This is a genomic window from Uliginosibacterium sp. sgz301328, from assembly GCF_041807905.1.
Classification (GTDB): Bacteria; Pseudomonadota; Gammaproteobacteria; order Burkholderiales; family Rhodocyclaceae; genus JBGVSA01.
The window spans coordinates 57,672-114,657 of record NZ_JBGVSA010000010.1 but is presented as its reverse complement, the minus strand read 5'-3'; the positions used below and the strand labels follow the sequence as shown (position 1 = coordinate 114,657).

The following is a 56,986-nucleotide window of genomic DNA, read 5'->3' as shown; positions in this document are numbered from 1 at the left end:
CACCGCACGCGAACAAGTGATTGGGGCTCACACATGAAAAATGATATCGAACGGTCTGGAATGGACCAATCGACACAGCCGCCGTGGCCGGCCGGGCCGCGCCGATCTGCGGCACACCGGCGGATCGGATGCGAAGGCCGCCTTCCACAAGCTGGATGGGGTCCAGCCCTGAATCCTTCGACACCAACCTGAATAGCACCGCGGCGCAGGCCAGTGTGGGTGTCTTGGAGCAATTCGCGAAGATCTCAATCTCTTTACTACTGCCGGCTGCAACCGCATCGCTCTGCCGCGTTGCGCCGCAATCCGGCTGTGACGACTTGAGCGGGCAGGGCACTCGAAGCGTGCCCCGTTTTTGCTGACTGGGCATCCGCCCTATTCTGCTTGCCGTTTTGCCCACGCACACAGAATTCCGGGGAGGCGTACGGGGGTACCGCCATGCATGACAAATCACTATCCCAATTGCTTTCGGCTCTGGATGGGCTTCCGTCCATTGCCGTCGAGACCGTGTCAGAGACGGCCGCACACGAAAGATGTGCGGCGTCCCTCGAAATCGCACTCAAGGTCGAAGATACCTCCATGCTCCTGAAGGTATCCAGGTGCCCGCACCCGTCTCCAGACTACGTTAGAGAAGTGGCGGCGAGATATTGCTACGTTGACGAAACGAAGCAGACGACCACGCAACCATTCTTCCTGGCGAGAACAATCGCTCCGGCCACCCGACGATTGCTGGAGGCTTTGCGCGTCGGGTATTACACATCCAAGGGCGAATTTCTCTTCCCGGCGCCTCGCGGCCATGCCTACATGCTGAAGCCCGCGCCGCAAGTCCACGAGCATTCCATGCGCCTGTTTGCAGGACGGCGCAGAGATCTTCTGCACACCTTGCTGTGCTGTCACGTCGATACGTATTTCCACGCGAAGGATGTCGTGACCCAGGCGGGAGTCAGTCGCACAACGACTTCCGAGACGTTGCACGAACTGGAGCGTCTAAAGCTCGCCGAGCCTTACGGCCGAGGCCCCATGATGAACTGGCGCTTGAGCGATCCGGGAAAGCTCCTTGACCTGTGGGCCCACCTGAAGAGGCGGCCTCCACGGGAAATGCAGGCTTACGCGCTCCCCGCGCCGGACTATGCAACCCGGCTCCGCGACGTCGCGTCAATCTTCGATAAGTACAAGGTGCGATACGGCGTGTGTCACGAATCGGCCGCGCGAGCGTACCTTTCGTGCAGCCGGCCGGTCCCCGAAATCCGCGTCCGCGTTGCGCCCGATATCAACGTCTACAAGGCCCTGGCCGAACTGGACGCCGCCTCGTCGAAAAACATGCAGCCGAACCTTCTGATTGTTGAAGCGGAATCCAACGGGGTACTTCAACATCGGGGCGAGGTGAACGGAATATGGCTGACGAGCCCGGTCCAGACTTACCTCGACCTGGCCCTTGAGGGCTCTCGTTACACGGCGCTGGCCGCAGCCTTGCGCCATGTGCGCATAGGGTGCTGAGACTATTGCGGCAACACCGCTCGCCAATGCTGCTCAGCGCGCGGTTCGATGCGTGCGCGCCAGGCTCATGAAGGCGCGCACGTATTCGATATCCGCGTCGGCCTCGCGGATGCCGAGGAAAATCTGCTTCGGCACACCATCCTTGCCGAGCCGCACCGGCGCCACGTCGACTTTTTCGGCGTATTCCTCCACCAACCACCTTGGTAGCGCCGCCACGCCGCGGCCGCTGGCGACCATCTGCAACATGATGTCGGTGGTCTCGATGGGTTTGTGGCGTTTGGGGCTGATGCCGGCCGGCGTGAGGAACTGCGTGTAGATATCGAGTCGATCGAGCGGCACCGGATAGGTGATCAGCGTTTCGCTTGAGAGCTGCTCGGGGCGAACGTAGCGCGCCTTGCGCAGCGGATGCGACGGGCCGACCACCAGCACCTGTTCGTAATCGAACACCGGCTCGAAATGCAGCCCGTTGCGGTAGAGCGGATCGGGCGTGACGAGTACATCGATCTCGTAGCCGAACAAGGCGCCGATGCCGCCAAACTGGAATTTCTGCTTCACGTCGACATCCACGTCGGGCCACGCGGCGAGGTACGGCGACACGATCTTCAGCAGCCACTGGTAACACGGATGGCACTCCATGCCTATGCGCAGCGTGCCGCGTTCGCCCTGTGCAAATTGCCGGATGCGTTGTTCGGCCAGCGACAACTGCGGCAGCAGGCGATTGGCGACAGCAAGCAGGTACTCACCCGCCTGCGTGGGCCGCAGACTGCGCCCTTCGCGATGCCAGATCGCCACGCCAAGGTGGTCTTCGAGCTTGCGCATCGTGTGACTGAGCGCCGATTGGGTGAGATGGAGCTCGGCTGCCGCAGCGGTGAGCGAGCCCTGCTGTTCGACTTCGCGGATGATCGCCAGATGGATGCGTTCGAGGATTGGCATGGGGATTTATACGTGAACGTTTTTCATCGATGAATGAAATAAAACCATTTTTATTCATTGTTCGGTGATTTTACGATCGTGCCACTACCGATCCCCACTGGCAACGATCATGACAACAACGCACAACCTCGGCTTTCCGCGCATCGGCGCGAAGCGCGAACTGAAATTCGCGCTGGAGTCCTACTGGAAAGGGCAGTCCTCGCGTGATGAGCTCAAGGCGGCAGGCGCACAGTTGCGCCGCCGTCATTGGCAGGACCAATCGGCGCTCGACTTTGTGCCCGTCGGCGACTTCGCCTTCTACGACCACGTGCTCGACATGAGCTTTACGCTGGGCAATCTGCCCGAACGCGTTCAGGACTTTCACGGCGACGCGCTGGACAATTACTTTCGCGTGGCCCGTGGACGCTCGGCGCAATCCGCCGACGAACATGCCCACTGCTGCGGGGGCGTCGCGGCGGGCGAGATGACCAAATGGTTCGACACCAACTATCACTACATCGTCCCGGAGTTCAGCGCCGACACGCAGTTCAAGCTCGACGCAACACGCCTGCTCGAACAGTTGCGCGAAGCGCGCGAGCAGGGCGTCAAGGCCAAGCCAGTCATCATCGGACCGGTGACGTACCTGGCCATCGGCAAAGCAAAGGACGGTTCCGATCGCCTCGCCCTGCTCGATCGTCTGCTTCCCGTCTATGCGCAGCTCCTGGCGGTACTCGCCGAACAAGGCGTGGAGTGGGTGCAGATCGACGAGCCGATTCTGGTCACGGAGCTCGATGGCGACTGGCGCCATGCATACACCACGACGTATCACGCGCTCAAGTCAGCCCCGGTCAAGCTGTTGCTGGCGACCTACTTCGGCCCGCTGCGGGAGAACCTCGAATGGGCGGTCAAGCTGCCGACCGCAGGCATCCACCTCGACGCCGTGAATGCGCGCGACGAAGTGCAGATCACGCTGAACTACCTGGCCGGCCACAAGGTGCTGTCACTGGGCGTGATCAATGGCCGCAATATCTGGAAGACGGATCTGTGCGCGACGCTCGACTGGCTGGAGCCGGTGCGCGATCGCCTGGGCGAGCGCCTGTGGATCGCACCGTCATGCTCGCTACTGCATGTACCGGTGGATCTGGACAGCGAACAGCAACTCGACGACGAGATCAAATCGTGGCTCGCATTCGCCAAGCAGAAGCTCGATGAGCTTTCGGTGCTGGCCACTGCGCTGGATGCAGGCCGCGAGGCGGCCGCCGACGCACTGTCCGCCAACCGCGCCGCCTGCGAAGCACGCCGCACGTCGCCACGCGTCCACAACCCGGCAGTGAAGATCGCCGTGACGGAAATCGATGCGCGCCTCGGACAGCGCAAGAGTCCCTACCCTCAACGAGCCGCCAGGCAGGCCGCATTGCTCGCCCTGCCGAAATTCCCCACGACGACGATCGGCTCCTTTCCCCAGACGGCCGAGATCCGACTCGCGCGCAGCCAGTTCAAGGCTGGCGAAATCGACGCGACGAACTACAAAGCCGCAATGCGCGCCGAGATCGCTCGCGGCGTACGCGAACAGGAAGCGCTAGGACTGGACGTCTTCGTACATGGCGAGGCCGAGCGCAACGACATGGTCGAGTATTTCGGCGAACAACTCGCAGGCTATGCCTTCAGCCAGTTCGGATGGGTGCAGTCCTACGGTTCGCGCTGCGTGAAGCCGCCGATCCTGTTCGGCGACATCAGCCGCCCAAAGGCGATGACGATCGAGTGGATCAGCTACGCGCAATCGCTGACCTCAAAGCCCATGAAGGGCATGCTGACCGGGCCGGTCACCCTCCTCAATTGGTCCTTCGTTCGTGATGACCAGCCGCGCTCGGTGTCGTGCAAACAACTGGCGCTGGCGATCCGCAAGGAAGTGCGGGACCTCGAAGCGGCTGGCGTGCGCATCATCCAGATCGACGAAGCCGCGCTGCGGGAAGGTCTGCCGCTGCGCAGGTCGCAATGGAGAGCGTACCTCGACTGGGCAGTGGAATCGTTCCGCATTGCCGCCAACGGCGTAGAAGACGAAACGCAGATCCACACCCATATGTGCTATTCGGAGTTCAACGACATCATCGCGTCGATTGCAGACATGGATGCCGACGTCATTACCATCGAGACGTCGCGCTCGCACATGGAATTGCTCGATGCCTTCGATGACTTCAATTACCCCAACCAGATCGGCCCCGGCGTGTACGACATCCACTCGCCCAACATTCCGAGCGAACAGCACATCGTCGCGCTGATGAAAAAGGCCGCCGAGCGCGTGCCGGCCGAGCGGCTGTGGGTCAATCCGGACTGCGGTCTCAAGACGCGGCAATGGAGCGAAGTCATTCCCGCCCTCTCCAACATGGTTGCCGCTGCGAAGACCCTGCGCGCCACGGTCGCCTGATCATCTCATTTCACCAATACCCCCGGCCAACATGCCGGGGCTTCGTTCCACGGAGGCCACACATGTTTGAACGCGCCCGCTATGCCGTCGACCAGATCGACCCCGAGGTATTTGCCGCCATCGAGCAAGAGAACCGGCGGCAGGAGGATCACATCGAGCTCATCGCCTCCGAGAATTACACCTCGCCCGCCGTGATGGCGGTGCAAGGCTCGCAACTCACCAACAAGTACGCCGAGGGTTATCCGGGCAAGCGCTATTACGGCGGCTGCGAATACGTGGACATCGTCGAGCAGCTCGCCATCGACCGCGTCAAGGCGCTCTTTGGGGCCGATGCCGCTAACGTCCAACCGAACTCCGGCTCACAGGCCAACCAGGGCGTGTTCTTCGCCGTACTCGAGCCGGGCGACGCGATCATGGGCATGAGCCTCGCCGAAGGCGGACACCTCACGCATGGCATGCCGCTCAACATGAGCGGCAAGTGGTTCAACGTGGTGAGCTACGGACTCGACGCGAACGAGGACATCGATTACGCAGCGCTCGAGCGCCAAGCGCGCGAATGCAAGCCGAAGCTGATCATTGCGGGGGCGTCGGCGTTCGCGCTGCGGATCGACTTTGAACGCATCGCGCGGGTGGCACGTGAAGTCGGCGCGTACTTCATGGTCGACATGGCGCACTACGCCGGGCTCATCGCGGCGGGCGTCTATCCCAACCCTGTGCCGCACGCGGACTTTGTCACCACGACCACGCACAAGAGCCTGCGCGGCCCACGCGGCGGGGTGATCCTGATGCGCGCCGAACACGAAAAGGCCATCAACTCGGCGATTTTCCCGGGCATTCAGGGCGGCCCGCTGATGCACGTGATCGCCGGCAAGGCGGTGGCTTTCAGAGAGGCGTCGTCACCTGAATTCAAGGACTACCAGCAGCAGGTCGTGAAGAACGCCACCGCGTTGGCAGGCACGCTGATCGAGCGAGGGCTGCGCATCGTCTCGGGCCGGACCGAAAGTCATCTCATGCTCGTCGACCTGCGCGCAAAGGGCATCACCGGCAAGGACGCCGAGCGGCTGCTCGGGCGGGCGCACATCACGGTCAACAAGAACAGCATCCCGAACGATCCAGAAAAGCCTTTCGTCACTTCCGGCATCCGCCTCGGCACACCGGCCATGACGACACGCGGCTTCCGTGAGAACGAAGCGCGCCTGGTCGGGAATCTGATCGCTGACCTGTTGGACAATGGTGGCAACGACACCACGATCGAGGCGGTTCGTGCGAAAGTACAGGCCCTGACGCAGCGCTTTCCCGTCTATCGCTAGCGTCTCCAACACCGGCCCTGCCGGCTGGGGCGAATGGGCGCAAGTGCGCCCGCCCTAGCCACGCAGCGCCCGCACAGCGGATGCATCACCTTGGAAATCTACAACCGCCGGATCCATATCCGTGAGTTCAGCCTGCCGGTGCTCATCGGCTTCTACGACATCGAACGCCAGTGTCCACAACGCGTGCTGATCGACGTCGAACTGCGGCTCGCCCCGCTCACGGGCACGATGGCCGACGACGTATCCGCTACCGTCAACTACGACCTATTGCATCGCGGCATCCCCAAACTCGTCGCCGGGCGGCATTTCAATCTGCAAGAGACGCTGTGCCACGAAATCCTGGCACTGTGCGCGAGCCTCGATGGTGTGAGGGGCGCACGTGTATGGGTCCGCAAGCCGGACATCTACGCAGACTGCGAGAGCGCCGGCTACGAGGCAGAGGTGGGCATCCCGGAGTAGATTCGTCCGCCCCAAAGTCCCTTGCATGACGAAAGATCAGGGACGGGAATGGACATGTCGCGTTGCGCGACCATCACGTCCATGTATTGGCGGCATGCACACCGGGCGCTATTCAAGGACGTCTGTTTGAACAGTGCCGAACGTGCCGGGCTGTAGAAGCTTATTGTCGGGGAGCGAATATCCTGCCGGCCCAGCTTGGCGGCTCGGTGTAGAAAACGTGGCTGATCTTGCTGACGCTTCCAAATCGGAAACCATGGTGCTGCGCCAGGACACTCAGGCTCTTTCTCGAAAACAGGCTTACATGACCATTTCTCGGCGCAGCGTACGCCCACGTCAAACGGCTACTGGCGCGGATATTCTCGTCATTTAGCAGAGTCGAAAAGAAGACAATCCCCCCTGGACGGAGAACGCGCCGAAGGTCTTCCATCAGCATATGGGGATCGGTGGAATGTTCAAACACCTCGAACGCCGTAACGAAGTCGAACGAAGCCGCGGGATCGATTGTGCTATCGCCTCCGAAAGGATCATAGGAGCATGACCGCCAACCGCGCTCCCGCAGGATCGCCGACATCAAACCGTTGCCGCCCCCAAAATCGAGGTGGCGTACTTGAAGCTCCCTCACCCGCTCTCCAAAGCTCTCATTCAGAAATGTCGCATTGATCAGAGGACGACGCTGCAAATAGTCCGGATCAGCGAGGTGATACTCATCGTTGTAGACGCGACGAGAGAGTTCTTCCTTCGTCCACGCCATCATGTCGGGGGCGAAACAGAAGTCACATGCGGAACAGCGTGCATAGTAGATTGCGATCCCACTGGGGACCGGAGGCACGCCGTCTCCCATCTCGCACGACTTGTTGAAGTCGACGACGTCGAACAACGCACTGCGCCCTTCACAGACAGGGCAAATCAATGGATCTTTCATTGGTCTCCGAGCGGAAAATTGGCGCGTCTTCCGCTGTACTCCTTCAATTCGGTGGTCGATGCCCGTACGGTGCATTGCTTGCAGCCGCTGTCGCGCTTGTTGCTTCTGACGCGCACATTGTGGTTGTGATCACGACGGAAGAGCATCGTTGACAGCTCTTGCAACGCGCTTGGTATATGTCAAGCCAATGGACAAATCGCCCCCCTCAAAGAGCACGCCGCGCGCAGAACGACACTACGTACACAATATGTGGCTGATTGGAGCGCTGCGTTCTTTCCGCTGTGGGGCACAGCGGTATGCAAATTGCCGTCGACTCGGCTCCGCCATGCGAACCAGTCTTTCATCGGATCACACGATTCGTGGCGAGCTTGCTCGACGTTCCGATCGCGCCTTTCACGCCAGCCAATGCATGAGGCCGACGCAGCGAGTACGAAGCCAGGCGCGCCGGCAAGGGATACGTTCACATTGATTGAGCGACGCCGCGGCGAATTACGCCCGGGTCACGCTTGCAGATCGCCGATCAGGCGAGCACGTGCGTCCTTGTAGAGTTCGCTGCCAACGCCGGCGCATACCGCCGCGTGCACGAGATTCGACACGAGATCGTCGTCCGGCCCCGTTGAAGCGCGGGGCTGTATGGGCAGGCTCGAGAAGATGCACGACAGGCATTTGGCGTCGACAGAATGGTCGGCGTAGCCGGGCCTGCGTTCTGCGATATCCGCCAACAGCGCCGAAGGTGCGCCGTCGCCGCGCGCCATTTCGGCGTTGAGGTGGATACCCTCTTCCCACAACAACAGGCGCGCCAGTCGCGCCAGGCGCCCTTCGGAAGACAGCCCCGCGAAAAGGGATTCGCGCGACGCCAGCCAGCCTACGATCTCATCCGGCGGCATGGGGCGCGCGACAGCGTAGCCTTGCACCAGGTCGGGTCCAAGAATAGGCAGCGCCTGCAGCAGATCTTCGTCTTCCACGCCTTCGATCACCACCGGCTTGCCCAGCGAATGTCCCAGGCGCGTGAGCTGGTAGATGAAACGCATCATGTCCCAATGGTCGCCGCCCCTGCTGGATGCGATGTTCTGATCGATCTTGATGGCGTCGAAGGGAAAGTCACGCAGGCGGTTGAGGCTGCCATATCCGGCGCCCAGGTCGTCGAGCGCGATGTGCACACCAAGCGAGCGGAAGCGTTCGATCTCCTCCGGTACCGAAACGCCCGCCGGCAATGCGCCGCTTTCGAGCAGTTCGAGCGTCACGGCACTCGGATCGCCGCCGTATTCGACGAGAGCCGCACGCGTGGCTTCGAAATAGCGGATGTCGGCCAATGCCGCAGGGGGCAGGTTGATCGATACGGCCAGATCGGCGCCCTGCTGCAGCCAGCGTGCGCGCCACGTCATGACTTGCCGCAACCCGCGGACGTAGAGGACAAAGTAGTCCTCCGGCTGCAGGGCACCGAGAAACTGCCCCGGTCCAAGCAGGCGGTCGCCATCACGCAGTCGCGCCAGCGCTTCGACTTTGGTAACGCGCCGCTCGCGCAGGTCGAGCAACGGCTGAAAGTGCATTTCGAGCGCGTCCGTGCGCAGCAGCGACTGCCAACGCTGGCGGATGAGGTACGGCACGTTCTCGGTACAGCCTTTCTGGCGCCAGATGCGCGCCAGGGCAAGTTCGACCAAGGCTTGGACGAGGGTGATGAAGTCTTGCTGCGCGGGCCCGGAATAGCCGCCGGGCATGGCGCTGTAGAGCACCAGATTGAGCATCGGTGCGCCGTCCGGGCCGTGCAGCGGAATCGCGATCATGGAGCGAAAGCCCGCTTCAGCGGCGAAATCGCGCCACAGGGTCATGCGGGGGTCGGTCGAGATATTGATCGAGCGCTGCACCTGTCCGGTGCTCCATGCCAAGCCGATCGGCCCCTGCTCCGAGGCACGGCTCGCCTCGGGGCTTCGCTCGAGCTTCGAGCATTGGTGCATGTAGCGGGCCACCGCCTCGCCATGGGCGTCCACGACGTGAAACCCACCCAGCGCATCCGGGTATCCGACGGCACAATCGGCAACGCTCGGGATTTCGCCCAGCATGTTGACGGCGACGTCGATGACGCCAGCGTAGCTGTCGACGTCGGCAATGGCCCGCGTCATCGACAGAATGAGATCGCGGCGTGCGTCACGCACCTCGTTGTACGTTTCGGTCTGGTGATACAGCCCGAGGTTGAGGCGATGGGTCAGCACCGCGAGGCCTTCCGCATGGACGGCCGGATCGACCGCTGCGCGAATGGCGTTGGTCAACGCTTCAATGCACAGAACCGCGTCGTCCTGCTCGAGCCCGAGCTGCACATGCACGCTGCCGATGCGACGAGCCGCGTCGCGATGGGCGACGGCGGTCAAGCCCGGCTGGAGCAGGAAATCGAGGTGTTGGCGCAGGACACTCGCGACGTGACGCGTCTCATCCGCCGAAAAGCTCTCGAGCAATGACCGGATGAAGGGGGATGCCTTTGCCCTGGACAGGAAACGTTCTGCGATGGCATCCATGCTCGGCGCCATGGCTGAGGCCAGATCTTTGAGGGCGGTGTCGACCTGCAAGCCGTACAGATCAGAACACGTGTCGTTGGAGAGAGTTGGGGGGGTATTTTTATTCATGCCAGTAAGTCTCGATATTCGGACCGATTCGATTACCGGCGATGAATGGGCGAGCAATTCTGAATACCAGCTATCGCCCACAATTAATTCGCACCTGGAATCGATCCAGACAACAGGAACCCGCCGTCATTGCGGCGCATACCGACCGTCATTCATGGCCCCCGCGTGGCGACGGCCTTTTCGAAGGGGAATCCTACGGGTCCGCACGCTGTGTTTTTGTTGACATCGATTAAGTCTGACGGGGCGTGTTTGTCAAATTCTGGCAACAACAGTAATCGTTTCAGTGATTTAGTAGGAAACATCTTAGTTATGCACCAGAACCTTCACAGGACGCATTCGTTCGAACCATAAATCGCCGGCTTATTTCGAAAAATGAATTCGCGTCTATTGCGAATAAAACGAACATTATTTTCCATTGATTCATTTCGATAAACTCAGTCGCGCGGAATCTGATCAGCGAGTCGATTTGAATTTCACTTTCTCAACTTGAATAATGGGCAGCGTCGGGAAGAATCGTCCAACCCGGCTGGCATTGAATTTATTGCGATCGTGGGGAACGCCCGGCCGACGACACGGCCCAACCAACGGGCCCAGGCCGCATCGGCAGCGGTCTTGGAGCCTGCTTCCGTCCAGCAGGCGTATTGCATGCCGCATCGCTACGCAGACACATCAGCCGTCACGCCGTCTGCATACTATGTTTCAGTCATCGGTCGTCACGACCGCGAGTAACGCACCGGCCATCGTCCTGCTTCGGTAGCGCGCGGGCGCCGGGCAGAGAGGAGAGAATGTCGCGCTTCGCCCCCCTTAATCCTGCATGGACCTGGCAAGTACCCCTTCTTGCGTGGGCTTCGATGTTGACGCCGTCCGGCGCGACGCTTGCAACAGTCATAGCGGCCATCCTTCTGGGCGGCACGGTTTTCGCCGCCGTTCACCACGCGGAAGTCGTGGCGCATCGCATCGGCGAACCGTTCGGCACGCTGGTGCTCGCGGTGGCGGTGACCGTTATCGAGGTCGCGCTGATCGTGTCGGTGATGATCTCCGGCGGCGCGGCAAAGGCTGCGTTGGCACGTGACACGGTGTTTTCGGCCATCATGATCGTGTGCACCGGCATCGTCGGCCTGTGCTTGCTCCTGGGGGGCATCCGCCATCGTGAGCAGGATTTCCATCTCCAGGGCGCGACGTCGGCCATGGGGGTCCTGGCGGCCCTGTCGGTGCTGTCGCTGGTGTTGCCCAACTACACGAGCAGTCAGCCCGGGCCGGCCTGGTCGCAGCCGCAATTGGCCTTCTCGGGCTTTGCCGCGCTCGTGCTGTACGGCATGTTCGTTTTTGTACAAACCATCCGCCACCGCGATTATTTCTTGCCGGTGGACGACACGGCCGGCGACGAGACCTCGCACGCTAAGCCGCCAAGCAAACGCCAGACCTGGGAGAGCGGCGTCTTGCTGATGGCCTGTCTGGTTGCCGTGGTCGGGCTGGCCAAGAAGCTGTCGCCGGTCATTGAAGAGGCCGTCGTTTCGGCTGGTGCGCCGGCGGCACTGGTCGGTATCGTCATCGCCGCATTGGTGCTGTTGCCGGAGGGGCTGGCGGCAGTACGGGCAGCACAGGCCAATCGCCTGCAGACAAGCCTCAATCTCGCGCTCGGGTCGGCACTGGCCAGTATCGGACTGACCATCCCGGTGGTGGCCGCGATCTTCATCGTCACCGGCCAACCACTCATCCTGGGGCTGGAGGCCAAGGAGACCGTGCTGCTGGCGCTGACGCTGTTGGTCAGCACGATATCGCTCAGCACCGGACGCACGACGATCCTGCAGGGAACGGTCCATTTGATGATTTTTGCGGCATTTCTCTTTCTTTCGGTGGTGCCCTGACAAGACCCGCGGGCGTTGGCCGCGGACAAAGGAGCCTCGATGCAGAGCCGTCGTATCTCGTTTGCGCTGATCGTGGCGTTCGTCGCGTGGGCGATGCTCTCACCCGCCACGCTTTCGACTGCCACGCACGCCGCGCTGGCCTTCTGCTCGAAGAATTTCAGCTGGCTCTACCTGTGGCTGGTGTTCTCGATGGTGGTGCTGTGCCTGTGTCTGGCGTTTGGACGCTTTGGGAACATCCGGCTGGGTGACGACGACGAAGAGCCCGCGTTCTCGCGCGGCTCGTGGTTCGCAATGCTGTTCGCCGCCGGCATGGGCATCGGCCTGGTCTTCTGGGGCGTGGCAGAGCCGCTGTCGCATTTCCTCAAACCACCGCCGGGTGTGATTGCGCAGACGGCGGACGCGGCCGGTGCGGCCATGCGCTACACGTTCTTCCACTGGGGGGTGCATCCGTGGGCGATGTATTCAATCGTGGCGCTCGCCATCGCTTTCGCACAGTTCCGCCTGGGCAAGCCCAGCACCATCGAAGCAACGCTGTCAGGATTGCCGCAGTGGTTGCAGGGTCGATGGCATGCGGCCATCGACGTGCTGGCGACACTTGCCACGGCCTTCGGCGTGGCAACGTCGCTCGGCATGGGCGCGCTGCAGATCAACAGCGGCCTGGCCCGCGTATTTGACGCGCCCATCAGCCCGACGACGCAGATCGCGATCATCGTGATCACAACGGCGATATTCATTACCTCGTCGATGTCGGGCGTGGAACGGGGCATCAAGTGGCTGTCGAACATCAACCTCGTGCTTGCCCTGCTCTTCGCGCTGACCGTTTTCATCATCGGCCCGACAGTGGCCATTCTCGACACCTTCACCAACACGCTCGGCGGCTATGTCACCGAACTGGTGCGCATGAGCCTGCGCTTGACACCGTTCCGCAACGACCCGTGGGTGACCGACTGGACGGTGTTCTACTGGGCATGGTGGATTTCGTGGTCACCCTTCGTCGGCATGTTCATCGCCCGCGTGTCGCGCGGACGCACGATACGGGAGTTCGTGATCGGCGCGATGCTGGTGCCGAGCCTGGTCAGTTTCATGTGGTTCTCGGTGTTTGGCGGAACGGCGCTGAACCAGGAGATCTTCGGCACCACGCCCCTGGCCGCAAAGGCAGTTCAGGATGCGTCGGTCGCGATGTTCGATCTGTTCGCCACACTGCCGCTCACGACCGCACTGTCGGTCGTGGCAATCGTGCTGGTATCGATCTTCTTCATTACCTCGGGCGACTCGGCCACCTTCGTATTGGGCATGCTGAGCGACAACGGCAATCCTCATCCGTCGACCAGGCTCAAGCTCGGATGGGGCGTGCTGGTGGCGCTCATTGCGATCAGCCTGTTGCTGGTCGGTGGCCTGGAAGCCATCCAGACGGCAACAATCGTGATTGCCCTGCCGTTTGCGATCGTCATCGCACTGATGGCGTACTCGCTATGGCGCGAGCTTGCGCAGGAAGCCGACCGCATGGAAAAGGCCGAACGCGAACTGCGACGCAAGATCCGCAAGCTGATCTGAGTCGTCAGCGCAGGATGAAGCACCGCACAACAAATGCGATCGGCATGTGAATGGACGCGAACATCGACGGTAGGCGCAACGGCTTGAGCAGCATTTTCACGGCTTGCGGGATGGGATAGCTGCGGCGCACACGGCGGTTGACGCGCGTGAGCAGATCGGCAAAAGCCTTGCCGTCACGCGCTTCGTTCGGATGGCAATGATTGAAGGCATGCCAAAGACCGATCTCGGCGTCGCTCTTGCGCGCCTCGACCAGGCGCCGGCCGATGGTGCCGGCAACGCGACGGCGGCTGTTGCGCTCGATGTCGTTGTAGCGGTTGAAGTAGCGGTAGAAGTGCTTGTAGTGGCGCACTTCATCACTGCGGATATGCGTGACGAGTTGGCGCAGGAAGGGTTCTTCGGTCAGGTCGTAGATGGCACGGTAGTACGTCGAGGTCCCCGTCTCGACGACGCAGCGCGCAGCCATCTCGAGCCCACGGCTGGGCTCGAACTCATCGACCGTGCACAGTTTCGAGTATTCGGCAAAGAAACCGTCGTAGGCAGCCTGCCAGTCGAATTCGGGCCACACTCGATTCACATAGGCACGCAGGGCGCGGCCGTGCTGGACTTCTTCCTTTTCCCAGTGCCCGGATAGCCAGGCAACCACTTCTGGATCGCCCTCGAAGTATTCGGCGAGGTTCGCCGCGTAAGTATCCGAAGCGATTTCGATGAAAGACGAGGCCGCCAGCAGATACAGCATGTCCCGATCATGGCGAATGCATGATCGGTCGATGCTCGAAAAATCCAGATCCTCGATTCGCCAGGGCAAAGAAGAGGGACTATGACCAAGCACGGTGCATTCCTCCATCCAATCCGCGCAGCCAATGAACGCAGCTCTATGGCTTTGTCCGCGTGAACACCCAACAGTTTCAGTTGTATGTCAAAACGCAGGAATCGGACAGAAGATGACGCTGACGGGCCTCTTATGGCAAATGGGTGGCAGGACGGGCGGCGCGGATGGAGCCCGCGCCGCAAACGCCCGGCGTCAGGTCAACGGCCACCACTCATAGTGCGACACGTGCATATCCTGGACAGGATTGTCGACCCGGCCACTCTTGCGTCGCTGCTGAGCACGGAGTTCGGCCAGGTATCCGTCGCGCTCAAGGTCGTCCTCGCTGACGTACGTGCCGTGCGCGGCGAATGATTGGTCTTTGACGATTGCGGTTCGCGGATCCTTGCTTGCCATGATGCTCTCCCAAGGGTTCGGCCGATCAGGATCGATCAGCCTTGTCTGACTTTACGACCGTGATGGAAGTCATTTGCATAGGGGTTTGCGGCAGCGCGGAATTACCCGAATGACCGGTCACAACCCCTTCTGGAAGGGAATGACCGTAAGATTTTTCGACAAAACAATCGGTTAAATGAAGTCTGCTTCAACCCATCAGGGTCGCTAGGGATTCCAGCAAGAGGGAAAACGATAGGAGGTAATATGAGCGCTTGCGGCTCGGTGACCAGCGCGATCGGCGGGTCAGGCGGGGATCGGCAAATGGACAAGACCCGCCGCCAGGGCGGGCCTTACACCATTAACCGTCACAAGGGGACGATCAGACCAGGTTGTTGAACAACATCGCGCGCGCAATTTGCGCTTCTGCGTGTTGCAGGCCGAGGGTACCCGGCATGGCATCGCTGACGTGGGTCAGCTCGGCGACGAAGCCAGCGCGTTCGCGCTCTTCAGCGCCTTCGTAGGAACGGCGGGTAGCGAGACGGTCGAAGAAGTTGAAGGTCGGTGCCATGATAAAAGCCTTTCGGTGACTATTGGTTAAGGGTTTTGTACGCGTTGTGCGTAGCACCAATAGTACGGATCGGCCCAGGCGCTGCCCAATTCGAGTGTTTGATTTTTCTATAAGGCGCTTTTAATACGGGCGCCGTCCGGCGAGAACGAAATGCTCGCGTTCGGACTTATTGTTTTTAAAATTCAAACACTTAAAAGAAAACGTCCTTATGCACCGGGCATGATGCCAAACGGGCATTGCGGGAAGGAGGGCTCTTAGAACTTTTTAATGGCGCCATAAAGACGCCATTCATTTCAGTCTATCTGCACAGCATATGCTGCTCTGCAATATCAACCGACGGGCGTAACGCCGGGCAATTCGCTTTCGAGAATGCAGGCGCGCAGCAAGTCGATGACCTTGGTTCGCGGGTAGGTCACGCGCCACGCCAGCGCGACACGGCGACTCGGTTCCGGCGCAGCGAAGCGACGCACCGACACCAGGTCATTGGCACCAGCATGCTGCGAATCGGCCGCCGAACTGGGCAATACCGTCACGCCCAATCCAGTCGCAACCATGAGGCGGATGGTTTCGAGCGAACTGCCCTCAAGGGTCTTTTGCAGGCCCGTACCATGGGCACAGCGCGGGCAGACCTCCAGTACCTGGTCGCGGAAGCAGTTCCCGGCCCCCAGAAGCAGAAGAGGTTCTTCCTGCAAGGTCGCGGTAGAGATTTCTTCCTGCGCGGCCCACGGATGGGTCGCAGGCATCAGCACGCGGAAAGGTTCGTCGTAGACCGGCTGAGTGACGATACCGGGCTCGGAGAACGGCAGCGCCAGGATGGCAACGTCGATATCGCCCTTCTTCAGCCCCTCGGCCAGGCGCGAGGTGTAGTTTTCCTGGATCATCAACGGCATGCGCGGCGCGCGCTGCGCAAGGCGAGGAATCAGGGAAGGCAGCAAGTACGGGCCGATGGTGTAGATGACCCCCAGGCGCAGGGGGCCGGCAAACGGATCACGTCCCGCTTCGGCGATATCGCGCACCTGCGAAGCCTCACGCAGCACGCGCTCGGCCTGGGCGACGATCTGTCGACCGATCTCCGTCACCTTGACGTCGGCGGCGCTACGTTCGAATAGAAGCACGCCGAGTTGCTCTTCGAGCTTTTTGACGGCCACGGACAGCGTCGGCTGGCTGACGTGGCATTTTTCCGCCGCGTGGCCGAAATGGCGCTCCTGGGCCAAAGCTACGATGTATCGGAGATCCGTCAGGGTCATCGTCACTCTCCAAGCGCGCGGATTGATTCCGGCGGTGCATGCTGAATCTATCGATTGTATGACGCTATCGAGACTCCTGTTTGATGCAGGTTGACCTTTTGACGAAGACTAGACTACCCACATGGGCGTCAATGAGAACACGTTCAATACCTGCTCTCAGCCAAGTTTTGCTTTGTAATCCTTTGTAATGACAGGGAACGGGGAAATTTCCCGCACAGTCACAGGCCGTAACCGGGAAGCCTCTTGCGCCCCCGGCGAGTCCATACCGAATGTTGTCAGGAGCCCCGTTCATCATGGAGTGGTCTTTTTCTCGCACTGTTCTGATCGCCGCCGTCGCGGCAGTCGCCTTTACCGGCTGCCTCGAAAATACAGGCATCAACACATCACACGCCGCGAGCAGCAGTAGCGCATCGTCGGTAGCGGCCAGCGGGCCGGTGACCGTCCCCCCGTCCGCGCGCCCCGCGCTGCCGGACTTCAGTGCCCTGGTCGAGCAGGTAGGGCCGGCCGTGGTCAACATCCGCGTCACCAGCGTCTCGAAGGAGGACGACGACGATGCGGCCATGGAACAGGATCCGTTCTACGACTTCTTCCGGCGCTTCGGCATCCCCGCGCCGAACATGCCGCGCGGGCAGGCCCAGCCGCGCATCAGCCAGGGCGAAGGCTCGGGCTTCATCGTCAGCGGCGACGGCTACGTGCTGACCAATGCGCACGTTGTCGCAGATGCGACGGACGTGACCGTCAAGCTCACTGACAAGCGTGAATTCAAGGCCAAGGTAATTGGCAGCGATACGCGCACCGACGTGGCACTCATCAAGATCGACGCGACCGGGCTGCCCTTCGTGCGGATCGGCGACGCCCAGCGCGCCAGGGTCGGCGAATGGGTCGTGGCCGTCGGCTCGCCGTTCGGCTTCGAGAACACGGTGACTGCCGGCATCATCAGTGCCAAGGCACGCCGCCTGCCGGACGAGACTTTCGTGCCGTTCCTGCAGACCGACGTTGCCATCAACCCGGGCAACTCGGGCGGCCCGCTGTTCAATCTGAACGGCGAAGTCATCGGCATCAATTCGCAGATCTACTCGCGCTCCGGCGGCTTCATGGGTATCTCGTTCGCGATCCCCATCGACGAGGCCATCAAGGTGAAGGACCAATTGCAGAAGTTCGGCAAGGTCTCGCGCGGTCGTCTCGGCGTGGGCATACAGGGCGTCAACAAGGAAATGGCCGCGTCGTTCGGTCTGCCCGACACGAAGGGTGCGTTGATCAATTCGATCGAAGACGGCACCCCGGCGCAGAAATCAGGCCTGCGCGAAGGCGACATCGTCACCGAAGTGGACGGCACCAAGATCGATGACGCAGCCGACCTCGCCCGACTGATCGGCAATCACCACCCGGGCGACACCGTCAAGCTGAAGGTCTGGCGCGACAAGGCTTCGCGTGAAATCAGCGTGAAGCTCGCCGAACAGGCTGGCGATACCACGGCGCGTGCGGATTCCAACAAGCCGAACAATGCGCAGTCGTCGTCCGGCAAGCTGGGGCTGGCAGTGCGTGCGCTGCGCCCCGAAGAGGCCAAGCAGCTCGATCTGCAAGGCGGGCTGGTCATTCAGCGCGCTACGGGAGCCGCTGCCAAGGCGGGCCTGCAGAGCGGCGACGTGGTGGTATCCGTCAGCGGGCAACGCGTGACATCCACTGAACAATTCCAGCGCTTGGTCGAACAGGCTGGCAAGAACGTGCCGCTGCTCGTGCAGCGCGGCAGCATTCGTCAGTACGTGGTGGTGACGTTGAACTAATCGACGGGCTTTCGACTCACATTCCTACGGAGCGCGTTCGCGCGACGTTGGTTTTTCCTCGAAAGCAGTGTCTTGCAATAGGGGCATCGGAATCGATGCCCCTTTTTTTGTGCGCGTGATCAGTCCAGCGGACGGCGCGTGGAAGCGCGGGGAATCAGGCGGGGCTCCAGCAGCACGTCGCTCTCGCCTTCTTCGCGCGCAATGGCGGTCAGCAGGCGATTCATGGCGGCTTCGCCCTGTTGTTCGGAACGCATGTCGACCGACGTCAGCGGGGGCTGCATGTAGCGCGCGACCGGAATGTCATCGAAACCGGCCACAGCGACGTCTTCGGGAATTCGCAGCCCCAGCGCCTGTGCTTCATGCATCAGGCCCAATGCCACAAGGTCGTTGTACCCGACCACCGCTTCGGGCCGCTTGCCGCCCAGCAGCACGGCGGATGCTGCGCGTTCGCCGGCTTCCAGCGACGGCGTGTCGATTTCGTGCACGATCGGCGTGAGATTGGCCTCGGCCAGCGCGTCGGTCAGGCCGTGCAGGCGCTCCGCGTTCCAGCGCGCGCGTGTGAAGCCCACGTAGGCAATCCGCTGCATGCCGAGTTCGACCAGATGGCGTCCGATCATGTACGCCGCCTGGTAACCGTCGGACCGTACACAGGGAATCCCCAGTCGGGACAGCCGACCGAAGAACACCACCGGCTTGCCGATTTCGGCGAGCCAATCGATGGATTCTTCAGGGATACGAGAGCTCACGATCAACCCGTCCACGCGGCGCGACAGTGCTTCGAGCAGTGCACGCTCGCCGGAAGGGTTCTCTTCGATATCGATAACCAGCAGGCTGTAGTCATGCGCCAGCGCAACGCGATTGGCACCTTTCACGATGTTGGCGAAGTGCGGATTGCGAACGTCCTGGATGGCGAGCCCCACCGTGCGCGTCTGGCCGGTCACCATGCTGCGCGCGGCGGGATTCTGCCGGTAGCCCAGGCCGTCGACTGCCGCGCGTATGCGCGCTTCGACTTCTGGAGAAAAGCGCTGCAGACGGTTGATGAACTTCGAGACCGTTGCCGTGGATACACCGGCAGCCTGTGCGACGTCTCGAATCGTCGCGGGTCGTTTAGTTTGCATGGAAAAGTTAAACGCTTTATGTCTCTACTTCGTTGACATGTTTGAGTAACGCGGCAACAAACATACGGCGCCAGCTCGATCCGGTCAATCGTTCCGTCGATTTTATTGTTTTCGGTCTCATTGGGGTTTGTCCCGGTGGCGGACCGAACAACCGCAACGTACATTTACGTTAAACGTTTAACTTCAATTATGCCAGTCAGGACAAACATCGATCCTCTGGATGAGTCGCTGGTTCGCGGAGTTAAACGGAGACCGATTTCAATGCGCGGCGACGCCGCGCTGCGGGTGTCCCACCGCTGGCTTGCCCAGCGGTGCCTGGCGCGTTTGTTAGTTGTGTCTCCTGGATAACAAACGAGCTTTTCGGCGCCTCGTACCGCCCTCCTGGTACGAGGCGTTTTTCTTGGTGCGAAAACAACGACGGCTCCGAACGCGGTGACGTCGTGCCACCGCCGGAGCCGTCTGCGCCTCAGGCGCGGCCTACCACTTGAACAGCACCCAGCGCGGCACCTTCATGCCGTTGTCCATGCCGTCATAGCGTGTAAAGCTGCCGTCGCCCTTCTCGTCGATCAGGTAATAGGCGGGTCCAACTTTGGGTGTGATCTTGATCATGTAGAGGCGGCCCTTGATGCGGAACTCCTCCACGCGTTGCTCCGCTTCATCCCGGATCGTGACTTCCGGCTGGGTACCGTCGTCGGGGATCGGTTCGAGCTGCGGAGGCGGCGGCGCATTCTGCGCCCAAGCCAGTGGTGCCAACACGGCGAGGCACAATCCCATCAATCGCGTCTTCATTGCGTGATTCCCTTGTGTCATTGAAGGCCTTGTCAGCCTTTGGTTATTGTTCGCTCCCTGTCGCCGGCCGGTGGGCGTCGCAGGCACCCACACAGTATCAGATCGCCGCATGACGTAGTCGTTCCAGCAAAGTCTGAACCGCGACTCCGCGATGGCTGATGCGGTTCTTCGTTTCTGGCTCAAGCTCTGCGGCGGTCTTTCCGAGATCCGGCAGTAAGAAGTACGGGTCATATCCAAACCCGCCGGCACCGCGAGCTTCATCGATCACCTCGCCGTGCCACTCGCCTTCTGCGATCAAGGGCTGCGGGTCATCCTTCGAGCGCACGAACACCAGTACGCAGACATAGTGAGCACGGCGATCGCTCTGTCCGGCGAGCTTCTCGATGAGCAACTGATTATTGCAGGCGTCCGACTTCGGCTCCCCGGCAAAACGCGCCGAATAGACGCCGGGCGCGCCGCCCAAGGCCGTGACACAGATGCCCGAATCGTCGGCCAGCGCTGGCAAGCCAGTACTGGCCGACGCATGGCGCGCCTTGGCAAGAGCGTTCTCGACGAAAGTCACGTGCGGCTCTTCAGCTTCCGTCACGCCAAGCGAAGCCTGCGGTACGACCTCCCAACCCAAGGGCGCCAGCAGCGCCTGGAACTCCCGCAGCTTGCCGGCGTTGTTGGACGCCATGACCAATTTGCGCATGCCTTCTCCGTGTCAGTCCGTCGCGCCGGTGCAGGCTTCATCGATGCGGGCAATCACGTCGGGCGTGAGCCGCGCGATCACTTCCTGCGCCGCCATGTTTTCCTTCAATTGCTCGATCCGCGAAGCGCCCGTGATGACCGTCGACACGTGCGGATTATGTGCGCACCAGGCAATCGCCAGCTGGCTCAGCGTGCAGTCGAGTTCCTTAGCGATCGGCAACAGGCGGGACACCGCTTCGTTGCGCCTGGGATCGAGCAGACGCTCGTGCAGCCATTCGAAGGTCGGCAATGCACCGCGCGAGCCCGCCGGGATGCCGTGCAGATACTTGCCCGACAGCACGCCCGAACCGAGCGGGCTCCACGTCGTCAGCCCGAGACCGATGTCTTCGTAAAGACGTCGATACTCCTGCTCGACGCGACGGCGCACGAACATGTTGTACTGCGGCTGCTCCATCACCGGCTTGTGCAGATGATGACGCTCGGCGATCTGCCACGCGGCGCGGATTTCATCGGCGCTCCACTCCGACGTGCCCCAGTACAGCGCCTTGCCGCGCTGGATCATGTCATGCATGGCCCACACGGTTTCTTCGATCGGCGTATGCGGGTCCGGGCGATGGCAGAACACCAGATCGATGTAATCCAGCCCGAAGCGCTTGAGTGATCCGTCGATGGCGTTGAGCAGATATTTGCGGTTGAGCGTGTGCTTTTCGTTGGGGCCTTCGTGCAGGCCCCAGAAGAACTTGGTGGACACCACGAAGCTCTCGCGCCGCCATTGCAGGTGATGCAGGGCCTCGCCCATGATGCGTTCGGACTCACCCTTGGCGTAGGTTTCGGCGTTGTCGAAGAAATTGATGCCATGGTCCCAGGCTGCCGCCATCAGCTCACGCGCATGACGGCTGTCGACCTGATTCGAATACGTCACCCAGGAACCCAGCGACAGCGTACTGACCTTGAGTCCGGAACGACCGAGTCTGCGATATTCCATTGTCTTTCTCCTCTTGCTACCAATGACCGGCGCGGCCTACAACGACTGCGCCTTCAGTGAGCCTCTTCCCAGTTCAATCCGGCGCCGGCCTCGACGAGCAGAGGCACGCGCAGATCCGCCACGCCGCTCATGACGCGGGGCAACTCCTCGCGCACCAGTGACAGCTCATCATCCGGCACCTCCAATACGAGTTCATCGTGGACCTGGAGCAACATGCGGCTCTTCAGACTGCCCCCAATAAGCCAATCATAGGTCGCGCGCATGGCCAGCTTCACGACGTCGGCCGCCGTACCTTGCATCGGCGCATTGATCGCCGCGCGCTCGGCTCCCTGCCGGCGACCGACATTGCTCGATTTGATTTCGGGCAGGTACAGGCGCCGACCGAAGACCGTCTCGACGAAACCATGCTCGCGAGCGAACTGGCGAGTGGTTTCCATGTACTGCAGCACCTTCGGATAACGCGCGAAGTAGCGCTCGATGTAATTCTGCGCCGCGGCGCGCTCGATGCCGAGCTGCTTGGCCAGCCCGTGCGCACTCATGCCATAGATGAGGCCGAAGTTGATCGCCTTGGCGTAGCGACGCTGCTCGCTGGTGACTTCAGCAGGCTCCAGCGCAAACACTTCGGCGGCAGTCGCGCGGTGCACATCCTCGCCGCGCTCGAAGGCTGCCAGCAGGCGTTCATCCTCGGACAAGTGCGCCATGATGCGCAGCTCGATCTGCGAGTAATCGGCCGAGACCACATGCCAGTTGCGCGGCGCAATGAATGCCGTGCGGATGCGGCGGCCCTCTTCGGTGCGCACCGGAATGTTCTGCAGGTTGGGGTCCGAGCTCGCCAGGCGCCCCGTCACTGCACCGGTCTGCGAATAGCTCGTGTGCACGCGGCCAGTGCTCGGGTCGACCATGCGCGGCAGCTTGTCGGTGTACGTGCTTTTCAGCTTGGCCATGCCGCGGTATTCGAGGATCAGCCGCGGCAAGGGGTAGTCGAGCGCCAGTTGTTGCAGGACCTCTTCATCCGTACTCGGCGCGCCGGAGGGCGTCTTCTTGATGACCGGAAGCTTGTCGCGCTCGAAGAGGATCTCCTGGATCTGTTTCGGGCTGTTGAGGTTGAACGGCTGGCCCGCCGCTTCGTACGCCTCGTGCTCGATTTCGAGCATGCGCAGCCCGAGTTCGTTGCTCTGTTGCGAAAGCAGGAAAGTGTCGACCAGCACACCGTTGCGTTCCATCGCCCACAGCACTTCGAGCGCCGGCATTTCAACGTCGCGATAAATGCGCGCCAGTCCTTCATCGAGAAGAATGCGCGGCAGCAGGATATTGTGCACGCGCAGGGTCACGTCGGCGTCTTCCGCCGCGTACTGCGCGGCGCGCTCGATGTCGACGTCGTAGAAGCCGATCTGGTTGGCACCCTTGCCGCACAGATCGGTGTACGACAGCACATCCAGGCCGAGGTGGCGCTTGCACAGTTGTTCGAGATCGTGTCCCTTATCGCTCTCCCACACCGCCGACTGCAGCAAGGTGTCATGCGCGATGCCGCCCAGGCGAATGCCGTGGTTGGCCAGCACGTGCATGTCGTACTTGAGATTCTGCCCGACCTTGCGGTGCAGGTCGGATTCGAACCACGCCTTCAGGCGCGACAGGACTTCATCGATCGGCAACTGATCTGGATGGCCAGCATAGCGGTGCGTCAATGGCAGGTAGGCCGCCTCGCCTTCCGATACGGCGAACGACATCCCCACCAGACGTGCCTTCATCGGTTCGAGACTGTCGGTTTCGGTGTCGAAGGCCGTCAGCTCGGCGTGATGGATCTTCTCGAACCAGCGCTCGAAGGTTGCCCAGTCGAGAATGCACTCATAGTCGCGTCGATGCGTCGGCGCGGCTGGCGGCGCGATGGCCGCCGAGGATGCCTCATCGACCGTGTCCCCGGTCGCCTGGGCAGCTTCGGGTGTCCCCTTGCCTTCGCTCAGTTCGCGCAGCCAGCTCTTGAACTCGTAGCGACGGAATTGCGCCTCGAGCACTTCGCGGTCGGCATCGCGCCAGACCAGGTCGTCGAACTCGCCGGGCAGCGCCACGTCCGTCGCGATGGTGACCAACTTGCGGCCCAGGGGGAGGAAGTCCAACGCACGACGCAGGTTTTCGCCGACCACGCCCTTGATGCTGGCGGCGTTGGTCATGATGTTGTCCAGCGTGCCGTATTCGTTGAGCCACTTGCACGCTGTCTTGGGACCGCATTTGTCCACGCCCGGTACGTTGTCGACCGTATCGCCGATCAGCGTGAGGTAATCGACGATGCGCTCGGGAGGCACCCCGAACTTGGCGAGCACGCCGGCTTCGTCGAGCGTATCGTTGGTCATCGTGTTGACCAGGCGCACTTGCGGCGTGACCAGTTGCGCCATGTCCTTGTCGCCGGTCGAAATGACGACGTCGTAGCCGCGTTCGGTGGCGATGCGCGCCAGCGTACCAATGACATCGTCGGCCTCGACGCCGTCCACCATCAACAGGGGCCAGCCCAATGCCCGCACGCAGGTATGGATGGGTTCGATCTGGAGCGCGAGATCCTCCGGCATCGGCGGACGATTCGCCTTGTACTGCGGGTACCAATCGTCGCGGAACGTCTTGCCCTTGGCGTCGAACACGCACGCCGCGTGCGTTGCCTTGTAGCCATCATTGAGCCGGCGTAGCATGTTCAGCACACCGTAAATGGCACCCGTCGGTTCATTGGCGGCGTTGCGCAGATCGGGTAGCGCATGGAATGCGCGATACAGGTACGACGAGCCGTCGACGAGAAGTAGCGTTGGCATTTTCAGGAAAACCGTGAGGACGAAGCGCCGGCCCGCTCCTGCATCCTGTTTGCGATCCCTTGCATGCGATCGCGGACAGAGACCGAGGGCGGCTCCCACGTTCAATCAAATATCATGAGTGCGAAAGAAAAACTTCCGCCGTTCACCGCCCCCGCATCCACAGCACAGACGCAGATGGCCCGAGAGGCCTGGCGAATCTTTGGCATTATGTCAGAGTTCGTCGAGGCGACAGAACGCCTGCAGGCAATCCGCCCTGCGGTCAGCATTTTCGGTTCGGCGCGCACGCCGGTCGATCATCCCTATTACGCATTGACAGAGCGCATCGCGCGCCTGCTTTCGGATTCCGGCTTCTCGGTCATTTCGGGTGGCGGGCCCGGCATCATGGAAGCGGCCAACAAGGGCGCGTTCTTTGGCAAGTCGCCATCGGTCGGGCTGAACATCCAGTTGCCGATGGAGCAGACGGGCAATCCGTACCAGGACGTCTCACAGACCTTCCAGCATTTCTTCGCACGCAAGGTCATGTTCGTGAAGTTCGCCATGGCCTACGTGGTGATGCCAGGCGGATTCGGCACGCTCGATGAACTCTCCGAAGCGCTCACGCTGATCCAGACCGGCAAGAGCCGCAGGATTCCCGTGATCCTCGTCGGCAAGGACTTCTGGGGCGGGCTCATCGACTGGTTCAAGACCACGCTGGTCGACGAGAAGATGATCGCGCCCAAGGACGTCGACCTCATCCAGTTGATCGACGATCCGGAAACCATCGTGGAAGCGATCTTCGATCACTACGAGCAACGCGGCTTCGCGCCGCTGCCCGAAGAGCACGAACTGATGCTCAACCTGTGATGACGCAGAACGGGGCGCCAGGCGCCCCGCGTCGTCTTCAGTGCTGGGCGGTCGAGATGTCGCCCGAGATGTAACTGGAGAGCTGCTCGATGGTCTGGCGCTGCTCGTCCATCACGTTCTTGACCGCGTCGCCGATGGTCACGATGCCGATCAGCGTACCGTGATCCACCACCGGCAAATGGCGGATGCGGTTCTCCGTCATCATCTGCATCACTTCTTCGATGGTCTGGCTCGGCGAGACCGTCAGCAGGTTCTGCGTCATCAACTCCGATACTTTCGTATCGCGCGAGCTGCGCCCCTGCAGGATCACCTTGCGGGCGTAGTCGCGCTCCGTAAAGATGCCGACCAGGCGTTCGCCTTCGGTCACCAGCACCGCGCTGATGTTGTGTTCGGCCATGCTGGCGATGGCCTCGAAGACCGTGGCACCGGGCGCCACGCTGTGAATGACGGGCGACTTGCCCTGCAGCATGTGTCTGACTGTGGTCATGGGCTCTCTCCTGTGGGGTATTTTTGGAGGCGACGCATTGGCACAAACTGAACGTGCCCGCATAGCTTGACTGCAAGGCGCCGGCAGCGCAATCGCGACTTTCGTCCATGGCGCTCGAGGCATCCGACGTTCGCCCGCGCGCACGCATCGCCTTCAGGGGCGTAAGATGCGGCGCTGCATTGCAACACCACCGGAGACCCCATGACTTACCTCTTTACCCCGGCCGCGCAGGCAAGCGTGCCGGTCCGCGACCGCGCGGAATCCTTCCCCGTTCGCCGCATCTACTGCTGCGCACAGAATTACGCCGAACACGAAAAAGAAATGGGCAGCACGCCGGAGCGCGCCAAGCCCTTCGGCTTTTTGAAACCCGCCGATGCGGTATTGCCGGTACGTGCGGGCGAAGTGGGCACCATGCCCTTCCCGCCCGCTTCGCAAAACCTGCATCACGAACTCGAACTCGTTGTCGCGCTCGGCAGCGGCGGCTACAACCTCACGCCGGAACAAGCCGACGCCTGCATCATCGGCTGGGGCGTGGGCCTGGACATGACCTGCCGCGATCTGCAGGCAGAAGCCAAGGCCAAGGGCCGTCCGTGGGATTCGGCCAAGGCGTTCGATCATGCGGCGCCCATTTCCGAACTCGTGCTGCGTCAGCCCGGCCAGGGCGTGCCGTCGAGCGGCGCCATCGCGCTCGACGTCAACGGCACGGCGCGTCAGGCGGGCGATCTGTCCGACATGATCTGGACGCCGGCGGAGATCATTTCGTGGTTCTCGAAGATCTGGGAATTCAAGGCGGGTGACCTGGTATTCACCGGCACGCCGAAGGGTGTCGCCCAGGTCGTCTCGGGCGACCTGCTCGAAGGCCGCGTGGCCGGCGTGGGCGAACTGCGCGTGCGGATCGGCTGATCGCCGCGTTGCCGAGCGGGGTCAGGCTTCGATCAGACCGCGCTCGGCCAGGAATTGCTGGATGATTTCCAGCCGCAGGGTGGCGTCGTCCAGCTCCAGCAGACGCTGGCGCGCCAACGCCGGGATCGGCAGGATTTCGGCGTAGCGATAGCCGACCCAGTCGGCGTCATCGAGCCTGTGGGGCGGCGCGATCACCTTGGTGCCCGCATCGGCGATCACTGCGCGCATCAAGGGCAGCATCGATTCGAAGCGTTCGTCGAGCGACGCCGGTTCGGGTTGCTCCAGCCAGCGCACCTGCGCCACCACCACGCCTTGCGGCGTGGCATCGTGGGCTTCGATCGCAAACCGACGCTCGCCTCGCACGGTCAGCCCCAGCACACCGGGCTGGCTCATGTCCCAATCCACGATGCGCGCCTCCACGCCCACTTTGTGCGGCACGGCCGGAGCGCCTACCTCCTGCCCTTCGGCAATAAGGCAGATACCAAAGTTGGTCGGCCCGCGCATACAGTGGGCAATCATGTCCATGTAGCGCGCCTCGAAGATGCGCAACGACATGCGGCCCTGCGGGAACAATACGTTGGTGAGCGGAAAGATCGGCAGCGTGTCGGTCATGAGTCCAGCCTCGCAACGGAGGCCTCGAGAATTGGCGCGACGTCATGCAACGCGCGTCCGGCTTCCGATTCTACCGGTGCCGTTAGAATGGCGGCCATGAATCCTATCGCCCAATTGCCACCGCCCGGCGACGACGCGCTGGCCCACTCCGCCGCGCTTACCGCCCTCATCACCGACGAAATCGCACGTGCCGGAGGCTGGATCGACTTCGCCCGCTACATGGAGCTGGCGCTCTACACACCTGGGCTGGGGTACTACAGCGGCGGTTCCCGCAAGTTCGGCGCCGAGGGCGACTTCATTACCGCGCCGGAGCTATCGCCGCTCTTCGGACAGAGCCTGGCCCGGCAGGTCATGCAAATCACGCAAGCCAGCGCCGCGCACGTGATCGAAGTCGGCGCCGGAACCGGCGCACTGGCCGCGGACATGCTGCTCGAACTCGAACGCCTTGGCGCGTTGCCCGACCATTACGACATCATCGAACTGTCAGGCGAACTGCGGGTGCGTCAGACCGACACGGTGCGCGAGCGTGCCCCGCATCTGGCGGACCGGGTGCGCTGGCTTGACGCCCTGCCCGACGCATTCGCCGGCTGCGTAGTCGCCAACGAAGTGCTCGACGTGATGCCAGTGCACCTCGTCGTATGGCGCGGCGACGACATCCTGGAGCGCGGCGTGGTGCTGCATGACGGCCAACTGGCCCACGCCGATCGACCGGCGCAGGGATCCGTACTGAACAGCGCGCAGGCGCTCGATGTACCGCGCAGCGCCACCGCCGACTACATCAGCGAAATCTGCCCGGCAGCCCGGGCATGGATGGCGGAATGGGGACGACGGCTGACCGCGGGCGCGGTCATCGCCATCGATTACGGCTATCCGCGCGAGGAGTACTACCTGCCGTCGCGCTCGCAAGGAACCGTGCAGTGCTACTACCGCCATCGCGCACACACCGACCTGCTGCGATGGCCGGGGCTCAATGACATCACTGCCTTCGTGGATTTCACCGCCGCGGCCGAAGCGGCCTTCGATGCCGGGCTGGACGTGCTGGGCTACACCAGCCAGGGGGCCTTCCTTGCCAACTGTGGATTGCTCCAACTACTGGCCGAGCGCGGCACCAGCCCCGAAGCGATGGGGCAGCCCGACTACGTGCGGGCCGCGCGCGCCGCGCACCGCCTGACCGGTCCCCATGAGATGGGAGAGCTCTTCAAGGTGTTGGCCGTAGGCCGCAAGCTGGCGCAGCCGCTGCTGGGTTTCCAGCAGGGCGATCGCACGCACGCCCTGTAACGCGCGCCAAGCGCGGGTGCGGCTTACTCCTGCGCCAGATAGAGCCGGCGGAGGAAAGAGTCCGGATCGGCGACGGCAGTTGCGTCGACCACCGGGACACTCGCGCGGAAAGTGTTGTCCTGTTCGGGCCGCAGAACGTCCTGCGGCAGCCAACTCGCGTTCAGCACTTCCTCGCCATAACGTTCAACGTCAGTCAGACGTTCGGTCGTCGCCATGTCCATGGTTGCTACCCCTCTGTTGGCTCGTGGCTGAATCGATCCGAGGCGTGGTTCGACGACTCCACGCTTCCATCGCTTCCTCGCGGACCGCGCAAGATGCAGCGGCCCTAACAGGGTGAGTGCTTTTGGGGCGGCAAGTTCCTCATTGCCGCCACGCACTTCTCTGGCCACGGGCTTGTGTTGATTTCAGCAGCGCCGAGGGGGCGCAACAACCTGACAAAAGGGCACGACGGGGTAGGTATCTCTCCTACGCGCAGCCCTCATGTGGCGTGTTTTACGGGTTATGACGTAGGCACATTGCCTAAGGTGTGACTTTCGACACGGAGAACGCAGGGTGGCAAAAATGCCACTTCATGCAGCGGTGGAAATGCGGGCGCGGCGATCTGCCGGACCCGCCATCGGTCTGTGGCGCGCCGCAGTCGATCAGTTGCTCTGCTGGGTCAGTTCCAGAAAGCGCTTGCGGTCGGCGGCAAAGCGCGCACGCGTGAGGTCCATCTCGCGCTGCTTGCTCTCGATGACGGAGCGTGTGGCGGCCAGTTCGGCCGCGTTGGTGCCGAGATCTTCCGACACGTCGCGTGGCGCAGCGCCCTTGGCGGGCACCAGCTTTTCGAGCCTGGCGCGCTGCGTGAGCAATTCGGTCTCGCGCGAGCGGCTGCGCTGCATGTCGGATTCGATATTGGCCAGTTCGCGGTCGCGGCGCGTGTCGAGCTCGCCGACTGAGGCATAGCTGTCGAGCAGAACCTGATCCCGCCGACGCGCTTCGGCCTCGCGCGCCACGCGCTCGCGCTGGGCACGGATTTCGAGCTCGCGCTTGGCGCGCTGCTCGGGTGTGAGCGGCGCCTCGACGTCTCGCAATACGCGCCCACCCGGCGACACTTCGCGGTAGGCGCGGTCATAGCAGACCATCGGTAGCGTGTCGCCGCAAATGCGGCGGCCGCTGGCGTCGGCGCAGCAATAGACGCTTCCCTGAGGCTTGTTCGCCTGCGCACTGGCCACCGGAGAGGCCAGGAGCAAAGCCAGGACAGGCAGGGCGCGCACGATGCTCACGTCATTCGACTCCGTAGGTTTCGCGGTAGCGTTGGACAGCCGGCAAGTGCTGCGCCAGATCCGGGCTGTCGGCGATAAAGGCCAGCAGGTCGCGCAAGGTCGCCACGGCGACGACCGGCACGCCCAGGGATTCCTGCACTTCCTGCACGGCGCTCTTCGAGCCGGTGCCGCGTTCCATGCGGTCCATGCCGATCACCACGCCGGCGAGTTCCGCGCCTTCGCGGCGGATGATTTCCACCGATTCGCGCACCGACGTGCCCGCCGAGATGACATCGTCCAGCACCAGCACGCGTCCTTTCAAGGGCGCGCCGACCAGCGTACCGCCTTCGCCATGATCCTTGGCCTCCTTGCGATTGAAGCAGAACGGCAGGTTCACGCCTTGCTCGGCCAATCGCATGGCCGCCCCCGCGACCAGCGGAATGCCCTTGTAGGCAGGCCCGAACAAGGTATCCACCGCAAGGCCCGAAGCGCGGATGGCCTGCGCGTAGAAGCCGCACAGCGCGCCAAACGAAGCGCCATCGTCGAACAGGGCGGAATTGAAGAAATACGGCGACTGACGGCCGGCCTTGGTGGTGAACTGGCCAAAGCGCAATACGCCTTTGTGTACGGCCAGGGCCAGGAAATCACGACTAAAATCCACGACTTTGCATTCGCTCAAAAAAGGGTCGCCCGATGTTACGCGTCATCTCCCTGAACCTCAACGGCATCCGGTCGGCCGCCACGAAGGGCTTTTTCCCGTGGCTTCAGGCCCAGAACGCCGACGTAGTCTGCCTGCAGGAAGTCAAAGCGCAAATGGCAGACCTCACACCCGAGATGCAAAACCCGCAAGGATTCGCAGGGCATTTCTACTGCGCCGAGAAAAAAGGCTATAGCGGCGTTGCCATCTATTCCCGTCTGCCGACGCAGGGCGTGACGTGCGGCGTCGAACATGTGGATTACGACACCGAGGGGCGTTTCATTAAGGCCGACATCGATTTGCCCGACATGGCGCTGTCGGTGGTGTCGCTGTACCTGCCGTCCGGTTCGAGCTCCGAAGAGCGTCAGTTGGTCAAATTCGCCTTCATGGACCATTTCCTGCCGCGACTGGCGGAACTGCACCGCAGTGGCCGCGAGGTGATCGTGTGCGGCGACTGGAACATCGCCCACAAGGAGATCGACCTCAAGAACTGGAAGAGCAACCAGAAGAACTCCGGCTTCCTGCCCGAAGAGCGCGCCTGGCTCACGCGCGTGATCGACGAACTGGGCTGGGTGGACGTGTACCGGCGCCTGCATCCCGCCACCACGGACGAGAGCTACACGTGGTGGAGCAATCGCGGCCAGGCCTGGGCCAAGAACGTAGGGTGGCGCCTGGACTACCAGTTCGCCACGCCCGGCATCGCGGCGCGAGCGCACGCCACCAGCATCTTCAAGGAGCAGCGCTTCTCCGACCACGCACCCTTGATCGTCGACTACGACGTCGCCACGGCCTGAACATCGGGGCGCGACAGACGCCCTGCTTTCGCGTCTGCGGCAGTCCCGCCGCCGTCTTCGTCGGTCGAAGCACCATTGCGCGCCCGGCGAGCGATCGTCTGCGCCAGCGTCCAGCCGCACAGGACGCACCCGACCGCCACAAGCGGAAAGTGATAGCGCGACTGTCCGTTGAACACGAAGGTCAGGACGACGAAAGTCACGGCGTAGGCCCCGACGAACGACCATGCCACCACGCCCGGGCGCGCCTGCGCCCGCAGGCGCAATAACATCAGGCCCAGACAGCCCACCGTGGCCGCCAACAGCCCGAAGTAGATAAGTTGGTTCGCCCAGCGCAGGGCACGAAAAACGGGCCGGTACTGCTCATAGGCCGCAAAGCCGGCCTGGTAGCCCCACTCGCTTTCGCCGTCCGGAACCAGCGACCACCAGTATTTCTTTGGCGCCAGCCTGAGAAACCGGTCTGGATGCTCGCCGATCCAGCGCCATGTAATGTCCTTGGCCCGCCGATCGGCTGCGATCTGGTCCTGCACGCTCCACGCGATGTCCTTCAGATGCGGATTCGAATCCTCGGAGTGAGAGCCGTTCGAGTTGTCGTGGTTGCCCAGCGCAAAGGCCACGCCCCCGTTGGATGACACGAAGACGAATGTCCCGAAGGTCTCCAGGTTGCGCAGAGACCACGGCAGCACGGTGGCAAACAGCACCACGCCGGTCAGCGCGATGCGCGCCAATGCAGCGCGACGCACGCCTCCGGCAAAGACCAGCACCAGCACTGCCCACACAGGCAGGATGAGCCAGGTCTGCACTTTCACCAGCGTGGTTAGCCCCAATACGACACCGAGCGGCACGGCGCGCCACACGGAGCCTGCATCCAGCCGGCAGGTCAGCCACCACGCCAGCAGCAGCAGGAAAACGAAGAGCGTTTCAGTCAGCAGCAGACCGGTGTAGCCCAGCGCGTTGAGATAGATGGAATAGAGCAGCACCGCCAGATTGGCCGCCGCCATGCTGGCGCACAGGCGCAGCGTGATGCGATGGATCAGCCACAGCGACGCCGCCCAGAACACCACGTTGGCGATCTGCGCGATCTTCACCGATGGCCCGAACACGGCGAACAGCCCGGCCAGAAAGGCCGGATAGCCAACGGGCCAGAACGCCGTCGGCACGCCCCCTTCCTGAAAACCCATGCCGTTGGCCATCTCGGAAGCGCGGGCGTAGTACCACGCAGCGTCCGACCACGGGTGGACATCCATGCCGAACACCACCGCCAGCCGGATCAGCACGCCGACGATCAGCAGGATCGGAAGGATGAAAGCCGAATCCAGCCACGCCAATCCGCGCGTCCAATCGGCACCGCGCGCTTGCCCGAGACTCTCATTCATTGCGCCGCTCCCTGAAGTGCCACGGCGGCGGGCCCATGCAGATCATGGGTTGCCATGGCAACCAAGGGTTTTAGCGCAAGCGGCGCGCAGTTTTCGTGACATCCTGCGCACCTGCCCTTACATCGGCGCAAATGGGCGATTCAAGCCGGACGCGGCACCGCCACGCTGCGCGTCGTAAGCCAGATGCCGCCGAGGATCAACGCCATGCCTGCGAAGTGATAGAGATGCGGCGCCTCGCCAATGAACAAGGCGGACAGCAAGGGCGTGAATACCGGCATCAGGTGGATGAACAGTCCGGCCACGGCACCGCCGACCTGAGCCACCGCTCGATTCCAGAAGACGTACCCGAGAAAGGCCGCGAAGATGCCGGTATAGGCAATGCCCATGGCGGAAGCCGGCGTGAGGATGAGGGTCCGGCCCTGCGCCAGCTCCCAAGCGTACAAGGGTGCGAGGCCGATGACGCCGATGCCGGTCAGCAACGCGAGCAGCGCCATCGGGTGCAGATGGCCCGGCCGGAACTGCAGCATGATCGTGTAGATCGCCCACACCAGCACCGACCCCATGATCCAGACGTCGCCCGGATTGAACGACAGCGTGGCCAGCATCGACAGATCGCCGTGCGCCACGATCACCGTCACGCCCGCCAACGAAATGACCGCGCCCAGGCATTGCCCACGCGTCATGCGCTTGCCGAAGAACAGCCACAACATCGCCATGATGACGATCGGAATGAACGAATTGAGCAGCACCCCGTTGGTCGCGGTGGTGAACTGCAGACCGTAATAGGTCAGCGTGTTGTAGCCGGTAATGCCGAAGATCGCCATCGGCAGCACGCTACGCCAGTGGTCGCGCAGCGCCGGCCACAATTGGTGCCGATGCGGCCACGCGAAAGGCAGCACGCACAGGAAGGCCAGCGTCCAGCGCCAGAAGGCCAGGGAAATGGGCGGCACCTCGCCGCGAAAACCGCGCCCCACGACCCAATTGCCGGACCAGAACAGACTGGTCAGTACCAGCAGCAGGTAGGGGTTATCAAAACGGAATCGTCGCATGGCGAAGACGTTCTAACGCAGAGCGGCGCACCTTATCAGATGCGCCTGCGCCATGACAGTTGGGACTGTCGCCCCCGGTCCTCATCAGACGACGAAAGCCACCAGCCCCAGCACCGCGAAGATACCGGCCGCAATCATGTGCACGATACGGATCGGCACACGGCGTACCAGCTTGTCGCCAAGGAACACGACCGGCACGTTGGCCAGCATCATGCCGAAGGTCGTACCGGCCACCACGCCCACCAACGAGGTATACCGCGCCGCCAGCGCCACGGTGGCGATCTGCGTCTTGTCGCCCATCTCAGCCAGAAAGAAAGCGATCACGGTGGCGCCGAAAACGCCGAAGCGGCTACCAGCCGAGGCTTCATCCTCATCGAGCTTGTCGGGCACGAGAATCCACGCCGCCATGGCGAGGAAGGACACCGCCAGAATCCAGCGCAGCACATCGGGGCCGAGCACGGTGGTAATCCAGTGTCCGACGGCGGCGGCGCCGGCGTGGTTGGCGAGCGTGGCCGCGAGAATACCGGCGACGATCGGCCAGGGTTTGCGGAAACGTGCGGCGAGGACGAGGGAAAGAAGTTGGGTCTTGTCGCCCATCTCAGCGAGGGCGACCACTCCGGTCGAGACCAGGAAGGCTTCCAAAACATATGCTCCGCGGGCTGGCGCGTTCAACCATTGATCACGACTGCCGCCAGCCCATAAGGAGCGCGTCGCAATCAAAGGTCTCGCCAGGCGTTTTGCTGTGTGCACCATGGGCCGTTGCGGCGCCAAGTCTGTTGATGCACACCCTTCTCGCGGAAGGAGGCTACTCCCCAATGACGGGGCGAACTGTACCGATCGGGCGATGATCGGTCAAGGCGACGTACTCACTTCAGGCATCGACAAGGGTGATTTCGATGCGCTCCTTGCCCTTGCCCACATTACGGCGTTTGAGTGCCGTTCGGCCGACTTCGCCTGTGCGGCGCAAGTGTGTACCGCCGCAGGGAACGGCGGCAAAGGCGTCGATCTTCCAGTAACGACGCTGGGCCGTCTCATCCGAAAAGGCGCTGGTGATCGGCTCGTCGGCGTCCACGATGCGTGCTACTTCTGCCGCCAGCGCGTTGAAATGCTCGGCGATGTTGTGGTCGAGCTCGAAATCGATGCGCGCCTTGTCCGCCGCGATATGGGCACCGATTTTCGCAATGCCGGGCAGGCGCCGATACATGAGTTCCAGCACGATCTCGGCGGCAAAGTGAAGGCGCATCAAGCGATAGCGACGCGGCCAGTCGATACGGACGGCGACTTCATCGCCAGCACGCAGATCATGATTAGCCGGCAGCGTGTAGACGATGTCGCCGCCCTGCCACACAGCCAGCGCTACCGGCCAGTTGCCGATGGTGCCGGCATCACTCTCCTGCCCGCCGGACAGCGCGTAGAAGATGGTGCGTTCAAGCGTGACCTGAGCGCCTGCCACGCTGCTCACGTGCGTGGAAAGTTCGGTCAGGTAGGGATCGGACCAGAAGACTTTTTCGGTCATGCCCGCTCCTTACAGGGCGCGCCCGGCCGATCGACCGGGCGCGTGATGTCAGGCGCCTTCGGGGGCCAGCATCTTGCGTGCGCCGCCCAGGCCCAGCTTGCGCTGCAACCAGTCGAAGGACAGGTATAGCGCCGGGGTGATGAACAGCGTGATCAACTGCGAAAAGATCAGGCCGCCGACGATCGCCACGCCCATCGGCTGGCGCAGTTCGGCGCCCGCTCCGAGACCGAGCGCGATCGGCAACGCGCCCATGGCTGCGGCCAGCGTCGTCATCATGATCGGGCGGAAGCGCAGCACGCAGGCCTGTTTGATCGCCTCGGCCGGGGTGAGGCCGTCTTCGCGTTCGGCCGCCAGCGCGAAGTCGATCATCATGATGGCGTTCTTTTTCACGATGCCGATCAGCAGCAAGATGCCCACCATCGCAATGAAGGTCAGCTCCAGCCCGACGATCTTCAGCGACAGCAATGCCCCCACCGCCGCCGACGGAATGCCGGCCAGGATGGTGATCGGATGGATCCAGCTCTCGTAGAGGACGCCCAGCACGACGTAGATCACCGCGATGGCAACCAGGATCAGCCACAACTGACTGCTCTGCGAATCCTGGAACACCGCCGCATCGCCCGCGAATCCGCCGAACACATTGGCCGGCATGTTGAGCGACTCCTTCAGGCGCAGCACTTCGTTCACCGCCTGAGACAAGGTCACGCCCGGCGCCAGGTTGAACGACAGCGTGACCGCCGCGATCTGGCCCTGGTGATTGACCGAGTTGTTCACCGCCGCGCGCTCCACGTGCGTGAACGCCGTGATCGGCACGAGCTGGCCGGTCTTGCTGCGCAGGCGGAGGAACTCGAAGTTGCTCTCGTCGGAACGGAAGTCCGGCGCCCACTGCATGATCACCGGGAAGTTGTCCTGCGACGCGTAGATGGTCGACACCTGCCGCTCACCGAAGGCCGAGTTGAGCACGTTGCGCAGGTTCTGCATGTCGATGCCCAGCGCCAGCGCCTGGTCGTGGTCCACCACCAGACGCGCCTGCAGGCCACGCCGCTCGGCATCGGAGTTGATGTCCTTGAGCAAGGGCGACTCGCGCATCAGGCGCTGCAGCCGGTCGCCCCAATCGGCCACGGTGTTGTAGTCGACCGATTGCAGGGTGTACTGGTAGCGCGAACTGGAACTGCGGCCGCCGATGCGCAGGTTCTGGATCGGCGAGAACGACACCTGCACGCCCGGCGTGCCGGCCGTATCGCGGCGCAGGCTCTCCAGGACCTGGGACATCTTCGGGCGCTCGCCCTGCGGCTTGAGCGTCACGAAGATCGTGCCGTTGTTGCTGGTGCCCGAATTGGCGATCACATCGGTCACGTAAGGATTGGCGCGCACCTTGGTGTCCAGCCGCGTGATCAGGTCGCGCATGGCCGGCCACGAAATATCCTGCGGCGCACGGATCGCCACCCGGACCTGGCCGATGTCTTCTTCCGGGAAGAAGCCCTTGGGCATGATCAGATACAACCACGCTGTGGCGCCGCACGTCGCCAGCGCCACCAGCAGCATCACCCAGCGAACCCGCAGCGTGACGTCGAGCGCACGGCGATAGGCGTTGAGCACCGCATCGAAGCCGCGCTCGAACAGGCGGCTCCACGCGGGCGGCCGGTGATCTTCGGGTTCGTGCTTGATGAAGCGGGCGGCAAGCATCGGCACGATGGTCAGGGCGGCGGCGGCCGACACCATGATGGCGAGCGACACGACCACCGCGAATTCGTGGAACAGCAGGCCGATCACGCCCGGCATGAAGAAGATCGGGATGAACACCGCGATCAGCGACACCGAGATCGACACGACCGTAAAGCCCACTTCGCGCGCGCCGCGCACGGCGGCCTCGAACGGCTTCACGCCCTCTTCCACGTAACGGACGATGTTCTCCAGCACCACGATGGCGTCGTCGACCACCAGCCCGATGGCGACGGTCAGCCCCATCAGCGAAATGTTGTCGAGACTGAAGCCGCCCCACAGCATGAGCCCGAACGTGCCCAGCAGCGAAGCCGGCAACGACACGGACGGAATCAGCGTGGCGGCCACCCGGCGCAGGAACATCAGGATGACCATCATCACCAGGCCGACAGTCAGCAGCATGGTGAGCGTAACGTCGTGGATGGATTCGCGGATCGACAGCGAGCGGTCGAGCAGGATGCTGATCTTCACCGACTGCGGCAGTTGCGTCTGCAGTCGCGGAATGGCCTTGCGCACGTCGTCGACCACCGCCACGGTGTTTGCACCCGGCTGACGCAGCACCGACAGCGAAATGGCGCGCTCCCCATTGACCCAACTGCCGGTCTTGATGTTCTCCACGCTGTCCTGCACGTCGGCCACGTCGCGCAGGCGCACCGGCAGGTTGTTGCGGGTCGCGACGATGAGGTCGGCGAACTGCGTGGCGTTGGTGAGCTGGTCGTTGGAACCGATGATCAGCGTCTGGCGCGAGCCTTCGAGCGAGCCCACCGGCGTGTTGTTGTTGGCGTTGGTGAGCGCCGTGGCGACATCCGTCAGCGACAGATCGCGCGCCTGCAACTTGGCCGGATCGACGTTCACGCGCACCGCGTAGCGCTTTTGCCCGTTGATCGTCACCTGCGCCACGCCGTTGATGGTCGACAGGGTCGGCGAGATCAGGTTATCGGCATAGTCGTTGAGTTGGTCCAGCGACAACGAAGGCGAATCCAGCGTGATGAACAGGATCGGATCATCCGCCGGGTTCACCTTGCGGTAACTCGGCGGATTGGTCATGTCCTTGGGCAACTGGCGGTTGGCGCGGAACAGCGCTGCCTGCACGTCGACCGCCGCCGAATCGATGTCGCGCGAAGGATCGAATTCCAGCGTGATCGACGTGTTGCCCAGCGTGCTGCTGGAGGTCATCACCCGCACACCGGCGATGGTCGAGAACTGTCGCTCCAGCACCATCGCCACCGAGTTCGCCATGGTCTCGGGGTTCGCGCCGGGGAGCGAGGCGCTGACGTTGATGGTCGGCTGATTGAACGAAGGCAGCGCGGCGATCGGCAGCTTGAACCACGCCACCGCGCCCGCGATCATCACCGCCAGCCACAGCAGCGTCGTCGCTACCGGCCGGCGGATACACTGTTCGGAAAGGTTCATTGCGGCTGCGCTCCGCTGTTGCGGGCCGGGCGGTCACCTTCGGCGGCGGCCGGCGCGGACGCGCCATCGCGATTGCCGCGGCGGCGCGTTTCCACGCCCAGATTGTTCTGCACCACGCGAACGTGCGCCCCGGGGCGCAGATTCTGGCCGCCTTCGAGCACCACCGTCACGCCGCCCGAAATGCCCTTCACGATGGCGCGCTGCTCGAACACACGGACCACTTCTACCGGTTGCAGTTCGACGGTCTGGTCTTCACGCACGATGTAGACCAACTTGCCGTTGGGACCGTTGATGACCGCCTGAGTCGGCAGCACCACCGCGCCCTTCGCCATGCCGGCATTCAGTCGCACCGTCACGTACTGGCCGGGCCACACCAGGCGCTGGCTGTTGTTCAGACGCGCCTTGACCACGATCGTGCCGGAGGTGCGATCCACGCTGCTGTCGACGAACACCACCTCGCCGTCGAGCGAATGACTGCCGTCGATATCGGCCTTTACCTTGACCGGGCCGACGCGCAGTGCGCCGAGGAGCGAGCTGAGGCTGTTTTCGGGGATGGAAAAAGTCACGCCGATCGGGTCCATGCGGGTGAGCTTGACCAGCGCCGTGGCCGTCGCGCTGGACGTTACCAGGCTGCCCGGGCGCACGTTGATGATGCCGGCGCGGCCATCGAACGGCGCGCGGATCTGTGCGTACGACAGGCTCACGCGGGCCTGCTCGACGGCAGCCTTGTTCTGCGCCAGCAGCGCGTTGGCCGCATCGACCTTGCTCTGCGCGGCATCCAGCGCAGAAGGCGAAACGAAGTTGCGGGAAGACAGATCCTGCGTGCGGCGCAGATCGCGTTGGGCCGTGTCGAGCGCGGCTTGCGCGCCGACCACGTTGGCTTCGGCCTTTTTCACGTTCGCCGCGTCGTCGCGGTCGTCGAGCGTGAACATCAACTGGCCGCGCTTGAGTTCATCGCCTTCCTTGAAATGGATGGCGGTGATCGAACCATTCTTCTGCGGGCGGATGTCGACATCGTCGAGCGCGATGATCGCGCCCTGGGCTTCGAGGATCAGCGGAACGTCATCCACCGTGGCGCGGGTGACGGTCACGATCTGCCCGCCGTTACCGCCGCCGGCACGCCCGCCCGACGCCGCGGGCCCCGACTGAGCGGACTCCTGCGGCGCGGCGCCCGACTTCTGGTCTCCACATGCACTCAACACCAGAGCCGCACACAGCGGAGCGGCCCATTGCAGAACAGCAACAACCCGAAAGCGCATAAAACCCGCCGCCACGTTGCCGCAACGGCGCTCATCTCTGTTATGTCGAAAAGCGGCCCTGTTCCAGGAACCCCGACACCGAAACGCTTGGAAGAACGGGCGCCAGGACCATGCATCCGGCCCCGCGCTGCCGATCCGGCGACCGGAGTCATTCTGCCCGGGCAGCGACGGCCAGCGGACCGGTCACCTTGCCTGTTCAGCGCCAGACTCCTGAGCGCTAAGACGTTCCGGGGTTCAGCGGGTTCCAACACCGGGCTCATGGATTCGGTTGCGCATGATCTGGCATTTCCGTCAAAGCCGCTAGATCGTCAGCGAAAAAAATCCACCACCCCATGTGTTGCGACGCAGCGGGAAGGCCATACCTTCATTGGTTATCACGACCGTCCCACCGCTTTTCCACGGCACAGGCGTCACAACGTTCGACGCCTGAAGAGCATTGCACTTTTTCTGCTTTGTCACCATGACTTCACCGCCGGGAAAATGAGGTTTTACAGATTCGGCGACGAGCCAGCTTTTTCACCATGTCGAAGACGCTTGAACTGGACGTGCTGCGCGCCTTCGTCGCGGTCGTGGACGAAGGCGGCTTCGCCTCCGCCGCAGACCGACTCGAGCTCACACAGTCGGCCATCACCCAGCGCATGCAGCGGCTCGAATCGCAGCTCGGGGTTGCACTGTTCGAGCGCGACGGGCGCACCAAGCAATTGTCCGAACGGGGTCGCCAATTGCTGCGCTACGCGCGCGAACTGCTCAGCCTGAACGACGACGCCATCCGCGCGCTTGCCGACGATGGCATGAGTGGTTCATTGCGCATCGGGTCCCCGCACGACATCGCCGACACGCTTCTGCCGCCGATGCTCTCGCACATCGCGCGCTCGGCTCCACGGCTGCGGCTGGAGATCAACGTCGGCCGCAGCCCGCATCTGATGGAATCATTGCGACGGGGCGAGCTCGACATGACGATCTCCACACGCACCGACCCGGACCTGCAAGGCATCGCGCTACGCACCTCGCCCACCTTGTGGATCTGCTCGTCGCAGTTCATCCACGCTCCGCAGCAGCCGCTTCCGCTGATCCTCATCGACGAGCCGAGCATCTTCCGCCGGCTCGCCATCGATTCGCTCGACGCGGCCGGCATACCGTGGCGGCTTGCCTATCGGTCATCGAGCCTCATCGGCATCAAGGCGGCCATCCGCGCCGGGCTGGGCGTGACGGCACGCACCATGGAAATGGTCGAGCCCGACATGCGCACGCTCGGCGCCAGCGATGGCATGCCGCCGCTGCCCTCGGTCACGTATTACCTCTGGATACGCCCGAACACCGTGAATCCTGTCGTGCGACAAGCGTATGAACTCATCGCCAGTCGGCAACGCGCCACGCCCGGTGCGCTGTCACAGGCGAGGATCGATTAGCGCTCTCGCGCAATTGATTCGCGGCGCTAATGTGTCGATGCCCCCGCCAGGACATGCCGTCCGCATCATGCAAAGCGGCCAGCGGATATTTTCATCAACGCATCAATAAGTTGCCGATCGCGCAAGCGTCTTGCAATCGCGCCAGTGCGCCGCGAGGTGCACAGTCATTCATAAGCAAAGCAGTTATTTGAAGTTCGCGTCGAGAAGCGCACCTCTTACATTGGTCTCCACAGTGGCATCGCCGTCACACATGCATTTGTCATTCACGCGACGGCGGCGTTGCTACGAGAGTCCATCTGCAATGAGAGGTTCGATATCCCATGGCGCGCACTGCATCATCCTTCGCGCAACAACTCCGCGCATCGCTTCGCCAGCGCGACTTTCTGGCGGGGCTGCTGTTTCTCTTCCTCGGCGCAGTCACGACCCTTGAAGGCGCCGGCCTGCACCAGGGCAGCGCCGAGCGCATGGGGCCCGGTTATCTGCCCTTGCGCATCGGCCTGCTGCTGGCAGCGATCGGTCTTGTCATCGCCATCAAGGGCGCGCGTGGCGAGCGGGCGGGTGTGGAGCGCTTCGCCGGTCTTCCCATACTGGCCGCCACCGCCGCGCTGACGGTGTTCGGTTTCGCTATCGAAGACCTCGGTTTGATCCCCGCCTCGGCGCTGCTGGTGCTGGCAGCACGCGCCATCAGCTGGCGTGGTCGCGCGGTCGAACTCACGGCGTTGGTCGTCGTGCTCGCCGCCATCGTCGTCGTGGTGTTCCGCTACGGGCTGGGCGTACCGGTGCCGCTGTGGCCGACGTGGGGGGCATGAGCATGGATCTATGGAACAACCTTGCGCTCGGGTTATCCGTGGTCGGCACCTGGAGCAACCTTGCCTATTGCTTCGCGGGCGTGCTGCTCGGCACCGTCGTCGGCGTGCTGCCCGGCGTGGGGCCGGTGGTCACCATCGCGCTACTGCTGCCGATGACCTTCGGCCTGCCTGCGGTGACGGCCATCATCATGCTGGCCGGCATCTACTACGGCGCGCAGTACGGCGGTTCGACGACAGCGATCCTGATGAAGCTGCCTGGCGAACCCTCATCCGTGGTGACCGCCATCGATGGCCACGCGATGGCGCAACGTGGCGAAGCCGGTATCGCACTGGGCATCGCAGCCATCGGCTCGTTCATTGCCGGCACCATCGCGGCCGCGTTGATGGCGCTCTTCTCGCCGACGCTGGCGCACTTCGCACTCGAATTCGGCCCGGCCGACAACTTCGCGCTGATGGCATTCGGGCTGGTTGGCGCCGTCGTGCTGGCGCGCGGCGAACCGCTCAAGGCCATCGCAATGGTGCTGGTGGGACTGGCGTTCGGACTGGTCGGCACGGACGTCGCGTCCAACGAAGAACGCATGACCTTTGGCCTGAGTTCGCTGGCTGACGGGATCAGCTTCGTCGTCGCGTCGATGGGGCTGGTCGGCGTGTCGGAAATCATCGCCAACCTCGAAAAGCCAGAAGGCGAACGCACCTTCCAGCGACGTATCGGCCGCATCTGGCCCGACCGCGCGGCACTGCGTGCAGCGTGGAAGCCGATCCTGCGCGGCACCGGCATCGGTTCGCTGTTTGGTGTGCTGCCGGGCGCGGGCGCTTCGCTGGCGTCGTTCACTTCATACAGCGTGGAAAAGAAGATCGCCCGCGATCCGTCGCGCTTCGGCAACGGCGCCATCGAGGGCGTGGCCGGACCGGAGTCGGCCAACAACGCCGCCGCGCAAACGAACTTTGTGCCGCTGCTCACGCTGGGGTTGCCTTCGGGCGCGACGACTGCGCTGCTGCTCGGCGCACTGACCATCCAGGGCATCGTCCCGGGGCCGCAGATCATGGAGCAGAAGCCGGATCTGTTCTGGGGCGTGATCGTCAGCATGTGGATCGGCAACGTCATGCTGGTGATCCTCAACCTGCCGCTGGTCGGCGTGTGGGCGCGCATGATGCAGATTCCCTATCGCTGGCTGTACCCGGCGATCCTGCTGTTCTGCGCCATCGGCGTCTACACGGTGAGCAATACCACCGCGGATGTCTTCCTGACTGCCGGCTTCGGCCTGCTCGGTTACGTGTTCATCAAGCTCGAATGCGACCCCGCGCCCCTGCTGCTGGGCTTCATCCTCGGCCCGTTGATGGAAGAGAACTTCCGCCGCGCACTGATCATCACGCAAGGCGACTTCCACGTATTCGTGTCGCGTCCCATCAGCGTCACCTTGCTAGCGGCGGCCACCGTCCTGCTCATCACCCTGCTGCTGCCGGCAATTCGCCGCGGCCGCGAAATCGCGTTCCAGGAATGAACGCCTCAACACTTATCCATGGAGCATGCAATGAAACGTCTCATCACCAAGATCCTCGCCACTGCGGTGGTCGCCACCACGGCACACGCAGCACTGGCGGCCGACTATCCCGACAAGCCGGTGCGGCTGATCGTACCGACCGCTGCCGGCGGTAGCCTCGACACGCTCGCCCGCTTGCTCGGCCAGCGTCTCGAAGCCCAACTGGGTCAGCCCTTCGTGGTCGAAAACCGCCCGGGCGGCAATGGCAACACGGCGTTCGAATACGTCAGCAAGGCCAAGCCGGATGGCTACACGCTGCTGGTTGCGTCCGACGCGCTGGCCATCAACCCGAGCCTGTACAAGAACGTGCGTTATGACCCGGTGAAGGGCTTCGCCCCGATCTCGCTGGTGACCACCGCCGCCCAAGTGCTGGTCGTCAAGCCGTCGCTGAACGTCAAGACGCTCAAGGACTTCACCGCGCTGGTCAAGCAGAAGGGCAAGGCCATCACCGTTGCCTCGCCCGGCAGCGGCAGCGCAGGTCACCTGGCCGGCACGCTGTATCAATCGGAAGCCGGCGTGACCTGGACGCACGTCGCCTACAAGGGCGGCGGCCCGGCCGTGGCAGACCTCGTCGGCGGCCACGTCGACGGCCTGTTCGTGACGCTCGCGCCAGCCGTGCCGCAGGTGAAGGCCGGGGCGCTGGTCGCGCTCGCCGTGACCACGCCGAAGCGCTCCACCGCGCTGCCCGATGTGCCGACGGTGGCAGAAGCAGGCGTGCCCGGCTTCGACGTGACCAACTGGCAGGGCGTGTTTGCGCCGGCCGGCACGCCGGCAGCACTGGTCGACAAGGTCAATGGCGCCATCCAGAAGATCGTCCGTGAACAGGACATCAAGTCACGCCTGATCGAACTGGGCTTCGAGCCGGTCTCCGGCGGACCGGCGGATCTGGGCCAGCACGTGCGGGAGAACGTCACCAAGTGGGCGAAGGTGATCCCGCAAGCCAACATCACGGTGGACTGACGAGGCGCGCCATGGATCTGCAACTCGCGGGCGACCGCATATTGATCGTCGGCGCCAGCGAGGGCATTGGCTACGCCACGGCGCGTGCACTGGCTGCCGAAGGCGCACGCGTGACGATCGCCGCACGCCGCGCGGATGCCATCGCGGCAGCCGCACAGCGCATCGCCAACGACACCGGCACGCCGGTCGTCGCCGAGGTGGCGGACGTCACCGATGCCGACTCGGTGGCAAATCTGCTGCAACGGATCGAATCACTCGATGCGCTGGTGCTGGCAACGGGCGGCAGCCGTCGGGCCTCGTTCGAATCGCTCACGGACGCCGACTGGCTCGCCAACTACGAATTGAACGTCCTCGGCGGCGTGCGCACGGTGCGGGCAGCCTTGCCCCTTTTGCGGCAAGGGCGCTCTCCACGCGTGCTGTTCTTCGGCGGCGCGGCGGCGCGCATGCCGTATCCGAACCAGGTCGTATCGAATGTGCATAAGGCAGGGTTGCTCGCGCTGACCAAGACGCTGGCGGCGGAATTGGCGCCGGACGGTATCCGCGTCAACGCGCTGTGCCCGGGGCGCACGTGGACACGGCTCTGGCAGGACCGCGCAGAAACCTTGGCGCGTGACGAGGGGACGACGGTCGACGCCATCGTCCATCGTTTTTCGGAAGAGATCCTCGTAGGCCGTTTTGCGAAGGCGGAAGAGATCGCCGACGTCGCGGCCTTTTTGCTCTCGCCACGCTCGTCGTACATCGTTGGCCAATCGATCAACGTAGACGGCGGCATCGCACGCGGCCTGCTCTAAGCGACCACAAAGCGGCGCACGAAGATGCGCCGCAGGAAAAAATCACTGCATGACACAAGCAATCAACGCCACCACTGTGCGCGCCTGGATCAACGACGGCGATGAGATCGCACTGCTCGACGTACGCGAAGCCGGTCAATTCGGTGAAGGGCACGCCTTTTTTGCGGTCAATCTGCCTTATAGCCGCCTGGAGTTGACGGTCACTGAACGCGTACCGCGACGCGAAACGCGCATCTTACTGATCGACGACGGCGACGGTATCGCGGAACGCGCGGCAGAGCGTCTGCGCAGTCTCGGCTACACGCGAATCGCGATTCTCGAAGGCGGCGCAGCGGCGTGGACTTCGGGCGGGGGCTCGCTCTTCAAAGGCATCAACGTCCCCTCCAAGACCTTCGGCGAACTGGTCGAGGCCGTGTGCGGCACGCCGCACATATCGGCCGCGTCCCTGCATCGGATGCAGGGCAACGGCGACCCGCTCTTGCTGCTCGATGGCCGCACGCTCGCCGAGCATCACAAAATGGCCGTGCCCGGCGCGCTGCCGGTACCCAACGGCGAACTGGCCCTGCGCGCCGCACCGCTCGCGCCGGATGCCGGCGTTCCGGTCGTCGTGCACTGCGCAGGACGCACGCGCAGCATCATCGGCGCGCAGACGCTGCGCCACCTTGGCTGGCTCAATCCGGTCCTGGCCCTGGAAAATGGCACGCAAGGCTGGCGCCTGGCCGGGCTCGAGCTTGAGTACGGCAGCACGCGAACGCTCGCTCAAGCGCCACGCAACGTCGGCGCCGCACGCGACGCGGCTCGTCGCTACGCTCGACGCGCAGGCGTCGAAGAACTGGATGTGCCCAGCGCGCAGCACTGGCTCGACGATCGATCACGCACCACGTACGTGGTCGACGTGCGCACGGCAGAAGAATACGCGGCACATACGCTGCCGGGCGCCGTGCACGCGCCGGGCGGACAGCTGATCCAGGCTACCGATCTGACGCTCGTCGTACGCGGCGCACGCGTACTCGTGCTTGACGCGCAAAGCGTGCGCGCGCCCGTCGCCGCCGCGTGGCTGCGCCAGATGGGCTGGCAAGCCGCCACCGTGCGCGAGGGCATCGCCGCGCCGTTGAAAGTGCCCGGGCACGCAGCCTTCACGCCGGCCCGCGCGCCTGAGCTGAACGTCGCCGGTCTGCAGCACGCCATACGCAAAGGTGCGCGCCTGATCGATGTCCGGGACAGCCTCGCCTATCGGGCCGGTCACGCGGCCGGCGCCGCATGGTCCATCCGTCCGCGCCTGCCCGGCGTCGTCACGGGAGCCGACGAAGTCGTACTGATCGGAGAGGCCGACATCGCCGCGCTCGCCGCAATCGAAGTCCGACAGGCCGGCGTGCAGCGCATCTCGCACGCAACGTGGAATACGGTTCTCGCGGCGGGCCTTGTGCTCGTTGCCACGCCAGCCGAACCGGACGACCAAACGGCCATCGACTATCTGTTCTTCGTCCACGACCGCCACGACGGCAACCTCGACGCCGCGCGGCGCTACCTGGAGTGGGAGACGGGACTCATCGGGCAGTGCACACCCGATGAGCTGGCGCACTTTTCGCCCTTGCCGCATGTCGATGCCGGGCAGTGAGACGCGGGACGATATCGCAATCCGGAAGAGCGGCGCCAGAAAACAAAAAGGCCGAAACCCTTGATGAATCAGGTGTTTCGGCCTTCGGTCCGTGAACGGACAGATTCGGTGGTGGAGAGGAGGAGGATCGAACTCCCGACCTTCGCATTGCGAACGCGACGCTCTCCCAGCTGAGCTACCCCCCCACGCGAGGCCCGTATTGTAGTCTGCACTCCGTCACTTGCCAAGATGGCCGACACGAGGCCTGTCAGCGTTTTGCGTGCTTGCCGCGTTGTGTTTGCGGCATGCGGATTTCCTGTCATGTGAACGTGTTACTTTCCGGCGCTGGCACGGGGCTCCAGGCAAATAATGATCAACAACAGGCAGTTCTTTCCACGCCAGGTCGTCGAGGCCAGCGGCAATCGCTGGGATTGGGCGCTGCTGCCACTGGTGCTGTCGGGCATCGTACTGCTGTGCTTCGGCGCCTCGCAGATGGCGCGGCCCTACGAGGTCGGCACGCCGCTGCCGCTCACGCTCGATCCGGTGGTGCTGCCATATTACTTATTGCGCACCACGCTGCGCATGTTCGCAGCGCTCGGGCTGTCACTGATTTTTTCGTGCGTGTTCGCGGTGCTGGCCGCCAAGTTCAGAGCGGCGGAAAAGGTGCTGGTGCCGCTGCTCGATATCTTGCAGTCGATCCCGGTGCTGGGCTTTCTGTCGATCACGGTGACGGGATTCATCGCCCTGTTCCCGGGCAATCTGCTGGGCGTGGAGTGCGCGGCGATCTTCGCGATCTTCACCTCGCAGGCGTGGAACATGGCGTTCAGCCTGTACCAGTCGCTCAAGACCACGCCCTCCGAATTGCAGGAAGCCGCGCGCATCTTCCATCTGTCGGGCTGGCAACGCTTCTGGCGGCTGGAGCTGCCTTTCGCAATCCCGAACCTGTTGTGGAACATGATGATGTCCATGTCCGGCGGCTGGTTCTTCGTGGTGGCGTCCGAGGCGATCTCGGTTGCCAACCAGGACATCAAGCTGCCTGGCGTCGGTTCGTACATCGCCATGGCGATCGATGCGCGCGACCTGTCGGCCATCGGCTGGGCCATCGGCGGCATGGCCGTGGGCGTGCTGCTCTACGACCAGTTGTTCTTCCGCCCGCTGCTGGCGTGGGCGGACAAATTCCGTTTCGAAGAGACCTCCGGCGGCGATTCGCAATCGTCGTGGCTGCTCGACTGGCTGCGCCGCACCGAGCGCATGCGCAGCGTGGCGCGTGGCGCGGTACGCATGCTCGAAGGCACGTTCACGCGTTTTCGCCGCGACTATGACGGCACGTCGATCCGCGCCCGCGCCAGCAGCAACTACGATAAGTACCACCGCGTGTGGGATGCCGTGCTGGCAGCACTTGTGCTGTTCGCCGCATGGCGCATGTTTACGTTCATCCACGCCGAAGTGGGTTGGTCCGAGGCGGGTCACGTGCTCATGCTCGGTGTCGCGACGCTGGTCCGCGTGCTGATCCTGATCGCGGTGGCCTCGCTGGTGTGGGTGCCGATCGGCATCTGGATCGGCATGAACCCGCGCTGGGCCGGTCGCCTGCAGGCGGTGGCGCAATTCCTCGCCGCCTTTCCGGCGAACCTGATGTTCCCGGTGGCGGTGATGCTGATCGTGCACTGGAAACTGAATCCGGACGTGTGGCTGTCGCCCCTGATGGTGTTCGGCACGCAGTGGTACATCCTGTTCAACGTGATCGCCGGCGCGTCGACGATCCCCGCGGAACTGCGCTTTGCGGCGCGCAATCTCGGGCTGTCGGGCTGGCTCAAGTGGCGCCGCTACCTGCTGCCGGCGGTGTTCCCGAGTTTCGTCACCGGTGCGATCACCGCCAGCGGCGGCTCGTGGAACGCCAGTATCGTGGCCGAATATGTAACCTGGGGCGACACCACGCTCGAAGCCCATGGTCTGGGCAGCTACATCGCGCACATGACGGCGGTAGGCGATTTTCCGCGCATCGCGCTGGGCATCGCTGTGATGTGCCTGTTCGTCATGGGCCTCAACCACTTCCTGTGGCGGCGGCTCTACCGCATCGCCGAAGACCGCATGCATCTGTGACGCGCGACGAGGACTAGGGACCTAGAACACTATGACTGAAGCACTGATCGAACTGCGCAACGTCGGCAAGTCGTTCCGTTCGTCCGACGGCACGCCGCGCGCCGTGCTGGAAGGCGTGGACTTCACGCTCGGCGAAGGCGAGATCGTTGCCCTGCTCGGCCAGTCCGGCTCGGGCAAGTCGACGCTGTTGCGCATCATGGCCGGACTGATCCCCGCCGATGCGGGCGACGTCCGCTATCGTGGCCAGCCGCTGTACGGGCCCGCGCGTGGCGTGTCGATGGTGTTCCAGTCGTTCGCCCTGTTTCCGTGGCTGACGGTACAGCAGAACGTCGAACTGGGGCTGGAGGCGCAGGGCATGGAGGCCACCGAGCGAGCGCGCCGCGCACAGGACGCCATCGAGCTGATCGGGCTGTCCGGCTTCGAAGGCGCGCTGCCGCGCGAGCTGTCCGGCGGCATGCGCCAGCGCGTGGGCATCGCGCGCGCACTGGTGATGCAGCCGGCCGTGCTGCTGATGGACGAGGCGTTCTCCGCGCTCGACGTGCTCACGGGCGAGCGCCTGCGCGACGACATCCTCGAACTGTGGGAAAGCGGCCAGATGCCCACGCGCGGCATCCTGGTCGTGTCGCACAACATCCAGGAAGCCGTGATGATGGCCGACCGTGTGCTGATCTTTGCCAGCGACCCCGGCCGCGTGCGTTCTGAATTGCGCATCGAAATGCCGCGTCCGCGCGATGCGGAAAGCCTCGAAGTGCGCGCGTTGGTGGACCAGGTCTACGGCCTGATGACGGCCAGCGCGCCGCGCGCGGGTCGCCCGGAAGAAACGCGCCCCGCATTGGGCGAACGCCTGCCGAGTGCCGACGTGGGCCGCATGGAAGGCGTACTCGAACTCCTCGCGGGCGAGCCATTCCGCGGTCGCGCCGACCTGCCGCGCCTGGTGGAAGAGTCGGACCTTACCGACGACGAACTGCTGGCCGTGGTCAGTGCGCTGCATCTGCTCGGCTTCGCCACCGTCGCGCATGGCGACGTTACGACCACACCGCTGGCGCGCAACTTCGTCCATGGCAGCAACACGCTGAGGCACGAACTGTTCGGCCAGCAATTGATCTCGCAGGTGCCGCTGGCCGCGCACATCCGCCACAGCCTCGAACAGGAACCCTCGGGCGAACTGCCGGAAGGCCCCTTCCTCAGGCTGCTGCAGGAGAGCATGGAAGCGGCCGAGGCCGAACGGGTGCTGAAAGTGGCCATCGAATGGGGCCGCTACGGAGAGGTCTTCGAATACAACTACAACACCGGCGTGATCCACCTCCCGGAAGGCGAAACCGAAGAAGCGCCGGTCGCCTGACATCCCTGCGGGGTGTCCGGCGGGTGGTCTGAGACAAGCGCAACACGCGTGTTTTGTGGTGTCATGTCGGCTGGCCGCGCAAGACCTTCTGGCGCGGCCTTCCGTTCTCCACCGAAAACTCCCGATGCATCGACCCGATCTGCCCGTCCACGGCCCGATGGACGAATTCCTTGCCGGCGTACGCGCCGAAGTCCCATTGCTGCTCGGCGTCGTGCCCTTCGGGCTCATCTATGGCGTGCTCGGTCTGGCCGCCGGCCTGCCGGGCTGGGCAGTGGTGCTGATGTCCTCGGTGGTGTTCGGTGGATCGTCGCAGGTGGTCTTCGCGCAGTTGTGGGGTGCGGCGGTGCCGCCCGCCGTGATCACCGCGACCGTCGGCGTCGTCAATGCGCGCCATGCGCTCTACAGTGCCAGCGTCGCGCCTTTCCTGCGGCAATTGTCGTGGCGCTGGAAAATATTGCTGGCATACCTGCTCACCGATGAGGCTTACGCCATGGCCATCGTGCGCATGCGCGACGGCGCGCCCTCGGCGCATCGGCATTTCTTTCTGCTTGGTACTGGACTGACCCTTTGGACCGGCTGGCAATTGTCGTCGCTGGGCGGTGTGCTGATCGGCGCTGCGATCCCGGCTTCGTGGTCGCTCGATTTTTCGATCCCGCTGACTTTCATCGCGCTGCTTGTCATGGCGGCGCGCGGCCGCTCGGAGGTGATCGCGGCGCTGGTCGCCGCGGCGGCGGCGCTGGCGTTGCAGGGCATGCCGCACAAGTTGTGGATCATCGCAGCGGCCGCGGCGGGCATGGCCGCGGGATGGATCGCACGCGGACTGAACCGGAGGACACCATGAGCGACGGCTGGCTGTTCCTCACCATGGTGGCGTGCGGACTGGTGACCTTCCTGATCCGGTTGTCATTCATCGCCGGTGGACGATGGCTGCCGCAAGGTGGCCGCTTCGAAGGGTTCCTGCGTTATGTGCCCCCCGCGGTTCTGGCCGCACTCATCGCGCCGGACATTCTCATGCGCCAGGGGCAGCTCGACGTGGCCACGGACAATCTGCGCATGTGGGCGGCGCTTGCCGCCCTGCTCGCGGCATGGCTCACGCGCAGCGTGCTGGCGACCATCGCCGCCGGCATGGTCGTGCTGTGGCTGCTGCAGGCGATGGTCTGATCAGCTCACCAGCGTGGTCGCCTGCGGCAACGTCAGGGGCGTTTGCGCGGCAGCGGCCTCGTAGGCTTCATTGCAGTTCTGGAGCGCGCGCGACAGCGCGTCGATGAACACCCGCGTGCGCGTCGGAATCAGCCGGCGGCTCGGCATCACCGCCCAGACCGTCACGGCCGGAGCCGACCATTCCGGCAGCACCTGCTCGATCAAACCCATCTCGACGCTTGGCAGTGCGATACGGCCGGTGAATTGGGCGATGCCCAGGCCGTGCGAAGCCAGTTGCAGGATCAGGCCCATCGAATTGGTCGCCAGCGGTCCGGGGGGCAGGCCCTCCCAGTGGTCGTGCCCGCGCTGGAGCTTCCAGCGCATTGGCTCACCGTTGCTTGTCACCATGTGCAGTGCAGTGTGCTTCAGTAGATCGTCCGGCGTTTTGGGACGACCGTAGCGCGCCAGGTACGCCGGGCTGGCGTAGAGCGCGCTGGGCAGTTCGGAGAGTTTGCGTGCCACCAGCGTCGCGTCGTCTTCGAGTCGCGGAGCGATGCGGATGGCAAGGTCGAACTGTTCGGACAGCAGGTCGACATTGCGTGGCGACATGTCGAGTTCGAGACGGATTTCCGGATAGTCGCTGCAGAACTGCAGGAAGAAGGTCGTCAGTACCAGCTTTTCGGAGAAATCCGGCGGCATGGATACTCGCAGGCGGCCACGCGGTGTCGCCTGGCGAAACTGGGCGAACGCCGCCGCGCCTTCCACTTCTTCGGCCAGGCGCCGGGCATGCTCGAGCACGCCCTGTCCGAAATCCGTCACCGCCAACTGCCGCGTGCTGCGCGCCAGCAGGCGCTCCCCCAGTTGCTGTTCGAGCGCAGTGATGCGCCTGGAGACGGTCGATTTCGGCAAGCCTGTGCGCTCGGCGGCACGGGAAAAACTACCCGTTTCCATCACCCGGGCGAACAACAGCAGATCGTTGGCATCGACGTCCATGGCAGTTCTCCTTCGTTCCATCAGCGGAACGATCATATCCGTTTTAGCGTCTTCCGACCCATCTCCCCACCTAATACAGTGCACTCACGGCATCACCACACAGACACAGGAGTACGGCAAATGAACATTCTGCAAATCAACGCCAGCGCCCGCACCGCCGGCCAATCGACCCGGCTGGCCAACACCATCGTCGAGCGCCTGATCAAGGCTCACCCGGAAGCCACGCACATCGTGCGCGACCTGGCCGCCAACCCGCTGCCCCCGCTGGATGAAGCCGCGCTGGGCGCGCTGTTCACGCCGGCCGAGCAACGCAGTGCCGAACAGGCTGCTCGTGTCGCCATCGACGACGCGGTGATCGCTGAAGTGCAGGCAGCCGACTATGTCGTGCTGGGCGTGCCGATGTACAACTTTGGCGTGCCCATTCAGCTCAAGGCGTGGATCGACGCGATCTCGCGCGCCAAGGTGACCTTCCAGTACACCGCCAACGGTCCGGAAGGCCTGCTCAAGGGCAAGAAGGTCTACGTCGCACTGGCGCGTGGTGGTCTGTACCGCGACACGCCGGCCGATTCGCAAGTGCCCTACCTGAAGACCGTGCTGGCCTTCCTGGGCATGACCGATGTGACCTTCATCTACGCTGAAGGTCTGGCAATGGGCGAAGAATCGGCCGCCAAGGCATTCGCGCAGGCCGAAGTCGAAATCGCCGAGGCGCTGGCGTAACACCCCGCAGCCCCGACAGAGAGCACCGTGCCGCCATGTGGCGGCACGTATACAGAGGAGAAAGATCATGAACGATCCACGTCAACAGCTTGCCGTCCAGACCGAGACCGTCGTGCGCTCGCGCGGCGTGGAACGTCTGGTACGCGGCCAGGCCACATCGGACGGCGCCGGCGTCAAGCTGACGCGTGTGCTGACGCAACCGCTGCAACGCAGGCTCGACCCGTACCTGATGCTCGACGCGTTCCGCAACGACAACCCGGACGACTACATGGGCGGCTTCCCCGACCATCCGCACCGTGGTTTCGAGACGGTGACGTACATGATCGCGGGGCGCATGCGCCATCGCGACAGCGCCGGGCACGAAGGTCTGCTGCAGAACGGCGGCGTGCAATGGATGACCGCCGGCAGCGGCCTCATCCACTCCGAGTTGCCCGAGCAGGAAGACGGGCTGATGGAAGGTTTCCAACTGTGGCTGAACCTGCCCGCCAAGAACAAGATGGTGGCGCCGTCGTACCGCGACATCCCTGCGGCGGCAATTCCGGAGTTCAACACCGAAAACGGCGCGAACGTGCGCGTCATCGCCGGCGCAAGTCACGGAGTGGAGGGCGCGGTGACGCGACCCGACACCGAGCCGCTGTACGTCGATGTGCATCTGCCGGCAGGCGCCAGCTTTACGCAACGCATTCCGGCTGGGCACAACGCCTTCATCTACACCTATCGCGGTGAAGTGAAGGTGGGCGACACGGCGGTGCCGGACCGCAACATGGGTCTGCTGGCCAACGATGAAGGCGACGGTGTGGTCATTACCGCGACGAGCGATTCGCGCGTGCTGATCATCGCCGGTCGCCCGCTTGGCGAGCCGATTGCTCAGTACGGCCCGTTCGTCATGAACACGCAGGAGGAAATCATGCAGACGCTGATGGACTACCGCGCGGGCAAGTTCGAAGCGGCCGTCGTGCAAGCGCTGTAACAACGCCCGGGTCCCTCCCCCGATCATCCCGAGCGTTCCAAAACCCGGCATCATGTGGTGCCGGGTTTTTTCTTTGCGCCACCGACGTGTCGTCGGCGCACGCACCTGAGGACACACACATGAGCAAGGCTCGCAGCATCGCCAACGTTCTGACCGCAAAGCCTGCGGCGCTGGCCGGCATCAGCGTATGGCGCGCACTGCCCCGGCGCGAACTGCGCCGCGTCGGTCCGTTCGTTTTCCTCGATCACTTCGGGCCGGTTGAAAGCGGTCGCCCCGCGCCCGACTACGTCGGCCCGCATCCGCATACTGGCCTGCAGACCGTCACTTATTTATTCAGCGGCGAGATCGAGCATCGCGATACGCTCGGCACGGTGCAGCGCATCCGCCCTGGCGCAGCCAACTGGATGACGGCCGGACGCGGCATCGTGCACGCTGAAGATCCGCAGCCCGAGGCCGGCCCGCGACATGGCGTGCAGGCCTGGGTGGGATTGCCGCCGGACAAGCGCGACATCGATCCGGCGTTCCATCACTTCGATGCCGAACAGCTCCCCGTGTGGCAACAGGATGACGCACGCATCCGCCTGCTTGCCGGCTCACTCGGCACGCAGCACGTGCCCGCGCCGATGTACTCGTCGCTGGTCTATGCGGAAATCGAATTGAACGGTAGTGTGCGTCTGATGCTGGACGCTGCGCATGAACTCGCGCTGTACGTCGCCGAGGGTGCAGTACGCGTCGAGGGTTCAGAACCGCAATCGCAGCACGCACTGGTTCAGCTTGGCGAGGGCGACACGCTGCAACTATCGAGCGAAGCTCCGGCGCGACTGATGCTGCTTGGCGGCGAACACTTGCCCGAACCAACGACCATCTGGTGGAACTTCATCACCGACACGGTGGAAAGCGGCCGCGCACTGCAGGCGCGTTGGGAAGCCGGCGGCTTTCCGCAACTGCACGTACCGGGCCACGACGACGCGGGCCCGGCTGCGATCTGATCGCCTGCGCCTGTCCTCAGATTGCCGCGAACGCCCTGCGCGCCGCGGCAATCGTTGCGTCGATGTCTTCTTCGGTATGCGCAGCCGACACGAAGCCAGCCTCGAATGCCGAAGGTGCAAAGTAGTGCCCGGCATCCAGCATGGCGTGGAAGAAGCGATTGAAGCGTTCGCGGTCGGAGCCCATGACATCGGCAAACGACTGCGGCGGCAGTGAAGAGAAGTACACGCCGAACATCCCGCCCACCGATTGCGCGGAGAACGTCACGCCAGCGTCGCGTGCAGCCGCAGCAAGACCCTCCACGAGACGCGTCGTCAACGCCTCGATGCGCTCATAGAAACCCGGCTCGTTGATGAGGCGCAGCGTTTCGAGCCCCGCCGCCACCGCCACCGGGCTGCCGGACAGCGTGCCCGCCTGATACACCGGGCCGAGCGGTGCGATGCAGTCCATGATGTCGCGACGCCCGCCAAAGGCGCCCACCGGCATGCCACCGCCAACGATCTTGCCCAGCGTGACGAGGTCTGCGGTGATGCCGAACAGTCCCTGCGCGCCGCGCGGTCCGACGCGGAAGCCCGTCATCACTTCGTCATAGATCAGCACGGTGCCGTTGGCGGTGCACAACTCGCGCAGACGCTGCATGTAGGCTTGCGTGGGTCGCACCAGATTCATGTTGCCGGCCACCGGCTCGATGATGACGGCGGCGATCTCGGCACCTCGTTCCGCAAACGTGGCTTCGAGGGCTTCGACGTTGTTGTAGTCGAGCACGATGGTGTGACGCGCGAAATCCGCCGGTACGCCCGCCGAAGAGGGGTTACCGAAAGTGAGCAGGCCGGAGCCGGCCTTTACGAGCAGGCTGTCGGCATGGCCGTGGTAGCAGCCTTCGAATTTGACGATGGCATCGCGTCCGGTGAAGCCGCGCGCCAGGCGGATGGCGCTCATCGTGGCCTCGGTGCCGGAAGACACCAGTCGCACCGACTCCAGCCCGGGGACGCGGCGCTTGAGCTCCTCGGCCATGACGACTTCGCGCTCGGTCGGCGCACCGAAGGAAAGACCTTCCGCCGCCGCGCGTTGCACGGCTTCCACCACGCGCGGATGTGCGTGGCCGACGATCATCGGCCCCCATGAGCCGACGTAGTCGACATACGCCACGCCGTCGGCGTCCCACACGCGTGCGCCCTGGGCGCGCGAAATGAACCGCGGCGTGCCGCCCACCGAACGGAATGCGCGGACGGGCGAATTCACGCCGCCCGGAATGCTCCGCTGGGCGCGCGAGAAGAGTTCTTCGTTATGCGGTTGCGACATGGCAATACCTTCCTGGACAACGATGCGCCGCGCACGGACACGGCGCGCTGAATATTACGAGGGTGATTTGTCGAACGCGGCGGCGATGCGCTCGCTGCGTTCGCGCGGATCGTCCGCGTTGTAGATGTCGGTGATGACGGCCGCCATGTCGGCGCCAGCTTCGACGAGCGCCGGCACGTTGTCGGCGGTGATACCGCCGATGCCTACCACCGGCAGGCTCAGTTCGCCACGGGCACGACCGATCAGTGCAATTGGCGCGCCGACCGCACCGGGCTTGGTGGGCGAGGCAAACATCGCACCGAATGCAACGTAGCTGGCGCCATCGCGCGCAGCGGCCCGGGCGCGCTCGAAATCGTCGTAGCACGACACGCCGATGATGAAGTCATCTGCCACGCGACT

The 56,986-nt window shown here is 63.4% G+C and carries 51 protein-coding genes, 1 tRNA gene and 1 riboswitch (1 of these 53 running past the window's edge); of the genes, 24 read left to right on the top strand and 28 right to left on the bottom strand.

The window, feature by feature from the left end; all coding sequences use genetic code 11:
• The first annotated feature begins 435 nt into the window (after positions 1-435).
• Positions 436-1,494, top strand: a complete 1,059-nt coding sequence (locus ACDA63_RS09715) for a hypothetical protein (RefSeq protein WP_373663032.1) — start codon at positions 436-438, stop codon at positions 1,492-1,494.
• 33 nt (positions 1,495-1,527) lie between these two features.
• On the opposite strand, the gene ACDA63_RS09710 is transcribed toward ACDA63_RS09715, so the two are convergent.
• A complete protein-coding gene (locus tag ACDA63_RS09710) occupies positions 1,528-2,427 on the bottom strand; it encodes a LysR family transcriptional regulator (protein ID WP_373663031.1) in 900 nt (299 codons plus the stop codon).
• Positions 2,428-2,536: 109 nt separating this feature from the next.
• On the opposite strand from ACDA63_RS09710, the gene metE reads away from it, so the two are divergent.
• The 3 genes from metE to ACDA63_RS09695 all read left to right on the top strand — a co-directional run bounded on the left by metE (position 2,537) and on the right by ACDA63_RS09695 (position 6,600).
• Complete coding sequence (metE, locus tag ACDA63_RS09705; protein WP_373663030.1) at positions 2,537-4,831, top strand: 5-methyltetrahydropteroyltriglutamate--homocysteine S-methyltransferase; 2,295 nt, start codon at positions 2,537-2,539, stop codon at positions 4,829-4,831.
• Between the two features lie 62 nt (positions 4,832-4,893).
• Positions 4,894-6,141, top strand: coding sequence for a serine hydroxymethyltransferase (gene glyA, locus ACDA63_RS09700; RefSeq protein WP_373663029.1), 1,248 nt, complete (start codon positions 4,894-4,896; stop codon positions 6,139-6,141).
• A gap of 90 nt (positions 6,142-6,231) precedes the next feature.
• Positions 6,232-6,600: a dihydroneopterin aldolase gene (locus ACDA63_RS09695; RefSeq protein WP_373663028.1), complete on the top strand. Its 369-nt coding sequence runs from the start codon at positions 6,232-6,234 to the stop codon at positions 6,598-6,600.
• A 160-nt stretch (positions 6,601-6,760) separates the two neighbouring features.
• Here the strand turns inward: ACDA63_RS09695 and ACDA63_RS09690 are convergent, their stop codons facing one another.
• Both ACDA63_RS09690 and ACDA63_RS09685 read right to left on the bottom strand, forming a co-directional pair.
• On the bottom strand, positions 6,761-7,522 hold the full coding sequence (locus tag ACDA63_RS09690) for a class I SAM-dependent methyltransferase (protein ID WP_373663027.1): 762 nt from the start codon (positions 7,520-7,522) through the stop codon (positions 6,761-6,763).
• Positions 7,523-8,022: 500 nt separating this feature from the next.
• On the bottom strand, positions 8,023-10,032 hold the full coding sequence (locus tag ACDA63_RS09685) for an EAL domain-containing protein (RefSeq protein ID WP_373663026.1): 2,010 nt from the start codon (positions 10,030-10,032) through the stop codon (positions 8,023-8,025).
• Between the two features lie 959 nt (positions 10,033-10,991).
• Here ACDA63_RS09685 and ACDA63_RS09680 point away from each other — a divergent pair.
• Complete coding sequence (locus ACDA63_RS09680; RefSeq protein WP_373663025.1) at positions 10,992-12,008, top strand: calcium:proton antiporter; 1,017 nt, start codon at positions 10,992-10,994, stop codon at positions 12,006-12,008.
• 39 nt (positions 12,009-12,047) lie between these two features.
• Complete coding sequence (locus ACDA63_RS09675; RefSeq protein ID WP_373663024.1) at positions 12,048-13,562, top strand: BCCT family transporter; 1,515 nt, start codon at positions 12,048-12,050, stop codon at positions 13,560-13,562.
• A gap of 4 nt (positions 13,563-13,566) precedes the next feature.
• Here ACDA63_RS09675 and ACDA63_RS09670 read toward each other — a convergent pair whose 3' ends face one another.
• From ACDA63_RS09670 to ACDA63_RS09655, 4 genes are all read right to left on the bottom strand, one after another.
• Entirely contained in the window at positions 13,567-14,298 is a 732-nt protein-coding gene (locus ACDA63_RS09670; protein ID WP_373663023.1) for a ferritin-like domain-containing protein, read from the bottom strand.
• A 285-nt stretch (positions 14,299-14,583) separates the two neighbouring features.
• Complete coding sequence (locus ACDA63_RS09665; RefSeq protein ID WP_373663022.1) at positions 14,584-14,784, bottom strand: hypothetical protein; 201 nt, start codon at positions 14,782-14,784, stop codon at positions 14,584-14,586.
• 358 nt (positions 14,785-15,142) lie between these two features.
• The gene (locus tag ACDA63_RS09660; protein WP_373663021.1) at positions 15,143-15,331 is read right to left on the bottom strand and encodes a hypothetical protein; all 189 of its coding nucleotides are present in this window, start codon (positions 15,329-15,331) and stop codon (positions 15,143-15,145) included.
• 329 nt (positions 15,332-15,660) lie between these two features.
• The gene (locus ACDA63_RS09655) at positions 15,661-16,578 is read right to left on the bottom strand and encodes a hydrogen peroxide-inducible genes activator (protein WP_373663020.1); all 918 of its coding nucleotides are present in this window, start codon (positions 16,576-16,578) and stop codon (positions 15,661-15,663) included.
• 293 nt (positions 16,579-16,871) lie between these two features.
• Between ACDA63_RS09655 and ACDA63_RS09650 the strand changes: the two genes are divergently transcribed.
• A complete protein-coding gene (locus ACDA63_RS09650; protein ID WP_373663019.1) occupies positions 16,872-18,362 on the top strand; it encodes a DegQ family serine endoprotease in 1,491 nt (496 codons plus the stop codon).
• 119 nt (positions 18,363-18,481) lie between these two features.
• On the opposite strand, the gene ACDA63_RS09645 is transcribed toward ACDA63_RS09650, so the two are convergent.
• The 5 genes from ACDA63_RS09645 to polA form a co-directional block, all read right to left on the bottom strand.
• A complete protein-coding gene (locus tag ACDA63_RS09645) occupies positions 18,482-19,480 on the bottom strand; it encodes a LacI family DNA-binding transcriptional regulator (protein ID WP_373663018.1) in 999 nt (332 codons plus the stop codon).
• Positions 19,481-19,957: 477 nt separating this feature from the next.
• Positions 19,958-20,269 (bottom strand): DUF2782 domain-containing protein, encoded by a 312-nt coding sequence (locus ACDA63_RS09640; RefSeq protein WP_373663017.1) that lies wholly within the window; start codon positions 20,267-20,269, stop codon positions 19,958-19,960.
• 97 nt (positions 20,270-20,366) lie between these two features.
• On the bottom strand, positions 20,367-20,960 hold the full coding sequence (gene rdgB / locus ACDA63_RS09635) for an RdgB/HAM1 family non-canonical purine NTP pyrophosphatase (RefSeq protein ID WP_373663016.1): 594 nt from the start codon (positions 20,958-20,960) through the stop codon (positions 20,367-20,369).
• Positions 20,961-20,972: 12 nt separating this feature from the next.
• On the bottom strand, positions 20,973-21,944 hold the full coding sequence (locus ACDA63_RS09630) for a potassium channel beta subunit family protein (RefSeq protein WP_373663015.1): 972 nt from the start codon (positions 21,942-21,944) through the stop codon (positions 20,973-20,975).
• Positions 21,945-21,997: 53 nt separating this feature from the next.
• On the bottom strand, positions 21,998-24,739 hold the full coding sequence (polA, locus tag ACDA63_RS09625; protein ID WP_373663014.1) for a DNA polymerase I: 2,742 nt from the start codon (positions 24,737-24,739) through the stop codon (positions 21,998-22,000).
• A 114-nt stretch (positions 24,740-24,853) separates the two neighbouring features.
• On the opposite strand from polA, the gene ACDA63_RS09620 reads away from it, so the two are divergent.
• Positions 24,854-25,582 carry a TIGR00730 family Rossman fold protein gene (locus ACDA63_RS09620; protein ID WP_373663013.1) on the top strand — a complete coding sequence of 243 codons (729 nt, stop codon included), beginning with the start codon at positions 24,854-24,856 and terminating at the stop codon, positions 25,580-25,582.
• 37 nt (positions 25,583-25,619) lie between these two features.
• Here the strand turns inward: ACDA63_RS09620 and ACDA63_RS09615 are convergent, their stop codons facing one another.
• Positions 25,620-26,069 carry a CBS domain-containing protein gene (locus ACDA63_RS09615; protein ID WP_373663012.1) on the bottom strand — a complete coding sequence of 150 codons (450 nt, stop codon included), beginning with the start codon at positions 26,067-26,069 and terminating at the stop codon, positions 25,620-25,622.
• 201 nt (positions 26,070-26,270) lie between these two features.
• On the opposite strand from ACDA63_RS09615, the gene ACDA63_RS09610 reads away from it, so the two are divergent.
• Complete coding sequence (locus tag ACDA63_RS09610; RefSeq protein WP_373663011.1) at positions 26,271-26,972, top strand: fumarylacetoacetate hydrolase family protein; 702 nt, start codon at positions 26,271-26,273, stop codon at positions 26,970-26,972.
• A gap of 21 nt (positions 26,973-26,993) precedes the next feature.
• Here the strand turns inward: ACDA63_RS09610 and ACDA63_RS09605 are convergent, their stop codons facing one another.
• Positions 26,994-27,584, bottom strand: coding sequence for an LON peptidase substrate-binding domain-containing protein (locus ACDA63_RS09605; protein WP_373663010.1), 591 nt, complete (start codon positions 27,582-27,584; stop codon positions 26,994-26,996).
• Positions 27,585-27,680: 96 nt separating this feature from the next.
• On the opposite strand from ACDA63_RS09605, the gene ACDA63_RS09600 reads away from it, so the two are divergent.
• Positions 27,681-28,862 (top strand): class I SAM-dependent methyltransferase, encoded by a 1,182-nt coding sequence (locus ACDA63_RS09600; protein WP_373663009.1) that lies wholly within the window; start codon positions 27,681-27,683, stop codon positions 28,860-28,862.
• Positions 28,863-28,885: 23 nt separating this feature from the next.
• Here ACDA63_RS09600 and ACDA63_RS09595 read toward each other — a convergent pair whose 3' ends face one another.
• The 3 genes from ACDA63_RS09595 to pyrE all read right to left on the bottom strand — a co-directional run bounded on the left by ACDA63_RS09595 (position 28,886) and on the right by pyrE (position 30,767).
• The gene (locus ACDA63_RS09595) at positions 28,886-29,077 is read right to left on the bottom strand and encodes a hypothetical protein (protein ID WP_373663008.1); all 192 of its coding nucleotides are present in this window, start codon (positions 29,075-29,077) and stop codon (positions 28,886-28,888) included.
• Between the two features lie 426 nt (positions 29,078-29,503).
• Entirely contained in the window at positions 29,504-30,127 is a 624-nt protein-coding gene (locus tag ACDA63_RS09590; protein ID WP_373663007.1) for a hypothetical protein, read from the bottom strand.
• A 1-nt stretch (position 30,128) separates the two neighbouring features.
• Positions 30,129-30,767, bottom strand: coding sequence for an orotate phosphoribosyltransferase (gene pyrE / locus ACDA63_RS09585; protein WP_373663006.1), 639 nt, complete (start codon positions 30,765-30,767; stop codon positions 30,129-30,131).
• Positions 30,768-30,799: 32 nt separating this feature from the next.
• Here pyrE and ACDA63_RS09580 point away from each other — a divergent pair, with 32 nt between their 5' ends.
• The gene (locus tag ACDA63_RS09580; protein WP_373663005.1) at positions 30,800-31,597 is read left to right on the top strand and encodes an exodeoxyribonuclease III; all 798 of its coding nucleotides are present in this window, start codon (positions 30,800-30,802) and stop codon (positions 31,595-31,597) included.
• Here the strand turns inward: ACDA63_RS09580 and ACDA63_RS09575 are convergent.
• The 7 genes from ACDA63_RS09575 to ACDA63_RS09545 all read right to left on the bottom strand — a co-directional run bounded on the left by ACDA63_RS09575 (position 31,576) and on the right by ACDA63_RS09545 (position 40,391).
• Positions 31,576-32,970 carry an ArnT family glycosyltransferase gene (locus ACDA63_RS09575; RefSeq protein WP_373663004.1) on the bottom strand — a complete coding sequence of 465 codons (1,395 nt, stop codon included), beginning with the start codon at positions 32,968-32,970 and terminating at the stop codon, positions 31,576-31,578. The two genes, ACDA63_RS09580 and ACDA63_RS09575, sit on opposite strands and share 22 nt — an antisense overlap.
• Before the next feature lie 140 nt (positions 32,971-33,110).
• Positions 33,111-34,019 (bottom strand): DMT family transporter, encoded by a 909-nt coding sequence (locus ACDA63_RS09570; RefSeq protein WP_373663003.1) that lies wholly within the window; start codon positions 34,017-34,019, stop codon positions 33,111-33,113.
• Positions 34,020-34,103: 84 nt separating this feature from the next.
• Complete coding sequence (locus ACDA63_RS09565; protein WP_373663002.1) at positions 34,104-34,661, bottom strand: TMEM165/GDT1 family protein; 558 nt, start codon at positions 34,659-34,661, stop codon at positions 34,104-34,106.
• Positions 34,662-34,676: 15 nt separating this feature from the next.
• Positions 34,677-34,845, bottom strand: a riboswitch (yybP-ykoY riboswitch).
• A gap of 45 nt (positions 34,846-34,890) precedes the next feature.
• Entirely contained in the window at positions 34,891-35,535 is a 645-nt protein-coding gene (locus ACDA63_RS09560; protein WP_373663001.1) for a hypothetical protein, read from the bottom strand.
• Positions 35,536-35,583: 48 nt separating this feature from the next.
• On the bottom strand, positions 35,584-38,670 hold the full coding sequence (locus ACDA63_RS09555; RefSeq protein WP_373663000.1) for an efflux RND transporter permease subunit: 3,087 nt from the start codon (positions 38,668-38,670) through the stop codon (positions 35,584-35,586).
• Complete coding sequence (locus tag ACDA63_RS09550; protein WP_373662999.1) at positions 38,667-39,929, bottom strand: efflux RND transporter periplasmic adaptor subunit; 1,263 nt, start codon at positions 39,927-39,929, stop codon at positions 38,667-38,669. Before ACDA63_RS09550 ends, ACDA63_RS09555 begins: the two co-directional genes overlap by 4 nt.
• A 300-nt stretch (positions 39,930-40,229) precedes the next feature.
• A complete protein-coding gene (locus ACDA63_RS09545; RefSeq protein ID WP_373662998.1) occupies positions 40,230-40,391 on the bottom strand; it encodes a hypothetical protein in 162 nt (53 codons plus the stop codon).
• Positions 40,392-40,450: 59 nt separating this feature from the next.
• On the opposite strand from ACDA63_RS09545, the gene ACDA63_RS09540 reads away from it, so the two are divergent.
• From ACDA63_RS09540 to ACDA63_RS09515, 6 genes are all read left to right on the top strand, one after another.
• Positions 40,451-41,338, top strand: a complete 888-nt coding sequence (locus ACDA63_RS09540; protein WP_373662997.1) for a LysR substrate-binding domain-containing protein — start codon at positions 40,451-40,453, stop codon at positions 41,336-41,338.
• 320 nt (positions 41,339-41,658) lie between these two features.
• Positions 41,659-42,147 carry a tripartite tricarboxylate transporter TctB family protein gene (locus ACDA63_RS09535; protein WP_373662996.1) on the top strand — a complete coding sequence of 163 codons (489 nt, stop codon included), beginning with the start codon at positions 41,659-41,661 and terminating at the stop codon, positions 42,145-42,147.
• The gene (locus ACDA63_RS09530) at positions 42,144-43,649 is read left to right on the top strand and encodes a tripartite tricarboxylate transporter permease (protein ID WP_373662995.1); all 1,506 of its coding nucleotides are present in this window, start codon (positions 42,144-42,146) and stop codon (positions 43,647-43,649) included. Before ACDA63_RS09535 ends, ACDA63_RS09530 begins: the two co-directional genes overlap by 4 nt.
• Before the next feature lie 30 nt (positions 43,650-43,679).
• On the top strand, positions 43,680-44,648 hold the full coding sequence (locus ACDA63_RS09525) for a Bug family tripartite tricarboxylate transporter substrate binding protein (RefSeq protein ID WP_373662994.1): 969 nt from the start codon (positions 43,680-43,682) through the stop codon (positions 44,646-44,648).
• Between the two features lie 11 nt (positions 44,649-44,659).
• Positions 44,660-45,439, top strand: coding sequence for an SDR family NAD(P)-dependent oxidoreductase (locus ACDA63_RS09520; RefSeq protein ID WP_373662993.1), 780 nt, complete (start codon positions 44,660-44,662; stop codon positions 45,437-45,439).
• A gap of 49 nt (positions 45,440-45,488) precedes the next feature.
• Entirely contained in the window at positions 45,489-47,057 is a 1,569-nt protein-coding gene (locus ACDA63_RS09515) for a rhodanese-like domain-containing protein (protein ID WP_373662992.1), read from the top strand.
• Between the two features lie 109 nt (positions 47,058-47,166).
• Here the strand turns inward: ACDA63_RS09515 and ACDA63_RS09510 are convergent.
• A tRNA-Ala gene (locus ACDA63_RS09510) sits at positions 47,167-47,242 on the bottom strand.
• Positions 47,243-47,405: 163 nt separating this feature from the next.
• Here ACDA63_RS09510 and ACDA63_RS09505 point away from each other — a divergent pair.
• The 4 genes from ACDA63_RS09505 to ACDA63_RS09490 all read left to right on the top strand — a co-directional run bounded on the left by ACDA63_RS09505 (position 47,406) and on the right by ACDA63_RS09490 (position 51,639).
• Positions 47,406-49,136, top strand: coding sequence for an ABC transporter permease (locus ACDA63_RS09505; RefSeq protein ID WP_373662991.1), 1,731 nt, complete (start codon positions 47,406-47,408; stop codon positions 49,134-49,136).
• A 31-nt stretch (positions 49,137-49,167) separates the two neighbouring features.
• Complete coding sequence (locus tag ACDA63_RS09500; protein WP_373662990.1) at positions 49,168-50,478, top strand: nitrate/sulfonate/bicarbonate ABC transporter ATP-binding protein; 1,311 nt, start codon at positions 49,168-49,170, stop codon at positions 50,476-50,478.
• A 124-nt stretch (positions 50,479-50,602) separates the two neighbouring features.
• On the top strand, positions 50,603-51,319 hold the full coding sequence (locus ACDA63_RS09495; RefSeq protein WP_373662989.1) for an AzlC family ABC transporter permease: 717 nt from the start codon (positions 50,603-50,605) through the stop codon (positions 51,317-51,319).
• A complete protein-coding gene (locus tag ACDA63_RS09490) occupies positions 51,316-51,639 on the top strand; it encodes an AzlD domain-containing protein (RefSeq protein ID WP_373662988.1) in 324 nt (107 codons plus the stop codon). The genes ACDA63_RS09495 and ACDA63_RS09490 overlap by 4 nt, the downstream gene beginning before the upstream one ends.
• Here the strand turns inward: ACDA63_RS09490 and ACDA63_RS09485 are convergent, their stop codons facing one another.
• Positions 51,640-52,611 carry a LysR family transcriptional regulator gene (locus ACDA63_RS09485; protein ID WP_373662987.1) on the bottom strand — a complete coding sequence of 324 codons (972 nt, stop codon included), beginning with the start codon at positions 52,609-52,611 and terminating at the stop codon, positions 51,640-51,642.
• A 120-nt stretch (positions 52,612-52,731) separates the two neighbouring features.
• Here ACDA63_RS09485 and ACDA63_RS09480 point away from each other — a divergent pair, with 120 nt between their 5' ends.
• From ACDA63_RS09480 to ACDA63_RS09470, 3 genes are all read left to right on the top strand, one after another.
• Positions 52,732-53,328 (top strand): FMN-dependent NADH-azoreductase, encoded by a 597-nt coding sequence (locus ACDA63_RS09480; RefSeq protein WP_373662986.1) that lies wholly within the window; start codon positions 52,732-52,734, stop codon positions 53,326-53,328.
• A 67-nt stretch (positions 53,329-53,395) separates the two neighbouring features.
• Complete coding sequence (locus ACDA63_RS09475; RefSeq protein ID WP_373662985.1) at positions 53,396-54,298, top strand: pirin family protein; 903 nt, start codon at positions 53,396-53,398, stop codon at positions 54,296-54,298.
• 119 nt (positions 54,299-54,417) lie between these two features.
• On the top strand, positions 54,418-55,287 hold the full coding sequence (locus ACDA63_RS09470; RefSeq protein WP_373662984.1) for a pirin family protein: 870 nt from the start codon (positions 54,418-54,420) through the stop codon (positions 55,285-55,287).
• 16 nt (positions 55,288-55,303) lie between these two features.
• On the opposite strand, the gene hemL is transcribed toward ACDA63_RS09470, so the two are convergent.
• Both hemL and thiE read right to left on the bottom strand, forming a co-directional pair.
• A complete protein-coding gene (gene hemL, locus ACDA63_RS09465; protein ID WP_373662983.1) occupies positions 55,304-56,587 on the bottom strand; it encodes a glutamate-1-semialdehyde 2,1-aminomutase in 1,284 nt (427 codons plus the stop codon).
• 54 nt (positions 56,588-56,641) lie between these two features.
• Positions 56,642-56,986, bottom strand: the 3' portion of a protein-coding gene (thiE, locus tag ACDA63_RS09460) for a thiamine phosphate synthase (protein WP_373662982.1). Its footprint extends 294 nt past the window's final position; the window shows 345 of its 639 coding nt (coding positions 295-639); the start codon falls outside the window, past its right edge — the gene reads right to left on this strand; the stop codon is at positions 56,642-56,644.

Excerpts from the sequence above, each read along its gene's own strand:
- ACDA63_RS09715 (WP_373663032.1), top strand. The coding sequence starts at position 436 with ATGCATGACAAATCACTATCCCAATTGCTTTCGGCTCTGGATGGGCTT.
- ACDA63_RS09710 (WP_373663031.1), bottom strand. The coding sequence starts at position 2,427 with ATGCCAATCCTCGAACGCATCCATCTGGCGATCATCCGCGAAGTCGAA.
- metE (WP_373663030.1), top strand. The coding sequence starts at position 2,537 with ATGACAACAACGCACAACCTCGGCTTTCCGCGCATCGGCGCGAAGCGC.
- glyA (WP_373663029.1), top strand. The coding sequence starts at position 4,894 with ATGTTTGAACGCGCCCGCTATGCCGTCGACCAGATCGACCCCGAGGTA.
- ACDA63_RS09690 (WP_373663027.1), bottom strand. The coding sequence starts at position 7,522 with ATGAAAGATCCATTGATTTGCCCTGTCTGTGAAGGGCGCAGTGCGTTG.
- ACDA63_RS09685 (WP_373663026.1), bottom strand. The coding sequence starts at position 10,032 with ATGGATGCCATCGCAGAACGTTTCCTGTCCAGGGCAAAGGCATCCCCC.
- ACDA63_RS09680 (WP_373663025.1), top strand. The coding sequence starts at position 10,992 with ATGTTGACGCCGTCCGGCGCGACGCTTGCAACAGTCATAGCGGCCATC.
- ACDA63_RS09675 (WP_373663024.1), top strand. The coding sequence starts at position 12,048 with ATGCAGAGCCGTCGTATCTCGTTTGCGCTGATCGTGGCGTTCGTCGCG.
- ACDA63_RS09670 (WP_373663023.1), bottom strand. The coding sequence starts at position 14,298 with ATGCTGTATCTGCTGGCGGCCTCGTCTTTCATCGAAATCGCTTCGGAT.
- ACDA63_RS09665 (WP_373663022.1), bottom strand. The coding sequence starts at position 14,784 with ATGGCAAGCAAGGATCCGCGAACCGCAATCGTCAAAGACCAATCATTC.
- ACDA63_RS09660 (WP_373663021.1), bottom strand. The coding sequence starts at position 15,331 with ATGGCACCGACCTTCAACTTCTTCGACCGTCTCGCTACCCGCCGTTCC.
- ACDA63_RS09655 (WP_373663020.1), bottom strand. The coding sequence starts at position 16,578 with ATGACCCTGACGGATCTCCGATACATCGTAGCTTTGGCCCAGGAGCGC.
- ACDA63_RS09650 (WP_373663019.1), top strand. The coding sequence starts at position 16,872 with ATGGAGTGGTCTTTTTCTCGCACTGTTCTGATCGCCGCCGTCGCGGCA.
- ACDA63_RS09645 (WP_373663018.1), bottom strand. The coding sequence starts at position 19,480 with ATGCAAACTAAACGACCCGCGACGATTCGAGACGTCGCACAGGCTGCC.
- ACDA63_RS09640 (WP_373663017.1), bottom strand. The coding sequence starts at position 20,269 with ATGAAGACGCGATTGATGGGATTGTGCCTCGCCGTGTTGGCACCACTG.
- rdgB (WP_373663016.1), bottom strand. The coding sequence starts at position 20,960 with ATGCGCAAATTGGTCATGGCGTCCAACAACGCCGGCAAGCTGCGGGAG.
- ACDA63_RS09630 (WP_373663015.1), bottom strand. The coding sequence starts at position 21,944 with ATGGAATATCGCAGACTCGGTCGTTCCGGACTCAAGGTCAGTACGCTG.
- polA (WP_373663014.1), bottom strand. The coding sequence starts at position 24,739 with ATGCCAACGCTACTTCTCGTCGACGGCTCGTCGTACCTGTATCGCGCA.
- ACDA63_RS09620 (WP_373663013.1), top strand. The coding sequence starts at position 24,854 with ATGAGTGCGAAAGAAAAACTTCCGCCGTTCACCGCCCCCGCATCCACA.
- ACDA63_RS09615 (WP_373663012.1), bottom strand. The coding sequence starts at position 26,069 with ATGACCACAGTCAGACACATGCTGCAGGGCAAGTCGCCCGTCATTCAC.
- ACDA63_RS09610 (WP_373663011.1), top strand. The coding sequence starts at position 26,271 with ATGACTTACCTCTTTACCCCGGCCGCGCAGGCAAGCGTGCCGGTCCGC.
- ACDA63_RS09605 (WP_373663010.1), bottom strand. The coding sequence starts at position 27,584 with ATGACCGACACGCTGCCGATCTTTCCGCTCACCAACGTATTGTTCCCG.
- ACDA63_RS09600 (WP_373663009.1), top strand. The coding sequence starts at position 27,681 with ATGAATCCTATCGCCCAATTGCCACCGCCCGGCGACGACGCGCTGGCC.
- ACDA63_RS09595 (WP_373663008.1), bottom strand. The coding sequence starts at position 29,077 with ATGGCGACGACCGAACGTCTGACTGACGTTGAACGTTATGGCGAGGAA.
- ACDA63_RS09580 (WP_373663005.1), top strand. The coding sequence starts at position 30,800 with ATGTTACGCGTCATCTCCCTGAACCTCAACGGCATCCGGTCGGCCGCC.
- ACDA63_RS09575 (WP_373663004.1), bottom strand. The coding sequence starts at position 32,970 with ATGAATGAGAGTCTCGGGCAAGCGCGCGGTGCCGATTGGACGCGCGGA.
- ACDA63_RS09570 (WP_373663003.1), bottom strand. The coding sequence starts at position 34,019 with ATGCGACGATTCCGTTTTGATAACCCCTACCTGCTGCTGGTACTGACC.
- ACDA63_RS09560 (WP_373663001.1), bottom strand. The coding sequence starts at position 35,535 with ATGACCGAAAAAGTCTTCTGGTCCGATCCCTACCTGACCGAACTTTCC.
- ACDA63_RS09555 (WP_373663000.1), bottom strand. The coding sequence starts at position 38,670 with ATGAACCTTTCCGAACAGTGTATCCGCCGGCCGGTAGCGACGACGCTG.
- ACDA63_RS09550 (WP_373662999.1), bottom strand. The coding sequence starts at position 39,929 with ATGCGCTTTCGGGTTGTTGCTGTTCTGCAATGGGCCGCTCCGCTGTGT.
- ACDA63_RS09545 (WP_373662998.1), bottom strand. The coding sequence starts at position 40,391 with ATGGTGACAAAGCAGAAAAAGTGCAATGCTCTTCAGGCGTCGAACGTT.
- ACDA63_RS09540 (WP_373662997.1), top strand. The coding sequence starts at position 40,451 with ATGTCGAAGACGCTTGAACTGGACGTGCTGCGCGCCTTCGTCGCGGTC.
- ACDA63_RS09535 (WP_373662996.1), top strand. The coding sequence starts at position 41,659 with ATGGCGCGCACTGCATCATCCTTCGCGCAACAACTCCGCGCATCGCTT.
- ACDA63_RS09530 (WP_373662995.1), top strand. The coding sequence starts at position 42,144 with ATGAGCATGGATCTATGGAACAACCTTGCGCTCGGGTTATCCGTGGTC.
- ACDA63_RS09525 (WP_373662994.1), top strand. The coding sequence starts at position 43,680 with ATGAAACGTCTCATCACCAAGATCCTCGCCACTGCGGTGGTCGCCACC.
- ACDA63_RS09520 (WP_373662993.1), top strand. The coding sequence starts at position 44,660 with ATGGATCTGCAACTCGCGGGCGACCGCATATTGATCGTCGGCGCCAGC.
- ACDA63_RS09515 (WP_373662992.1), top strand. The coding sequence starts at position 45,489 with ATGACACAAGCAATCAACGCCACCACTGTGCGCGCCTGGATCAACGAC.
- ACDA63_RS09505 (WP_373662991.1), top strand. The coding sequence starts at position 47,406 with ATGATCAACAACAGGCAGTTCTTTCCACGCCAGGTCGTCGAGGCCAGC.
- ACDA63_RS09500 (WP_373662990.1), top strand. The coding sequence starts at position 49,168 with ATGACTGAAGCACTGATCGAACTGCGCAACGTCGGCAAGTCGTTCCGT.
- ACDA63_RS09495 (WP_373662989.1), top strand. The coding sequence starts at position 50,603 with ATGCATCGACCCGATCTGCCCGTCCACGGCCCGATGGACGAATTCCTT.
- ACDA63_RS09490 (WP_373662988.1), top strand. The coding sequence starts at position 51,316 with ATGAGCGACGGCTGGCTGTTCCTCACCATGGTGGCGTGCGGACTGGTG.
- ACDA63_RS09485 (WP_373662987.1), bottom strand. The coding sequence starts at position 52,611 with ATGGACGTCGATGCCAACGATCTGCTGTTGTTCGCCCGGGTGATGGAA.
- ACDA63_RS09480 (WP_373662986.1), top strand. The coding sequence starts at position 52,732 with ATGAACATTCTGCAAATCAACGCCAGCGCCCGCACCGCCGGCCAATCG.
- ACDA63_RS09475 (WP_373662985.1), top strand. The coding sequence starts at position 53,396 with ATGAACGATCCACGTCAACAGCTTGCCGTCCAGACCGAGACCGTCGTG.
- ACDA63_RS09470 (WP_373662984.1), top strand. The coding sequence starts at position 54,418 with ATGAGCAAGGCTCGCAGCATCGCCAACGTTCTGACCGCAAAGCCTGCG.
- hemL (WP_373662983.1), bottom strand. The coding sequence starts at position 56,587 with ATGTCGCAACCGCATAACGAAGAACTCTTCTCGCGCGCCCAGCGGAGC.